Source organism: Dietzia sp. NCCP-2495, from assembly GCF_026011735.1.
GTDB lineage: Bacteria > Actinomycetota > Actinomycetes > Mycobacteriales > Mycobacteriaceae > Dietzia.
On sequence record NZ_BRVN01000008.1, the window covers coordinates 56,998 to 113,997 of the forward strand.

The 57,000-nt window shown below is 68.4% G+C and carries 54 protein-coding genes and 2 pseudogenes (2 of these 56 cut by a window edge); 25 read left to right on the forward strand and 31 right to left on the reverse strand.

What is annotated here, in order from left to right; all coding sequences use genetic code 11:
• Together OPF83_RS09075 and fabG are read left to right on the forward strand one after the other, a co-directional pair.
• On the forward strand, positions 1-540 hold the 3' portion of the coding sequence (locus tag OPF83_RS09075) for a CaiB/BaiF CoA-transferase family protein (RefSeq protein ID WP_264887090.1). Its footprint begins 636 nt before the window's first position; the window shows 540 of its 1,176 coding nt (coding positions 637-1,176); the start codon falls outside the window, past its left edge; the stop codon is at positions 538-540.
• Positions 537-1,280, forward strand: a complete 744-nt coding sequence (gene fabG, locus OPF83_RS09080) for a 3-oxoacyl-ACP reductase FabG (RefSeq protein ID WP_264887091.1) — start codon at positions 537-539, stop codon at positions 1,278-1,280. Before OPF83_RS09075 ends, fabG begins: the two co-directional genes overlap by 4 nt.
• A gap of 30 nt (positions 1,281-1,310) precedes the next feature.
• Here fabG and OPF83_RS09085 read toward each other — a convergent pair whose 3' ends face one another.
• Together OPF83_RS09085 and OPF83_RS09090 are read right to left on the reverse strand one after the other, a co-directional pair.
• Positions 1,311-2,063, reverse strand: a complete 753-nt coding sequence (locus tag OPF83_RS09085) for a FadR/GntR family transcriptional regulator (protein WP_264887092.1) — start codon at positions 2,061-2,063, stop codon at positions 1,311-1,313.
• Positions 2,060-3,070 carry a MaoC family dehydratase gene (locus tag OPF83_RS09090; RefSeq protein ID WP_264887093.1) on the reverse strand — a complete coding sequence of 337 codons (1,011 nt, stop codon included), beginning with the start codon at positions 3,068-3,070 and terminating at the stop codon, positions 2,060-2,062. Before OPF83_RS09090 ends, OPF83_RS09085 begins: the two co-directional genes overlap by 4 nt.
• Positions 3,071-3,159: 89 nt before the next feature.
• On the opposite strand from OPF83_RS09090, the gene OPF83_RS09095 reads away from it, so the two are divergent.
• The 4 genes from OPF83_RS09095 (at position 3,160) to OPF83_RS09110 (ending at position 7,625) form a co-directional block, all read left to right on the forward strand.
• Complete coding sequence (locus tag OPF83_RS09095; protein WP_375546240.1) at positions 3,160-4,323, forward strand: acyl-CoA dehydrogenase family protein; 1,164 nt, start codon at positions 3,160-3,162, stop codon at positions 4,321-4,323.
• Positions 4,320-4,772: a MaoC family dehydratase gene (locus OPF83_RS09100; protein ID WP_264887095.1), complete on the forward strand. Its 453-nt coding sequence runs from the start codon at positions 4,320-4,322 to the stop codon at positions 4,770-4,772. Before OPF83_RS09095 ends, OPF83_RS09100 begins: the two co-directional genes overlap by 4 nt.
• Before the next feature lie 25 nt (positions 4,773-4,797).
• Entirely contained in the window at positions 4,798-6,033 is a 1,236-nt protein-coding gene (locus OPF83_RS09105; RefSeq protein ID WP_264887175.1) for an acetyl-CoA C-acetyltransferase, read from the forward strand.
• Positions 6,034-6,269: 236 nt separating this feature from the next.
• On the forward strand, positions 6,270-7,625 hold the full coding sequence (locus tag OPF83_RS09110) for a PhoH family protein (RefSeq protein WP_264887096.1): 1,356 nt from the start codon (positions 6,270-6,272) through the stop codon (positions 7,623-7,625).
• Positions 7,626-7,747: 122 nt separating this feature from the next.
• Here OPF83_RS09110 and OPF83_RS09115 read toward each other — a convergent pair whose 3' ends face one another.
• Entirely contained in the window at positions 7,748-9,151 is a 1,404-nt protein-coding gene (locus tag OPF83_RS09115) for a class II fumarate hydratase (protein ID WP_264887097.1), read from the reverse strand.
• Positions 9,152-9,285: 134 nt separating this feature from the next.
• On the reverse strand, positions 9,286-10,293 hold the full coding sequence (gene glpX / locus OPF83_RS09120) for a class II fructose-bisphosphatase (protein ID WP_264887098.1): 1,008 nt from the start codon (positions 10,291-10,293) through the stop codon (positions 9,286-9,288).
• 146 nt (positions 10,294-10,439) lie between these two features.
• On the opposite strand from glpX, the gene OPF83_RS09125 reads away from it, so the two are divergent.
• Positions 10,440-11,000: a DUF4245 domain-containing protein gene (locus OPF83_RS09125; RefSeq protein WP_264887099.1), complete on the forward strand. Its 561-nt coding sequence runs from the start codon at positions 10,440-10,442 to the stop codon at positions 10,998-11,000.
• A 67-nt stretch (positions 11,001-11,067) separates the two neighbouring features.
• Here OPF83_RS09125 and OPF83_RS09130 read toward each other — a convergent pair whose 3' ends face one another.
• From OPF83_RS09130 to OPF83_RS09140, 3 genes are read right to left on the reverse strand one after another with little or no spacing between them, the layout of a single operon-like run.
• Positions 11,068-11,310, reverse strand: coding sequence for an exodeoxyribonuclease VII small subunit (locus OPF83_RS09130; RefSeq protein WP_264887100.1), 243 nt, complete (start codon positions 11,308-11,310; stop codon positions 11,068-11,070).
• Complete coding sequence (gene xseA, locus OPF83_RS09135) at positions 11,310-12,632, reverse strand: exodeoxyribonuclease VII large subunit (protein ID WP_264887101.1); 1,323 nt, start codon at positions 12,630-12,632, stop codon at positions 11,310-11,312. The genes OPF83_RS09130 and xseA overlap by 1 nt, the downstream gene beginning before the upstream one ends.
• Positions 12,629-12,979, reverse strand: a complete 351-nt coding sequence (locus OPF83_RS09140) for a hypothetical protein (protein ID WP_264887102.1) — start codon at positions 12,977-12,979, stop codon at positions 12,629-12,631. Before OPF83_RS09140 ends, xseA begins: the two co-directional genes overlap by 4 nt.
• A gap of 72 nt (positions 12,980-13,051) precedes the next feature.
• Here OPF83_RS09140 and OPF83_RS09145 point away from each other — a divergent pair, with 72 nt between their 5' ends.
• Entirely contained in the window at positions 13,052-14,038 is a 987-nt protein-coding gene (locus OPF83_RS09145) for a 4-hydroxy-3-methylbut-2-enyl diphosphate reductase (protein ID WP_264887103.1), read from the forward strand.
• Positions 14,039-14,183: 145 nt separating this feature from the next.
• On the opposite strand, the gene OPF83_RS09150 is transcribed toward OPF83_RS09145, so the two are convergent.
• Positions 14,184-14,672, reverse strand: coding sequence for a DUF6542 domain-containing protein (locus tag OPF83_RS09150; RefSeq protein WP_264887104.1), 489 nt, complete (start codon positions 14,670-14,672; stop codon positions 14,184-14,186).
• Between the two features lie 11 nt (positions 14,673-14,683).
• On the reverse strand, positions 14,684-16,300 hold the full coding sequence (locus OPF83_RS09155; RefSeq protein WP_264887105.1) for an AI-2E family transporter: 1,617 nt from the start codon (positions 16,298-16,300) through the stop codon (positions 14,684-14,686).
• A gap of 98 nt (positions 16,301-16,398) precedes the next feature.
• On the opposite strand from OPF83_RS09155, the gene ychF reads away from it, so the two are divergent.
• From ychF to OPF83_RS09180, 4 genes and pseudogenes are all read left to right on the forward strand, one after another.
• Complete coding sequence (ychF, locus tag OPF83_RS09160; protein ID WP_264887106.1) at positions 16,399-17,496, forward strand: redox-regulated ATPase YchF; 1,098 nt, start codon at positions 16,399-16,401, stop codon at positions 17,494-17,496.
• A gap of 31 nt (positions 17,497-17,527) precedes the next feature.
• Complete coding sequence (locus tag OPF83_RS09165; RefSeq protein WP_264887107.1) at positions 17,528-19,435, forward strand: site-specific DNA-methyltransferase; 1,908 nt, start codon at positions 17,528-17,530, stop codon at positions 19,433-19,435.
• Entirely contained in the window at positions 19,432-22,356 is a 2,925-nt protein-coding gene (locus OPF83_RS09170) for a DEAD/DEAH box helicase family protein (protein WP_264887108.1), read from the forward strand. The genes OPF83_RS09165 and OPF83_RS09170 overlap by 4 nt, the downstream gene beginning before the upstream one ends.
• A 315-nt stretch (positions 22,357-22,671) precedes the next feature.
• A pseudogene (locus OPF83_RS09180) lies at positions 22,672-22,803 on the forward strand (DinB family protein); the annotation flags it as partial.
• Between the two features lie 90 nt (positions 22,804-22,893).
• Here OPF83_RS09180 and OPF83_RS09185 read toward each other — a convergent pair.
• Positions 22,894-23,742: an SDR family oxidoreductase gene (locus tag OPF83_RS09185; RefSeq protein ID WP_264887109.1), complete on the reverse strand. Its 849-nt coding sequence runs from the start codon at positions 23,740-23,742 to the stop codon at positions 22,894-22,896.
• A 111-nt stretch (positions 23,743-23,853) separates the two neighbouring features.
• Between OPF83_RS09185 and OPF83_RS09190 the strand changes: the two genes are divergently transcribed.
• On the forward strand, positions 23,854-24,294 hold the full coding sequence (locus OPF83_RS09190) for a YtoQ family protein (RefSeq protein ID WP_264887176.1): 441 nt from the start codon (positions 23,854-23,856) through the stop codon (positions 24,292-24,294).
• 79 nt (positions 24,295-24,373) lie between these two features.
• On the opposite strand, the gene OPF83_RS09195 is transcribed toward OPF83_RS09190, so the two are convergent.
• The gene (locus OPF83_RS09195; RefSeq protein WP_264887110.1) at positions 24,374-25,243 is read right to left on the reverse strand and encodes a chromosome condensation regulator; all 870 of its coding nucleotides are present in this window, start codon (positions 25,241-25,243) and stop codon (positions 24,374-24,376) included.
• A gap of 154 nt (positions 25,244-25,397) precedes the next feature.
• Here OPF83_RS09195 and OPF83_RS09200 point away from each other — a divergent pair, with 154 nt between their 5' ends.
• A complete protein-coding gene (locus tag OPF83_RS09200) occupies positions 25,398-25,898 on the forward strand; it encodes an SRPBCC family protein (RefSeq protein WP_264887111.1) in 501 nt (166 codons plus the stop codon).
• A gap of 247 nt (positions 25,899-26,145) precedes the next feature.
• A pseudogene (locus OPF83_RS09205) lies at positions 26,146-26,961 on the forward strand (pseudouridine synthase); the annotation flags it as partial.
• A gap of 46 nt (positions 26,962-27,007) precedes the next feature.
• Here the strand turns inward: OPF83_RS09205 and OPF83_RS09210 are convergent.
• The 7 genes from OPF83_RS09210 to OPF83_RS09240 all read right to left on the reverse strand — a co-directional run bounded on the left by OPF83_RS09210 (position 27,008) and on the right by OPF83_RS09240 (position 35,475).
• Entirely contained in the window at positions 27,008-28,033 is a 1,026-nt protein-coding gene (locus tag OPF83_RS09210) for a hypothetical protein (RefSeq protein WP_264887182.1), read from the reverse strand.
• Positions 28,034-28,044: 11 nt separating this feature from the next.
• Positions 28,045-28,236 (reverse strand): hypothetical protein, encoded by a 192-nt coding sequence (locus tag OPF83_RS09215; protein ID WP_264887112.1) that lies wholly within the window; start codon positions 28,234-28,236, stop codon positions 28,045-28,047.
• A 413-nt stretch (positions 28,237-28,649) separates the two neighbouring features.
• Positions 28,650-30,884, reverse strand: a complete 2,235-nt coding sequence (locus OPF83_RS09220; protein WP_264887113.1) for an NADP-dependent isocitrate dehydrogenase — start codon at positions 30,882-30,884, stop codon at positions 28,650-28,652.
• Between the two features lie 299 nt (positions 30,885-31,183).
• Positions 31,184-32,992, reverse strand: a complete 1,809-nt coding sequence (locus OPF83_RS09225; protein ID WP_264887177.1) for an ABC transporter ATP-binding protein — start codon at positions 32,990-32,992, stop codon at positions 31,184-31,186.
• 8 nt (positions 32,993-33,000) lie between these two features.
• Complete coding sequence (locus OPF83_RS09230; protein ID WP_375546238.1) at positions 33,001-34,593, reverse strand: ABC transporter transmembrane domain-containing protein; 1,593 nt, start codon at positions 34,591-34,593, stop codon at positions 33,001-33,003.
• A gap of 99 nt (positions 34,594-34,692) precedes the next feature.
• Entirely contained in the window at positions 34,693-35,133 is a 441-nt protein-coding gene (locus OPF83_RS09235) for a hypothetical protein (RefSeq protein ID WP_264887114.1), read from the reverse strand.
• 135 nt (positions 35,134-35,268) lie between these two features.
• Positions 35,269-35,475: a dodecin gene (locus tag OPF83_RS09240; RefSeq protein WP_264887115.1), complete on the reverse strand. Its 207-nt coding sequence runs from the start codon at positions 35,473-35,475 to the stop codon at positions 35,269-35,271.
• Between the two features lie 104 nt (positions 35,476-35,579).
• Here OPF83_RS09240 and OPF83_RS09245 point away from each other — a divergent pair, with 104 nt between their 5' ends.
• Positions 35,580-36,359 (forward strand): isocitrate lyase/phosphoenolpyruvate mutase family protein, encoded by a 780-nt coding sequence (locus OPF83_RS09245; RefSeq protein WP_264887116.1) that lies wholly within the window; start codon positions 35,580-35,582, stop codon positions 36,357-36,359.
• A 69-nt stretch (positions 36,360-36,428) separates the two neighbouring features.
• Positions 36,429-36,956 (forward strand): DinB family protein, encoded by a 528-nt coding sequence (locus OPF83_RS09250; protein ID WP_264887117.1) that lies wholly within the window; start codon positions 36,429-36,431, stop codon positions 36,954-36,956.
• 57 nt (positions 36,957-37,013) lie between these two features.
• Here the strand turns inward: OPF83_RS09250 and OPF83_RS09255 are convergent, their stop codons facing one another.
• Both OPF83_RS09255 and OPF83_RS09260 read right to left on the reverse strand, forming a co-directional pair.
• Complete coding sequence (locus OPF83_RS09255) at positions 37,014-37,979, reverse strand: pseudouridine synthase (protein WP_264887118.1); 966 nt, start codon at positions 37,977-37,979, stop codon at positions 37,014-37,016.
• Entirely contained in the window at positions 37,979-39,283 is a 1,305-nt protein-coding gene (locus tag OPF83_RS09260; protein ID WP_264887119.1) for a cation:proton antiporter, read from the reverse strand. Before OPF83_RS09260 ends, OPF83_RS09255 begins: the two co-directional genes overlap by 1 nt.
• A gap of 101 nt (positions 39,284-39,384) precedes the next feature.
• On the opposite strand from OPF83_RS09260, the gene OPF83_RS09265 reads away from it, so the two are divergent.
• Both OPF83_RS09265 and ilvD read left to right on the forward strand, forming a co-directional pair.
• Positions 39,385-40,410: an LLM class oxidoreductase gene (locus tag OPF83_RS09265; RefSeq protein WP_264887120.1), complete on the forward strand. Its 1,026-nt coding sequence runs from the start codon at positions 39,385-39,387 to the stop codon at positions 40,408-40,410.
• Positions 40,411-40,572: 162 nt separating this feature from the next.
• Positions 40,573-42,303 (forward strand): dihydroxy-acid dehydratase, encoded by a 1,731-nt coding sequence (ilvD, locus tag OPF83_RS09270; RefSeq protein ID WP_264887121.1) that lies wholly within the window; start codon positions 40,573-40,575, stop codon positions 42,301-42,303.
• 79 nt (positions 42,304-42,382) lie between these two features.
• Here the strand turns inward: ilvD and OPF83_RS09275 are convergent, their stop codons facing one another.
• Positions 42,383-43,069 carry a phosphate uptake regulator PhoU gene (locus OPF83_RS09275; RefSeq protein WP_264887122.1) on the reverse strand — a complete coding sequence of 229 codons (687 nt, stop codon included), beginning with the start codon at positions 43,067-43,069 and terminating at the stop codon, positions 42,383-42,385.
• A gap of 161 nt (positions 43,070-43,230) precedes the next feature.
• On the opposite strand from OPF83_RS09275, the gene OPF83_RS09280 reads away from it, so the two are divergent.
• The 5 genes from OPF83_RS09280 to OPF83_RS09300 all read left to right on the forward strand — a co-directional run bounded on the left by OPF83_RS09280 (position 43,231) and on the right by OPF83_RS09300 (position 47,736).
• The gene (locus OPF83_RS09280) at positions 43,231-43,773 is read left to right on the forward strand and encodes a DUF4242 domain-containing protein (RefSeq protein ID WP_264887123.1); all 543 of its coding nucleotides are present in this window, start codon (positions 43,231-43,233) and stop codon (positions 43,771-43,773) included.
• Positions 43,770-44,888, forward strand: a complete 1,119-nt coding sequence (locus OPF83_RS09285) for an acyl-CoA dehydrogenase family protein (protein WP_264887124.1) — start codon at positions 43,770-43,772, stop codon at positions 44,886-44,888. The genes OPF83_RS09280 and OPF83_RS09285 overlap by 4 nt, the downstream gene beginning before the upstream one ends.
• Before the next feature lie 71 nt (positions 44,889-44,959).
• Positions 44,960-45,631, forward strand: a complete 672-nt coding sequence (locus OPF83_RS09290) for an ABC transporter ATP-binding protein (protein WP_375546241.1) — start codon at positions 44,960-44,962, stop codon at positions 45,629-45,631.
• Positions 45,632-45,639: 8 nt separating this feature from the next.
• Positions 45,640-46,827 carry an ABC transporter substrate-binding protein gene (locus OPF83_RS09295; protein WP_264887126.1) on the forward strand — a complete coding sequence of 396 codons (1,188 nt, stop codon included), beginning with the start codon at positions 45,640-45,642 and terminating at the stop codon, positions 46,825-46,827.
• A complete protein-coding gene (locus tag OPF83_RS09300) occupies positions 46,828-47,736 on the forward strand; it encodes an ABC transporter permease (RefSeq protein WP_309297761.1) in 909 nt (302 codons plus the stop codon). It begins immediately after the preceding gene.
• Positions 47,737-47,826: 90 nt separating this feature from the next.
• Here OPF83_RS09300 and OPF83_RS09305 read toward each other — a convergent pair whose 3' ends face one another.
• The 5 genes from OPF83_RS09305 to OPF83_RS09325 form a co-directional block, all read right to left on the reverse strand.
• Positions 47,827-48,105, reverse strand: a complete 279-nt coding sequence (locus OPF83_RS09305) for a Rho termination factor N-terminal domain-containing protein (protein WP_264887127.1) — start codon at positions 48,103-48,105, stop codon at positions 47,827-47,829.
• Positions 48,106-48,205: 100 nt separating this feature from the next.
• Positions 48,206-48,688, reverse strand: a complete 483-nt coding sequence (locus tag OPF83_RS09310; RefSeq protein ID WP_264887128.1) for an FABP family protein — start codon at positions 48,686-48,688, stop codon at positions 48,206-48,208.
• A 50-nt stretch (positions 48,689-48,738) separates the two neighbouring features.
• Positions 48,739-49,266 (reverse strand): DUF488 family protein, encoded by a 528-nt coding sequence (locus OPF83_RS09315; protein ID WP_264887129.1) that lies wholly within the window; start codon positions 49,264-49,266, stop codon positions 48,739-48,741.
• Positions 49,266-50,246 (reverse strand): DUF808 domain-containing protein, encoded by a 981-nt coding sequence (locus OPF83_RS09320; RefSeq protein ID WP_264887130.1) that lies wholly within the window; start codon positions 50,244-50,246, stop codon positions 49,266-49,268. The genes OPF83_RS09315 and OPF83_RS09320 overlap by 1 nt, the downstream gene beginning before the upstream one ends.
• A gap of 223 nt (positions 50,247-50,469) precedes the next feature.
• Positions 50,470-51,348, reverse strand: coding sequence for an oxygenase MpaB family protein (locus OPF83_RS09325; protein WP_264887131.1), 879 nt, complete (start codon positions 51,346-51,348; stop codon positions 50,470-50,472).
• A 94-nt stretch (positions 51,349-51,442) separates the two neighbouring features.
• On the opposite strand from OPF83_RS09325, the gene OPF83_RS09330 reads away from it, so the two are divergent.
• A complete protein-coding gene (locus tag OPF83_RS09330) occupies positions 51,443-52,180 on the forward strand; it encodes a CPBP family intramembrane glutamic endopeptidase (protein ID WP_264887133.1) in 738 nt (245 codons plus the stop codon).
• Here the strand turns inward: OPF83_RS09330 and OPF83_RS09335 are convergent.
• The 5 genes from OPF83_RS09335 to OPF83_RS09355 all read right to left on the reverse strand — a co-directional run.
• The gene (locus tag OPF83_RS09335; protein ID WP_264887136.1) at positions 52,155-53,423 is read right to left on the reverse strand and encodes a multidrug effflux MFS transporter; all 1,269 of its coding nucleotides are present in this window, start codon (positions 53,421-53,423) and stop codon (positions 52,155-52,157) included. The genes OPF83_RS09330 and OPF83_RS09335 overlap by 26 nt on opposite strands.
• Positions 53,424-53,509: 86 nt before the next feature.
• Positions 53,510-54,070: an LGFP repeat-containing protein gene (locus OPF83_RS09340; protein WP_264887137.1), complete on the reverse strand. Its 561-nt coding sequence runs from the start codon at positions 54,068-54,070 to the stop codon at positions 53,510-53,512.
• A 153-nt stretch (positions 54,071-54,223) separates the two neighbouring features.
• Positions 54,224-54,913 (reverse strand): LGFP repeat-containing protein, encoded by a 690-nt coding sequence (locus OPF83_RS09345; RefSeq protein WP_264887138.1) that lies wholly within the window; start codon positions 54,911-54,913, stop codon positions 54,224-54,226.
• A gap of 198 nt (positions 54,914-55,111) precedes the next feature.
• A complete protein-coding gene (locus OPF83_RS09350) occupies positions 55,112-56,809 on the reverse strand; it encodes a fumarate hydratase (RefSeq protein ID WP_264887140.1) in 1,698 nt (565 codons plus the stop codon).
• Positions 56,810-56,872: 63 nt separating this feature from the next.
• On the reverse strand, positions 56,873-57,000 hold the 3' portion of the coding sequence (locus OPF83_RS09355) for a protein-L-isoaspartate O-methyltransferase (RefSeq protein WP_264887142.1). Its footprint extends 439 nt past the window's final position; only the last 128 of its 567 coding nucleotides appear in the window; its start codon lies off the right edge, out of view — the gene reads right to left on this strand; the stop codon is at positions 56,873-56,875.

Genomic DNA, 57,000 nt, shown 5'->3' on the forward strand with positions numbered 1-57,000 from the left:
ATGTACATCCGCATGTACGACGACCGGCAGGTCGACCGAATGGGACTGTCCCACGCCTCGATCTGCCCGTACGACGCGTTCCCGACCCGCGACGGACAGGTGCTCATTGGCGTCCAGAACGACCGCGGCTGGGCCGCGTTGGTACGCGACGTGCTGGGCAGGCCCGACCTGGTCGCCGATCCGCGGTACAGCACCAACATCGCGCGCGTCGCCCGCCGCGCGGAGGTCGATGCGCTCATCGGGTCGCTGACCGGTCGGTTCGACTCGCAGGAGCTGGCCGACAGGCTGGACGAATACGGGGTCCCGGCCGCGCGGCTCAATGACGTCGCGGGGCTGGTGGAGCATCCGCAGCTGGTCGCGCGCGATCGGTGGCGCGAGGTCGACACCCCGGCCGGTCCCGTGCAGGGGCTGCTGCCGCCCCTGACCTTCACAGATGTAAAGCTATCGATGGGCGCCGTCCCGGAGCTCGGCCAACACACCGGGGCGATCCTAGCCGAACTGGGCCTCGCCGCGGACCACACAGGGAAAGAGGACACGTGACCGGATTGCTCGAAGGCCGCACCGCCGTGGTAACCGGCGGCGCGCGCGGGATCGGACTGGAGATCGCCCGCACCTTCATCGACGCGGGCGCGCGCGTCGTGGTGGGGGACATCGACGACGAGGCGGGCGCCGAGGCCGTCGCCGCACTGGGCGGCGAGGACGCGGCCCGCTACGTCCGCTGTGACGTGCGGGACGGGGAGTCGGTGGAGGCGATGATCGACGCGGCCGAGGAGGCGTTCGGCCCGCTGGCCGTGTTCGTCAACAACGCCGGAGTGACCCGCGACGCCACCATGCGCAAGATGACCGAGCAACAGTTCGACGACATCATCGCGATTCATCTCAAGGGCACCTGGAACGGCACCAGGGCCGCCGCCGGTCGGATGCGCGGGCACGGGAGCGGGGCGATCGTTAACCTCTCCTCCATCTCCGGCAAGGTGGGCCTGGTCGGCCAGACCAACTACTCGGCGGCCAAGGCCGGGATCGTGGGGCTGACCAAGGCTGCGGCCAAGGAGGTCGCCTTTGCCGGCGTCCGGGTCAACGCGGTGCAGCCCGGCCTGATCCGCACGGCGATGACGCTGGCCATGCCGGAGCGGGTGTGGGACGAGAAGATGGCGGAGATCCCGATGGGGCGGGCGGGCGAGCCGTCGGAGGTGGCGCAGGTGGTGCTCTTCCTGGCCAGTGACATGTCCAGCTACATGACCGGCACGGTCCTGGAGATCACGGGCGGCCGCCACATCTAGGCGGGCGACGGTGGGCGCCCGAACCCGTGCTCAGCCGCCGAGGTCCCATCGGATCGGCTGCTCGAGCGCCGACCGGAAGCGCTTCTCCAGGTAAGTCGTGTGGTCGGTGATGTGCCGGGACATGAGATCGGCCGCCGCGTCGCCGTCTCCGTCGGCGATGGCCCGGTAGATGTCCTCGTGGATCGAGCACGTGTGGGCGCGCTGCCGCTGTGGGTACTCCACGCCCATCGTGGCGCCGGCGAGGATGCCGACCATCGCCTCGAAGAGATACCCGAACAAAGCGTTGCCCGAGCCCCAGGCGATGAGGGCGTGGAAGCGTTCGGACTCGGCGGTGAACGTCGCGGCGTCGCGGCTGTGGGCGCGCAGGGCCTCGACGTTGGCCCGGAGTTCCTCGAGCGCCTCGGGGCTGATCCGCAGTGCGGCCAGCCGCGCGATGGACGGTTCCATGGCCGCTCGCGCCTCCATGATGGTGGAGAACGGGGCGTTCTCGAACTGCAGGAGCAGGCTCAGCGACGTGGCGAGCGCCCCGGCGTCCGGTTGCTGGACGATCGGACCGCCGCCGGGCCCGGGCTTGAAGGCCAGCGCGCCCTGCAGTTCGAGGTAGCGCAGGGATTCCCGGAGGGTGCCGCGGCCCACGCCGTACTCCTCGAGCATGCGGTGTTCGGGCGGCAGCTTGTCGCCCACGATGTTGCCGCGGCGCGCGATGTCCTCGACGATCTGCTTTGCCACCAGCAGCGCCGTCTTCTGTCCGCGGGGCGTCCAGCCGCGGTTGCCGCCGGTCACGGCATCAGCGCGGTGAAGGCCCAGTCGAGCACGTCCACCCCGCCCTCGTCGGCATCGTCGACGCGATGGGCGCGGACCCGGGAACGGACCTCGAGTGCGGTACCGCCCCCGTCGAGTGGGGTGGCCTCGCCGATCTCGACGGTGCTGGATAGGGTGTCGCCCTCGCGCACCGGTCCGGTGTGGTCGCACGAGTGCCAGCCGAGGACGGTGAGCATCGCCGGCAGTGCGCGGGTCGCCTGGGCGAGTGCGAGTCCGATGGTGTGGCCGCCGTAGACGAGTCGGTGACCGCCGGCGACGCGTCGGTCGTGGTGGGTCTCGGCGATATTGAGCGTGAGCCGGGCCAGCTCGGGGGCGTTGCTCACCACGTCGGCGCCGGGGCGGATCACGGTACCGGGGGCGGGGACCGGGTCGGCGGCGCCGGGCACGGCCGCGCGGTAGGCGGCGATGTCCCAGCCTGTCGGCGCGGCCCAGTGGCGTCCGGCGGCCACGCCGATGTCCGACAGGTCGTCGGCGTGGGGCACGGTGTCGGGGTCGGTGCCGGGGCCGAGCGGCAGCAAGGCGCAGCGGTGGAAGTCGAGCACCGTCCGGCCGTCCTGGTCGCTGGTGGTCATCCGCAGCGCGGCCAGTCCGGTGACGGGGCGGCCCGGGGTGACGCGGTTGCGCTTGAGCCCCACGACCTCGGTGCGGGTGATGAGGGTGTCGCCGATGCGGGGATGGTGGTGCAGGCGCAGTCCGCGATAGAACAGGTTGGCCTTGACATGGCGGGTGACCAGGGTCGACTGACCGATCGCGACATCCGTCACCAGCCCCGGGTGGGCGAGGGGGCCGCCGGTCACCGCCGCGGCGAGGTGCCGGTCGAGGGGGAGGCGGAGCCGGTCTCCGACGATGGACTGGTGGGCGACGGCGAGACCGTCGGTGAGGGTCACCGAGGGGGAGCGGTCGAAGACCTGCCCGCGGGTGAGATCCTCGAAGAAGGGGCCGGAAGGTGCGGCCGCATTGCTGCGCATGATTATAGACTATAGGTCACGTCCGGACGGTGGGTGCGAGAGTGCACCGCCGTGCCGGGCGACGAGGTTCCCACGAGGGTGACGACGAGGTGTGGCAGGTGCCCGGACACAGCGACGAAGAGACCTACCTGATCGCCACGGTCCGGGAGTTCATCGACCGTGAGGTCAAGCCGTCCGTCCACGGGGTGGAGCACGCGAACACCTACCCCGAGAACTGGATCGAGCAGATGAAGCAGATCGGGATCTACGGCCTGGCCGTGCCCGAGGAGTACGGCGGCACGCCGGTGTCCATGCCCTGCTACGTCCGCGTGACAGAGGAGCTCGCACGGGGATGGATGTCCCTGGCCGGCGCGATGGGCGGGCACACCGTGGTGTCCAAGCTGCTCTCCGAGTTCGGTACCGAGGACCAGAAGCGCGCGTACCTGCCGCGACTGGCCACGGGCGAGATGCGGGCGACGATGGCCCTCACCGAGCCCGGGGGCGGCTCGGACCTACAGGCCATGACCACCGTCGCCCGGCGGGACGGGGACGCGCTGGTGATCACCGGCGCCAAGACGTTCATCACCAACGCGCGGCGCTCGGGGCTGATCGCGTTGCTGTGCAAGACCGATCCTGCCGCCGAACCACGGCACCGGGGAATCTCGATCGTGTTGGTCGAACACGGACCCGGGCTCACCGTCTGCCGTGACCTGCCCAAGCTCGGCTACAAGGGGGTAGAGACCTGCGAGTTGTCCTTCGACGGGTACCGCACGCCCGCCTCGCAGATCGTCGGCGGTACGCCGGGGCAGGGCTTCGGACAGATGATGAAGGGACTGGAGACCGGCCGTATCCAGGTGGCCAGTCGCGCGCTGGGGGTGGCTGCGGCAGCACTGGAGGACTCGCTGGCCTACGCACAGTCCCGGGAGTCGTTCGGGCAACCGATCTGGAAGCACCAGGCCGTGGGGCACCACCTGGCGAACATGGCCACCAAGCTCACAGCGGCGCGGCAGCTCACGCTGTTCGCGGCCGAGAAGTACGACAGCGGCCAGCGCTGCGACATGGAGGCCGGAATGGCGAAACTGTTCGCCTCCGAGGTGGGGATGGAGGTCGCGCTGGACGCGGTCCGGATCCACGGCGGGTACGGCTACTCCACAGAATTCGACGTCGAACGTTACTTCCGCGACGCCCCACTGATGATCGTCGGCGAGGGCACCAACGAGATCCAACGCAACGTCATCGCCGCACAACTGGTGGCACGAGGAGGACTGGAATGACCGTGTTCGAGGGACTCGACCAGATCGAGGCCGCGATCGGGACCCACATCGGCTACAGCGAGTGGATGGAGATCACGCAGGAACGGGTGGACGCCTTCGCCGACGCCACCGGTGACCACCAGTGGATCCACGTCGACCCGGCGCGGGCCGCCGACGGGCCCTACGGGACGACCATCGCGCACGGTTACCTCACCCTGTCCCTGCTGCCGGTGCTCGGCGCCGAGATCCTGGATATCCGCGGGTTCTCGATGATGATCAACTACGGACTCGAGAAGGTGCGCTTCCCGGCGGCCGTGCCCGTGGGCTCGCGGATCCGAGCAGGGATCGAACTCACCTCGCTGCAGCGCAAGGCCTCGGGGATCCAGCTCAACAGCGTGGTGACCGTCGAGATCGAGGGCGGCGACCGGCCGGCGCTCGTCGCCGAGACCGTCCGGCTGATGGTGGAGTGAGCAGGTGACCCGAATCGACTCCCGCATGGCCGAGGCGCTGGCCGACGTGGTGGTGTGCGAACCCGTCCGGACCCCGGTCGGCCGCCGCCACGGCGCGTTCGCCCCGCTGCAGGCCTCGGACCTCGCCGCCGCCGCGATCCGGGGACTCGTCGAGCGCACCGGCCTCGGTCCGACCGACGTCGACGACGTGGTCCTGGGCCAGTGCTACCCCAACGGCGAGGCCCCGGCGATCGGCCGGGTGGCCGCCCTCGACGCCGGCCTGGACATTGCCACCCCGGGGATCCAGATCGACCGCCGCTGCGGCTCGGGACTCCAGGCGGTGCTCACCGCGGCCATGCAGGTCGCTATTGGCGTCAGTGACGTGGTGATCGCTGGCGGCGCCGAGTCGATGTCGGGCAGCGAGTTCTACTCCCTGGGCCTGCGGGGCGGGGTCCGCGGCGACAGGGTCGAGTTCATCGACCGCATCGCCCGCGGGCGGGTCACCTCCGGCGGCAGGGACCACCCGGTCGAGGGCGGGATGCTCGAAACGGCCGAGAACCTGCGGGCCGAGTACGGCATCAGCCGGGCGGAGCAGGACGAGCTCGCCGCCGAGAGTCAGCGCCGCGCGATCTCGGCCCAGGACTCCGGGGTGTTCAGCGAGGAGATCGTGCCCGTGCAGGTCGACAGGGGACGGGGCGACGTCGTCGTCGTCGATACCGACGAGCACCCCCGCCGAGGTGTCACCGCCGACTCCCTCGCCGCCCTGCGACCCGTCCGGTCCCGCGTCGACCCGGCGGCCACGGTGACCGCCGGCAACGCCTCGGGGGAGAACGACGGCGCCGCGGTGTGTGTCGTGACGACACGACGGCGCGCCGGCGAGCTCGGCCTGCGGGCCTTCGTGCGTCTCCTCGAGTGGGCCGTTACCGGGGTCCACCCCGCGCGCATGGGGATCGGCCCCGTCCCCGCCACGGCGACGTTGCTGTCCGACCTCGACCTCCGCCTGGCCGACTTCGACCTCATCGAGCTCAACGAGGCCTTCGCCGCCCAGGTGCTGGCGTGCCTGCGCGAATGGGAAGCAGGGTCCGGCTTCACCGTCGCCGACCGCGAGCGGCTCAACGTGCACGGCTCCGGTATCTCGCTCGGCCACCCCGTAGGGGCCACCGGCGCGCGCATCCTCGCCACCATGTCCCGCGAGCTCGACCGACGCGGCGGCCGCTACGCGCTGGAGACCATGTGCCTCGGCGGGGGCCAGGGGCTGGCGGCGGCGTTCGAACGGGTCTGATTCACCTCGGTGCCGGGTGTTCACGACTTATTTACTCACAGTCATGTGATTCTCACCTCCGCGGCGTAGCGTCGCACCCAACGGTCGGTGGGGAAGCCGACCGTCGGGAGGTCCCAGCCGATGATCGTCAGACGCGATCGGGAGGGGGCCGGCACCCGGCCCCGTCACCGCGAGGTGACCTGGTCCGACCGGTCCATCCCGAACCGCCCGCGGGTGCCGCGGGACAGGAGCGCACCGTGACCGACACCGTACGTACCTACGTCCTCGACACCTCGGTTCTACTGTCCGACCCGTGGGCCGTCACCCGATTCGCCGAGCACCACGTTGTTCTGCCCATCGCCGTGATCGGGGAACTCGAGGACAAGCGTCACCATCCCGAGCTCGGCTACTTCGCCCGGGAGGCGCTGCGCCTGTTGGAGGATCTGAGGCTGCGTCACGGTCGCCTCGACGGGGACCTGATCGTCACCGAGGTCGGGGGAACGCTGCGCGTCGAGCTCAACCACACCGATCAGTCCGTTCTGCCCTCCGGTTTCCGGAACACCGGGAACGACTCGCGGATCCTCGCGTGCGCGCTCAACCTGCGGGCGGAGGGAGCCGAGACCGTCCTGGTGTCCAAGGACATCCCGCTCCGCGTCAAGGCGGGCTCGGTGGGGCTTCCGGCCGACGAGTACCACGCCCAGGACGTGGTGCTGACCGGCTACAACGGGGTCAGTGACCTGCCGGCCACCCAGGACCTCGTCGACGACCTGTTCTCCACCGGCAAGGTCAGCCCACTGGCGGCACGTGCTGCCGGACTCGATGCCGACACGCCCGTGCACTGCGGGATCCGCGTCCAGACCGAGTCGTCCTCCGCCCTAGCTCGGGTCACCGACGACGGCGGGCTCAAGCTCGTGCGGGGCGACGTCGAGGTGTTCGGACTCCGCGGACGCTCAGCGGAGCAGCGGATCGCGATCGACTGCCTCCTCGACGAATCGGTCGGCATCGTCTCGCTCGGCGGCCGGGCGGGCACCGGCAAGTCCGCGCTGGCCCTGTGCGCCGGACTGGAGTCGGTGCTCGAGCGTCGCCGCCACCGCAAGATCGTCGTCTTCCGCCCGCTCTACGCGGTCGGCGGACAGGAGCTCGGATACCTTCCGGGAAGCGAGTCGGAGAAGATGTCGCCCTGGTCGCAGGCCGTGTTCGACACCCTCGAGGGGCTGGTCAGCGAGAACGTCATCGACGAGGTGATGGACCGCGACATCCTCGAGGTGCTTCCCCTGACCCACATCCGCGGACGCAGCCTGCACGACTCGTTCGTGATCGTCGACGAGGCGCAGTCCCTCGAGCGCAACGTCCTGCTGACGGTGCTCTCGCGCCTGGGCACCGGCTCCCGGGTGGTGCTCACCCACGATGTGGCGCAGCGCGACAACCTCCGCGTCGGTCGTCACGACGGCATCCAGGCGGTGGTCGAGAAGCTCAAGGGGCACCCGCTGTTCGCGCACATCACGCTGAGCCGTTCCGAGCGGTCGGCGATCGCCGAGCTCGTGACGACTATGCTCGAGGAGTTCCACCCCGACGGCACGCCGGGAGAGCTCCGCCGCATCCGCGCGGCCTGATCCCGGCGCCGCCACACATCAGTCAGACAGCGGTGAAGGCCGGACCCGAGAGCGGGTCCGGCCTTCAGCGCGTCGGTGACCGCGGCAGGGGACGCGGCAGTGGTCCGACGACCCCCCGGGGTCTAACGCTTCCGGTCGAGCCCGGCCATGCCGAGCACATCCAGTCGGCGGTCGAGCTCGTCCTCGCTCAGCGGATCCGGGACGAAACCGAGCGCGATGACGGCCTCCCGGATCGTGATCCCCTCGGCGAGCGCGTGCTTGGCGACCCGGGCCGCCTCCTCGTAGCCGATCGCGGAGTTGAGCGGAGTGACGATGGAGGGCGACGACTCCGCGAGTCGACGCAGGTGATCGGTGTTGGGCTCAATCCCGTCGATGCACCGCTCGGCGAAAAGCACCGTCGACGTGGACAGGATGCGAACGGACTCGAGGACGTTGCGGGCCATGACGGGGATCGCCACGTTGAGCTCGAAGGCCCCGCTCGCGCCCGCCCATGCGACCGTCGCGTCGTTACCGACGACCTGGGCGGCGACCTGCGAGATGGTCTCGCACAGTACCGGGTTGACCTTGCCCGGCATGATCGACGATCCGGGCTGGAGGTCGGGAAGATGGACCTCTCCGAGTCCGGTCAAGGGGCCGGATCCCATCCACCGGATGTCGTTGGCGATTTTCGTGAGCGAGACCGCGACGGTGCGCATCGCGCCGGACAACTCGACAAGGCCGTCGCGTGCGGCCTGGGCCTCGAACGGATCCACCGACAAGCGCAGTTCCTCGAGCCCGGTCAGCGATCGCAGCTGCTCGACCACAGCGGAGCCGAAGCCGTCCGGCGCGTTGAGCCCGGTGCCCGCGGCCGTTCCGCCGATCGGGAGTTCCCCGACGCGAGGCAGCGTCGCGGTGACCCGCTCGATGCCTGCCCGGATCTGGCGGGCGTACCCGCCGAACTCCTGGCCCAGCGTGACGGGTACGGCGTCCATGAGGTGAGTGCGTCCGGACTTGACGACCTCGCGCCACTGCTCGGCCTTGGCCTCGAACGACTCCGCCAGAGTCATGAGAGCGGGGAGGAGGTCACTGATCACGACCTCCGTCGACGCCACATGGGTGGCGGTGGGGAAGGTGTCGTTGGACGACTGCGACATGTTCACGTCGTCGTTCGGGTGGACGGTGACGCCCTCGGCGGCGCACAACGAGGCGATCACCTCGTTGGTGTTCATGTTCGAGCTGGTGCCCGATCCGGTCTGGAATACGTCGACCGGGAAGTGCTCGTCCACCTCGCCTGCGGCGATGCGATCCGCCGCCGCAACGATCGCGTCGACCTTGGACTGGTCCAGCAATCCGAGCTGGCCGTTGACCGTGGCGCAGGCGGACTTGAGGAGTCCGAGTGCACGGATCTGGGCCCGCTCCAGGCCCCGACCCGAGACAGGGAAGTTCTCCACCGCGCGCTGGGTCTGCGCCCGCCACAGTGCATCGGCGGGGACGCGGACCTCACCCATCGTGTCGTGTTCGATTCGGAATCCACTCTGATCGGCCATGATCCCCAGCGTAGGCCCGCCCGGGATTCCCTGCAGGCGACCGCGGTGTAGCCGCGGGAAATGCGACGCGTCCCGCGTACCTCGGCAGGAGGCCTGGTACGCGGGACGCTGGTCGTGTCAGTGGTAGGGCGAACTCAGTCGTCCTCGCCCTGGCCGTAGTCGACGGCCGAGAACTCGCGGAGCTTCTCCATCTTGTGGCGCGCCTCGACGTGGCGGACCGTGCCGGACTTGGAGCGCATGACCAGCGATCGGGTGATTGCGCCGCTGGCGCGATAGACCACGCCACCCACCATGTCGCCGTCGGTGATGCCGGTGGCGGCGAAGAAGCAGTTGTCGCCCTTCACCAGGTCGTCGTTACCGAGATAGGCGTCCACGTCGAGGCCGGCGTCGACGGCCTTCTGGCGCTCTGCGTCGTCCTGCGGCCACAGCTGACCCTGGATCTCGCCGCCCATGCACTTCATGGCACACGCCGTGATGATGCCCTCGGGGGTGCCGCCGATGCCCATGAGCATGTCGACCGAGCTGTCCTCGGAGGCCGCGGCGACGCCACCGGCCACGTCGCCGTCCATGATGAGGCGCACCTTGGCGCCGGCGGCCCGGATCTCGGCGATGAGATCCGCATGGCGGGGACGGTCGAGCACGCACACCGTCAGGTCCCCTACGTGCATGTTCTTGGCCTCGGCCACGGACCGGATGTTCCACTCGGTGGACTTGGAGATGTCGATCTTGCCGACGGCGTCCGGACCCACAGCGATCTTGCGCATGTAGAAGACGGCAGACGGGTCGAACATCGCGCCACGCTCGGCCACCGCGATCACGGCGATCGAGTTGGGGCGGCCCTCGGCCATGAGGCGGGTGCCGTCGATGGGGTCGACCGCCACGTCGACGGCGGGGCCCTCGCCGGTTCCGACCTTCTCGCCGTTGTAGAGCATGGGCGCCTCGTCCTTCTCGCCCTCGCCGATCACCACGACGCCGTCCATCTCGACGGTCGAGATGAGTGACCGCATCGCGTCCACCGCCGCGCCGTCGCCTCCGTTCTTGTCGCCCCGCCCGACCCAGCGGCCGGCTGCCAGCGCGGCGGCCTCGGTCACGCGGACCAGCTCCATAGCGAGATTACGATCGGGGCGCTTGGCGTCTGACATGTCTGGGGGAGCTCCTCGGATGGCTCTGCGCCCTCACGAGACGGGCGCGGATCGGATGTGGTGGTCGTCGCACATTCTTCCATGTCGACAGGACACCGGGAGACCGACCGTCGGGCGCGCCGTGTCGAGGTGGGATACTGACGGCCGTGGCTGAGGCGAAACCGAGAATCCTGCAGGGCAACCGCGACATGTTCTGGTCGATGGTGGTGCTCATGGCGATCGTCGGGGCCTTTGCCGGTATCACCGGTATGTGCTCGTTCTCCCCGACGGGACCCGATCAGGGCCCTGTCCGGGAATTCGACGCTCAGGCGTCACTGGAGAAGGACGCCCAGACCCTCGGGTTCCCGATCCGGCTACCCGAGGTTCCGGAGGGCTGGACGTCGAACTCGGGCCGTGTCCAGGGCATCAGCAGCTTCACCTCCAGCCACACCGGCTGGGTGACCGGGGACCGCACCTACATCGAACTCATCCAGTCGGACGCGCCCGAGGACGTCCTCCGCTCGGTGGACGGCGAGCCGCGTCCGAGCAGGACCATGATCCCCGTCGCCGGAACAGAGTGGTCGATCTACACCGGCGACGACGTGCGTCCGGTGTGGGTGCTCGACACGGGCGACGTTCGACTGGGGATCACCGGTTCGGCACCGACGTCCGACTTCGAGACGATGGCCGCCTCGGTTCAGGACGCCGAGCCACTGCCGGCGCGGTAGTCGCGAAGGCCCGGGCCCTGACGCCCGGGCCCCCGAGACAGTACCTTGGCCCCTCGGCGCCGGAGGCTCAGCTGCGCCCGGGCTCCTCGCCGTCGGCGGAGTCGTCCTCTCCGAGCACCGCGTCGATCCGCTTACGTGCGCCGTCGAGGTGTTCGGTGCACCTTGCTGCGAGTTCCTCGCCCCGTTCCCACAGGGCGAGCGAAGAGTCGAGATCCTGGCCGCCGGCCTCGAGGATCCGCACGACCTCGATCAGCTCGTCACGTGCCTGCTCGTATCCGAGCTCCGCAATGGGGGTCTGTTCGTCAGACATCAGGACTGCTCCTCGGAGGTAGGGGAGGTGGATTCGGGGTCATCGGCGGTGTCGGGAACGGTTTTCGACCGTCCGGCCGCCGGGGTGGCGCCGAGCACCGCGGCGGACAGTGCGCCGTCGGACACGCGGATGCGCAGCTGCGAACCGGGCGGAGCGTCGGCGATGGTCGAGACCACCCGGCCGTCGTCGTTGCCGGCGACGGTCTGCACGACCGCGTAGCCGCGGGCGAGGGTCGCCGCCGGGCCGAGAGTGGTCAGGCGGGCGGACAGGTGACCCAGCGACGAGGACCCGGCGTCGATGATCCGGGTGACGTCGCGTCGGGCGGCGCGTAGTGCCTCGGCGACGATCTCTGCCCGTGAATTGACGAGACCGTACGGATCGGCCAGGACGGGGCGGGAGCGCAGGGCACCGAGCTGGTGCTGCTCGCGGTCCACCCAGGCTCGCAGGGCGCGGGCGGTGCGGGAGCGCGCCTCGGCGATGCGGCGGCGTTCCTCGGCGACGTCCGGCACGACGCGCTTGGCGGCGTCGGTGGGAGTGGCGGCGCGCAGGTCGGCGACCAGGTCGGACAGGGGAGAGTCCGGTTCGTGGCCGATCGCGCTGACGACGGGCGTCCGACACCGCGAGATGGCGCGGATCAGGGCCTCGTCGGAGAAGGGGAGGAGGTCCTCGACCGACCCTCCGCCGCGCGCGAGGATGATTACGTCGACGACGGGGTCGGCGTCGAGCTCCGCCAGCGCGTCGAGGATCTGCGGCACGGCGGACACCCCCTGCACGGCCGTGTTGCGCACGGCGAACCGGACGTCGGGCCACCGTCCGCGGGCCACCTCTACCACGTCGCGCTCGGCGGCACTCGCGCGACCGGTGATCAGGCCGATACACGTGGGCAGGAACGGCAGCGGCCGCTTGAGTCGCGGGTCGAAGAGTCCCTCCGCGGCGAGGGCCTGCTTGAGCCGTTCGATCCGGGCGAGCAGTTCGCCGACGCCGACGGGGCGGATCTCGGTGACCTGCAGGGAGAACGAGCCGCGGCCGGTGTAGAAGCGCGGGGTCCCGCGCACCACGACGCGGCTGCCCTCGGTGACGGGCACGGGCGCCTCGGAGATGAGTTTGGGTGGGCAGGTGAGGGTGAGCGAGTTGTCGACCGAGGGATCACGCAGCGTGAGGAACGCGGTCCGTGTGCCGGGGCGCAGGCTCAGCTGGGTGATCTGTCCCTCGACCCACACCGCGCCGAGACGGTGGATCCAGGCAGCGATCTGATCGGAGACGACCCGGACCGGCCACGGCTGTTCCGGGCTGCTCGGCTGGGCCGGACCGGACCTGCTCACGCGTCGCGGGGGGTGATGCGGCCGATCGGGACGTCCCGGTCCGCGGGCTCGTCCTCGCCGATCTGGGTGACGTCCACCGGGACGTCCTCGTCGAAGGTGGCCCACTCGGGTTGGGCGGACCTGGGCGGGAAAACCGACGCGATCACGGCATCGCCCTTGAGTGCGAGCTCGGTGAGCGCCTGACCTGCGTGGAGGTAGGACTGCACCAGATTGCCGGCGACCTTGACCGGCAGGCCGGGCAGGGCAGAGACGGTCTCCACGGTGCGCGCGGGGAGCGCCACCGCGGCCTCCACGGCACTGGCCGCGAGGCCGATCGACGCGCGGGTGAGGAAGAGGGGACGAAGCATGCGAACCTTCCTGCCCGGGGGCGGCCGGGTGAGCAAATGGTCGAAATCCTCTATGAACCGTACCCTGGGAGTATGACCGAGCAGACCGACATGATCGCCGAACCGGCCACCAAGCGGGTTCTTCTCGCGGAACCGCGTGGCTACTGTGCCGGTGTCGACCGGGCCGTCGAGACCGTCGAGAAGGCCCTGGAGAAGCACGGCGCACCGCTGTACATGCGCAAGGAGATCGTCCACAACAAGTACGTGGTGGAGCAGTTCACCGACCGCGGCGTGATCTTCGTCGACGAGACCGACGAGGTCCCTCACGGGGCGAACCTCGTGTTCTCCGCCCACGGGGTGTCCCCGGCGGTGCGCGAGAGCGCCAAGAACCTGGAACTGCGGACCTTCGACGCCACCTGCCCGCTGGTGACCAAGGTCCACACCGAGGTCAAGCGCTTCGCCCGAGAGGGGTACAAGATCCTGCTTGTGGGCCACGAGGGCCATGAGGAGGTCGAGGGCACCGCAGGTGAGGCGCCCGACGTGGTGACGCTCGTCGACGGACCGGATTCCGTGGACAGTCTCGACATGCCCGTCGAGACCGAGAAGCTCATCTGGCTCTCCCAGACCACTCTGAGTGTGGACGAGACCATGGAGACGGTCCGCCGTCTCAAGGAGAAGTACCCGACGCTCATCGACCCGCCGTCGGACGACATCTGCTACGCCACGCAGAACCGGCAGAGTGCGGTCAAGGCCATGGCGCCCGACTGTGACCTGGTGATCGTGGTGGGCTCCAAGAACTCCTCCAACTCCGTCCGGTTGGTCGAGGTGGCGCTCCAGGCCGGAGCCCGCGCCTCGCACCTCGTGGACTACGCCAAGGAGATCGACCTCGACTGGCTCGATGGGGTGACCACCGTGGGCGTCACCTCGGGCGCCTCTGTCCCCGAGATCCTCGTCCGCGGTGTCGTGGACCTGCTCGCCGAGCACGGCTTCGGCGATGTCTCCACGGTGCGCACCGCGCAGGAGACCATCACGTTCGCCCTGCCGCGCGAGCTCCGGATCACGGAGAAGAACAAGGCCTGAGCCAGCGCCGTCCGAGCGCACGGTGCAGTCGCGCTCGACGCCTGACGCGAGAGCCCCGTCGTCCCCGACTTGTCATGGGGAGCGACGGGGCTTCGTCGTCGGTGCGAGTTATCGGTCGGTGGTGTGAGGTGTCGGTCGTGACGCGTCAGCGCCGCGCGTGGGACGCCGTGTACCGCGCTCCGCGTGGTGCGGGGCGTGAGGTGCGCGGCTCGAGGATGAAGGCGCGGATCAGTGCGAGGGCGACGACGACGACGGTGGTCGCGATCATCAACGGGAACCGTGTCGCCAGTGGCAGGGCGATCGCGACGATCTGACTCCGGGAGAACAGTTCCGCACCGGCCCCGACACCGGCGATCACGTACACGAGGGGCACGAGCACGGCCATCATGATCGGGGGCTGGACCCCGGCCACGAAGACCGACCGTCGGGCGACCGCCAACACGGCCAGGACACAGCCGACGAAGAACGCGACCGTGAACGCGGCACCGAGCTCACCGGACAGTGAGTCGATGGCCACGCCGGTCAGCGAGATGGCGGCAGCCAGGAGGACCGCCGTCCACGCGGGCAGCCCGCGCAACGAGGACAGCACAGACCTGTCCTCCGCGGGCACTCGTCCACTCCTACGTCTACTCACGGGACGTGACTCTATCCCTCGAGCCGGCGAGCGAGGAATCGGCCGAACCGACGTAGTGGGTTGGGTTTGTCCTCGAGCTGTGATGCCGCGTCTTCCGGTGCGATGGCTGATGCGCCCTCAGGGGAGCCGCCCGCCGCGGAGGTGCCCACCACGGAGCCGCCCGCCGCGGAGCCGCCCGCCGCGGAGCCGCGCGTGGCGGTGTCCGGTGCGTCGGGGCCGGAATCCGTGATGAGCGAGCCAGGCCCGGGCAGCCCACCGGGATGCTGCGCTGCGTCGCTGCCGCTCTGGGAGGAGTAGGTCTCGTCGTCGTCGACCCCCGTACCGACCCCGGAACCGGGGGCGAGGTTCGCTGCGGCGGTTCCCTGCGCGGCGATGTGGGGCTTCTCGTCCATCATCCCGGCCATGATCGCGCTGCTGCTCTTGCGCAGCGGCGCGAATCGGGAGCTCGACATCTCGCCGAGCCACGCCGTCAACCGACCCTCGTCCGTCGCCGAGGCGAGATCGGACGCGGTGACGTCGCCGGTACGCAGGTCGATCTGCTCACCGATGTAGCGCAGGATCACCGCCACGACCGCGAGCACCGGTACCGCGAGGAACGCTCCGATGATCCCGTACAGCGTGCTGCCGGCGGCCACACCCAACAGCACGACGACCGGATGGAGGTTCATCGCGCGCGACTGGAGGATCGGCTGGAGAATGTTGCCCTCGAGCTGCTGTACGGCCACGATCACCACCAGCACGATGATCGCGGTGGTGAACCCGTTGGCCACCAGGGCGATGAGGACCGCGAGCGCGCCGGCGGTGAACGCACCGACGATGGGGATGAAGCCGGCGATGAACGTGATGACCGCCAGCGCCCAGGCCAGCGGCACCCCCAGGATCACCAGCGCGAGGCCGATGAGAGTGGCGTCGACGAACGAGACGATCGCCTGCGTGCGGATGAAGCCGCCGAGCGTGTTCCAACTGCGGGTGAGGACCTCGGTGAGGTGCCGGCCGGCGTTCCGGCCCGCGATGCGGCGGACGAACGGCAGGAAGCGCGGGCCGTCCTTGATGAAGAAGAACGTCAGCACCAGCACCATGACCAGCGTGACGACGACCGAGCCGACCGCGGTGACGCCGGTGAACACACCCGAGGCGATCTGTTCGCCGCGGTCCTGGAGCGTCGAGCTGAGCTGGTTGAGCACGCCGGCAAGCTGCTCGTCACGGATGTTGAGTGGCTCGCCCCGCAGCCAGTCGCGGACCTTGTCGATGGCTTCCGACGTCTGGTCCGCCAGCTGCACGCTCTGCGAGACGACCGACGGCGCGATGAGGGCGATGACGCCGGAGATGAGGCCCAGAGCACCCACGGTCGAGATGAGCGCCGCCAGCGACGCCGGCACCTTGTGGCGGACCATCCATCCCGTGGGCGGCCACAGCACCGTCGAGATGATCAACGCCAGGAGGATCGGCAGGATGCCGACCCACAGCGCGCCGCCGACCCGGGAGAGCAGCCATCCGGCCACGAGGACGATCGCCAGGCGCAGGGCCCAGTCGGTGAGCCACCGACCGCCGATGCCGAGCAGCACCGACCTGTCCACGTGGTCGTCGTCGCCTGCTTGTGCGGGAGGTCGTACCGGCACGTCACTCATGGGATTCATGATGTCAGAGGGATCGAGGTGGTGCCCTGTGAACCGGCTGAGGGTGGCGAGGCGGGCGCGAAGGGGAGTGGGACGTAGACTCGGGACCCGTGAGCCTCACCCTCGGAATCGTCGGACTGCCCAACGTCGGTAAGTCGACCCTGTTCAACGCCCTGACGAACAACGACGTGCTCGCGGCGAACTACCCGTTCGCCACGATCGAGCCGAACGTCGGTGTCGTCGACCTCCCCGATCCCCGGCTGAACCGCCTGGCCGAGATCTTCGGCTCCGAGCGGATCCTGCCCGCCGTGGTGTCCTTCGTGGACATCGCCGGGATCGTCAAGGGCGCGAGCACCGGTGAGGGGATGGGCAACAAGTTCCTCGCCAACATCCGCGAGGCCGACGCCATCTGTCAGGTGGTGCGCGTGTTCGACGACCCCGACGTGATCCACGTCGACGGGAAGGTCGATCCCATGGCCGACATCGAGGTGATCGCCACCGAGCTGATCCTCGCGGACCTCGAGACCATCGAGAAGGCGATCCCGCGCCTGGAGAAGGACTCCCGTAAGGACAAGTCCCTCGCGCCGGTCCTGGACGAGGTCCGCAAGGCTCAGGCTGTGCTCGAGGACGGGCGCACCCTGTTCAAGGCGCAGGACGAGATAGACCGCAGTCTGCTACGCGATCTGCACCTCATGACGGCCAAGCCGTTCCTCTACGTGTTCAATGCCGACGAGTCGGTGCTGACCAGCGACGAGCGCAAGGCCGAGCTGGCCGCCGCCGTCGCGCCCGCCGACGCGGTGTTCCTCGACGCCAAGGTCGAGGCCGAGCTGCTCGAGCTCGACGAGGACGACGCCATGGAGCTGCTCGAGTCGATCGGCCAGACCGAGCCCGGTCTGGCGGCTCTTGCCCGCGCGGGCTTCCACACCCTCGGCCTGCAGACCTACCTCACCGCCGGCCCCAAGGAGTCCCGCGCCTGGACCATCCGCAAGGGCGACACCGCCCCCAAGGCTGCCGGCGTGATCCACACCGACTTCGAGAAGGGCTTCATCAAGGCCGAGATCGTGTCGTTCTCCGACCTCGACGAGGCCGGCTCGATGGCCGCGGCCAAGGCCGCCGGCAAGGTGCGCATGGAGGGCAAGGACTACGTGATGGTCGACGGGGACGTGGTGGAGTTTAGGACAGGATTAACGTCTGGGAGTAAGAAGTGATGATCATCAATCTCACAGAGGAGCAATGGGCATGAGCAAGTCCTTGCTAGAGCAGCTGCCCGGCATCGTCGTAGCAGGTAAGCGCCAAGCGGCACAGATCCTGGAGCAGCTGGAGGGACGGAACCGGGTAAGCCTGCAGACTCGTGAGCTCGTGGTCCCTTCGAAGGATCGAGGCGGCTTCAATTACTGGGGTAACGATGGCGCCGACGCGGCCGAGACACCCAACCGTCTGATCTATGGCGACAACCTACTTGCGATGGCCGCACTTCTCGCGGGCGATGAGGACACGCCGAGCCTGCGCGGCAAGATCGATTTGATTTACATCGACCCGCCGTTTGACTCCAAGGCCGACTACCGAACCAAGGTCAGATTGCCCGGCGCAACGATCAGCCAGAAGCCGGCCGTGCTTGAGCAATTCGCTTACTCGGACACGTGGGCGGGTGGAACGGCTTCTTATCTTTCAATGATCGTTCCGCGGCTAGTCTTGATGAGGGAGCTGCTCTCCGATCGAGGATCGATCTTCGTGCATCTGGACTGGCATGTCGGGCACTATGTGAAGATCGTTCTCGATGAGATCTTTGGGAAAGAGAACTTCATTAACGAGGTAATCTGGACCTACAAGTTTGGAGCAAGAGGTAAATCTGCGTTCGGTCGAAAGCACGATGCAATATACTTTTATGGAAAGACTGACCAGTATTTTCTCAACCTCGACGCTGTTCGTGTACCGCACGAGCCAGCTTCGTTGGAGTTGAATTTCCGCAAAATCGACGACGACGGCAGACGTTATCGCGAAGGGCGCTGGAGTGACGGCCGTGTCTATCGTTACTACGCGGATGAGGGGCGCGCCCTAGACGACGTCTGGAGTGACCTAAACTCTCTTCATCAAGCAGATCCGGAGCGCGTTGACTATGCAACGCAGAAGCCTACCGCGCTCCTAGAAAGGATAATAAAAGCTGCTACACCAGAGGGTGGTCTAGTGGCGGATTTCTTCGTAGGGTCAGGCACAACTGCAGCTGCGGCAGAGGCCGTTGGGCGGCGATGGATCGCTACAGACTTGGGAAAGCCTGCGACGATGGTTACTCGAAAGCGTTTAATTGATCGTGATGCGAAGCCCTTCCTATATCAGGCCATAGGTGACTACCAGGTGGAGCAAGCACGTTCGACACTTGGGCGCTCGTTCCGTGTCGGCGATCTTGCAAAAGTGGTGCTCGACCTCTTCGGTGCGCTTCCCCTGCCGCCCGAAGAGAACGTGAACGGCAGCCTTGGCCGGTTGCCCGGCACGCGCACGCTTGTCTATGCGGACAGCCCATCGCGCCTGACCACGATCTCGACGCTGAAGCGAGCACAGGGCTATCGCGAAGTCAAGATGGGTGGCTTCGACAAGGTCGTTGTGCTCGGCTGGAACTTCTCTGCCGGTATCGGACAAGACATCAACGACCTCAACGACCCAAACCTCGAGGTGCTGGTGATCCCACCGGATCTGCTTGATCGTCTGAAGAAAAAGGGAGCGGAAAAGCTCGCTTCCGATGTGCGTTTCTCCAGCTTGCAGTACCTCCAGGCCGAGGTTGCCGCGCGCACCACGGACGGAGGGCGTGAGTCTCTGGCAGTGAACCTGGAGAACTACGTGCTGCTGTCACCGGATGCGATCAACCTCGATCCGGCAAGCCGAGCAAAGCTCCAGGACGTGATGAACACCGAGCCACTGGCGCTCATTGAGTACTGGGCGGTCGATCCCGACTACGACGGCCAGGTGTTCCGCTCGGTCTGGCAGGACTACCGGGGCAACACCGAGAACGACGGCGATGAGCTGCGGGTCGTCACGACCGCAGTACTCGACCTACCTCGTGCGGATGATCCGCGCACAGTCTGTGTTCGTGCGGTTGACGTGTTCGGTTTCGAGTCTGAGGTTGTTATCTCAGGTGTGGAGGTGCAGCCGTGAGCGGCTTTGCTGACTTCCCGCTTGCCAAGGGGCTTTCTGCGGTGGTTGAGCCGCTTATTCCCGGGGTTGTCGATGGCACAGGCTCGAACCTGCTCGACCAGGTCACCCCTGTGACGGCCGAGCTGCTGCATTTCTGGTTCCAGCAGGACTACTGCGAACTCCGAGAGTTGAACTTCCACGCCGGGCAGCGCGCCGCGATCTTCCACATGATTTACGCGCACGAGGTTCTCGGCACGACTCGTCTCCGTGATCTCTACGAGGCAGTCGCTCCGGAAGCGATGCTTGAGGGCGGCGTGCTTGGAGAGGTGACGCGCGACCGCCACGACCATCCGAAGTATGCGGCGAAGATGGCTACGGGGACTGGTAAGACGTGGGTGCTCAACGCCCTGCTGGTCTGGCAGTACCTGAACAAGCTCGCGAACCCGCAGGATCCTCGCTTCTCCAGTAACTTCCTGCTTGTTGCACCGGGTCTCATTGTGTACGACCGGCTCCTCGACTCGTTCCAGGGTAAGGAGCAGAATGGTGAGCGAGACTTTTCCACGAGCGACATCTACCGTCAGCAGGATCTGTTCATCCCGGACACCTACCGCACGCAGGTCTTCACGTTTCTCCAGTCCTCCGTCGTCACCAAGACCGAGATCGGTCGTAAAGTCACCGGATCGGGCCTGATCGCGATCACAAACTGGCATCTGCTCGCAGGCAAGGAAGACCCCCACTTTCTCGACGATGACGAGGTCGAAGCGCCTGGCGCCGAGATCGACCCGAAGGCCGCAGTCGAGAGTTTCTTCCCGGTCACTCCTGGCAAGAACGCCGGGAACGCGCTCGATGTGCTGGACCGACGGTTTCTGCGGGGTGGCCCACTCCAAGCGCTGAAAGACCTGCCCGATCTCGTGGTGTTTAACGACGAGGCGCACCACATCCATGAGGTGCGCAAGGCTGATGAAGTCACCGACGTCGAGTGGCAGAAGAGCCTGAGTGAGATCGCCTCTACAAAGGGACGCCGTTTCATCCAGATCGACTTTTCCGCGACCCCTTACAACGAGGTCGGATCGGGGCGCTCGAAGGGCAAGGCATACTTCCCTCACATCGTCGTCGACTTCGACCTTAAGTCCGCCATGCGCGCCGGACTCGTTAAGTCGCTTGCGCTCGATAAGCGCAAGGAGATCGCCGCGCTACCACTGGACTTCAAAGCGGAGCGCGATGAGCAGAAGCGCGTCACCGGCTTGTCGAGCGGTCAGCGCGTCATGCTCCAGGCTGGCCTGAAGAAGCTCCAGATCCTCGAAGAACAGTTCGCCGACGCCGATCCGGACAAGCATCCGAAGCTGCTGGTGGTCTGCGAGGACACCAACGTCACACCGCACGTCGTCGAGTACCTCCAGAGCACCGGACTTTCGGAGGACGACATCCTGCGTGTCGACTCCGGCCGCAAGGCTGAGCTTGGCCCGAAGGACTGGGAGCCGATCCGTGAGAAACTATTCGACGTCGACCGACACAAGCAGCCCAAGGTCATTGTCTCGGTACTCATGCTCCGTGAAGGATTCGACGTCAGCAATATCGCAGTCATCGTGCCGCTGCGCTCGTCACAGGCATCCATCCTGCTGGAGCAGACGATCGGGCGGGGCTTGCGCCTGATGTGGCGCGGCGACCCCTCAATCGACGAGCTTAAGGCGGAGACTCGGGAGCGCATCACTAAGGGGCTGGAACCGACCAACTACTTCGACGTGCTGTTCATCGTCGAGCACCCGGCGTTCAGCGATTTCTACGATGAACTGCTCAGAGGCGGGCTCATGGTCGAATCCGGTGACGACGCCGACAGCACCGGTGCCACCGGCGACCTGGAGCACGTTGATCTGCGCGCTGGCTACCAAGCGTACGACTTCGAGATTCCTGTCATATTGCGCGATGCCGACGAGGAACTGCGCCAGCCGAGCATCAATCCGCTCGAGCTTGCGTCGTCGCCGTATCCGCTCGACCTGATCATCAAGACCGTTGGCAAGGGTGACCGGTTCGTCTCGCACGACGCCGAAACGGGTACACAGTACGGCGACTACCGCGTCGATGGCGGCGTTCTCACTGCCACCGGCTACAACGACTACCTCTCGCGTATGACAACGCGCATCACCGAGGCGCTCGGCCGGACGATGACGAAAAGCCAGAGCAAGTACAACGAGAACGCAAAGTTCCCAATTCTCCAGGCGTACCGCCCGCTGCTCACCGGCTGGCTCGACAGCTACATCCGTCACCGCCTGTTCGGTCAAGAGTTCGACCCGCTGGGCGAAGAGAACTGGCGCGTACTGCTGCTTGACGACGTCGCGCACAGCATCGCAGGAACGTTCGCCACCAAGCTCGTCGAACTCCAGGACAGCCAGGTGGTGGCTTCCGCCGAGGTGCAGCACCGCTCACTGTCTGAGGTCACCACTATCCCGGTTCGTGGCAGCACCGCCGAAGAAGTCAACAAGTGCATCTATCCGAAACTGCCGATCCCATCCCAAGGCGGAGGGCTTGAGCGACGCTTCATCCGATGGGCCGACAAGGACTCGGGCATCGAAGCCCTGGCCAAGGTGCACGAGTACCGGCACGAATTTCTTCGTCGGCCCTACCTGAAAGCCGATGGCATTCCGGCGCAGTACTCGCCAGACTTCCTCATCCGCACACCGTTCACCATCTACGTCGTCGAGACCAAGGCACAATCGGCGCTCAGTGACGAGAACGTGCAGCGAAAGCAGAAAGCGGCGTTGGCATGGTGCGAGCAGGTCAATGAGTTGCCGGAAGAACAACGCGATGGTCGGGAGTGGGCATACGTGTTGCTCGGGGAGAGCATCGTGAACGAATGGCATAAGAAGAATGCCTCCGTGACTGATCTCCTCAACTATGCGCGTCTCCGGAAGGTAAGCACTTCTCAACAACAGCGAATGTTCTAACTCGCATACAGTGTAGTTCCGGTTTAACGTCTAGCGTTAATGACGGCGCCCCGTCGTGCACTGGGCTCGTTATCAGATCGTTCGGGAACAAGGACACCGAGCGCATCTGGCATGAGCAGTACGTTAAGCGCGTGGATCGCACTGTGCAGCGAGCGACTCTGCTTCGTTTGGAGAGATGGAGGTGCAGCAGATGTCGAACTCGTCGACTGTCACTGAGGCCGACCTGATCGAGCCGATCCACCCGGGAGCGATCCTGATGGAGGTCTTCATCGAGGACTTCGGGATCACGCAGAACAAGCTCGCGGTGTCTATCGGGGGCCACATCCGTCCGTCACGGGTCCGGGGGAGAGTCTCCTCATGGCGATGGCGGGCAGGAAATTGGAGTATGCCGATCTCGACGGGCCGGGCGCGGCAACACTTCTCTCCCGGATCGGATCAGCGGACTGAGTTCCCGACCCCATGGTGAGCCGCGCCCCGACGCGCAGACGCCCCGGCGGCGCGGCCGGGGCGTCAGTGCGACGAGGATGTATGGGCGCGTTACTGGGCCAGCGCCGCGGCGACCGAGGTCGAGGGGCGGCCGAGCAGATCCTGCAGGTCAGTGCTCTCGGAGTAGACGGCGCCGGTGGCGATGGCCTCGTCCATCCCGGCGACCATCGCGGCCACCTCGCCCGGCAGTCCGAAGCTCTCGAGGGTCGACGCGTACTCGTCGGTCGTCTGGTTGACGTAGGCGACCTCGGTCCCGAGGACAGTGCCCACCTCGGCGGCGATCTCGGGGTAGGACAGGGCGGGGGAGCCCGCGAGCTCATAGACCTTGCCAGCCTGGTTCTCGCCGGTCACGACGATGGCAGCGGCTTCGGCGAAATCGCGTCGCGCGGCGCCGGACACCTTGGCGTCCCCGGCGGCGCCGAAGAACTTCCCGGCCGCCTTGCCGGAGTCGAGTGCCGAGGCGTAGTTCTCCCAGTACCAGCCGTTGCGGAGGAGTGCGTGGTCGATCCCGCTGTCGGCGAGTAGCTTCTCAGTCCCCAGGTGCTCCGGCGCCAGGCCGAGCTGGGAGGTATCGGCGTGGAGCAGGCTCGTGTAGGCGATAAAGGTCACGCCGGCGGCCTTGGCGGCGTCGATCACGTTGGTGTGCTGGGCCAGGCGCTTCCCGACCTCACTACCGGAGACCATCACGAGACGCTCGACCCCCGTCAGCGCGTCGGTCAGGGCCCGGACGTCCTCGTAGGCGGCGACCGCGACCGTCACGCCCTTCGCGGCGAGCGGGGCCGCCTTGGCCTCGTCACGGACGACGGCCGTGATGTCGCCGGCGGCGACACCGCGCGAGAGGAGGGAGTCGATGATGAGTCCGCCGAGGTGGCCGGTGGCTCCGGTGACTGCGTAGGTCATGGGCAATCCTTCGATAGATGATATGACAACTATAGCCTAGCACCGATGCCGGGTTAACGCACCGGGCGACCGTGGTTGCCGCCACGACATGGTTCGTAGCAGGGTGAGGGCATTACTCTTACCGTGTACCTCTCCGTCGAAATCCACACCGACTGGCGCGAGGAGGTCGCCCGGGGTGCGGCGGCAGCCGGCCTGGACGTGGAGTCCACCGCGCCCGTGACCAACCATCCCGCGAGCGACGGCGCAGGCGACCACCTGGGCGGCAACGACGTGCAGTTCTGGCGCGACCACCAGTCGTCCAAGGTCAATGCCATCCGCACGCGCACCCTCATCGAGAAGGCCGACATGGTGGTGGTGCGTTTCGGCGACAAGTACAAGCAGTGGAACGCCGCCTTCGACGCCGGGTACTGCGCCGCGCTGGGCAAGCCCTACATCACGCTCCACGACGCGGACATCGTCCACCCGCTCAAGGAGGTCGACGCCGAGGCGCAGGCCTGGTGCCAGACCACCGACCAGGTCGTCCAGACCCTGAGCTACGTGCTCCGCGACTGAGGCCGCGGCGTCACTGCCGGGGCCATGTGACTGTCGGGCCCTCTCACTGCAAGGCCCCGTCACTGCTGGGCCCCTGTCACTACAGGGCCCAGTCGTCGACACGGCACTGACCGTCGGCGTCGCTGCCGACCGCCACGACCCGGCCGTCGGCGGTCAGCCCGACCGTATGAGCCGCCCCGGCCGCGATCGCCACCACGTCCGTCCAGTGCCCGACCTCGCACTGTCCGAACTCGTTCGCGCCCGTGGCGTACACCGTGCCGTCGCGGCGGAGCCCCACCGTGTGGTGGCTTCCGGCCGCGATCGTGGACACGTCGCGCCAGCCCGAGACGTCGCAGGCGCCGGCGCTTGAGTCTCCGGTGGCGAGCACGGTGTCGTCGTCGTCCACTCCCACCGTGTGGAGGTGACCGGCGGCGACGGACCGCACGCGTGACCACCCTCCGACGTCGCACTGTCCCCGGCGATTATTTCCGACGACGACGACGCCACCGTCGGCACGGACCGCCACGCAGTGCCAGTCACCGCACGCGAGACCGACGATGTCGCGCCACGGCGCGACCTCGCACTGGCCCTCCGCACCGCGTCCTGCGGCGACCACCGTCCCGTTGCGGCGCAGGCCGAGGGTCGTGCGCCACCCGGCGGCCACGGCGCGGATGTCGCGCCACGCACCGACCTCGGTCTGGCCGTCCCCGTTCCAGCCCGTCGCCACAACGGTCCCGTCGGCGCGCAGGCCCACGGTGTGGGACCTGCCGGTATTGCGCGCGGCGTGCACGCAGCCGGCCGCCACCGAGACGATGTCAGTCCAGTCGGACACGTCGCACTCACCGGCCCTGGTGTGACCGGTGGCGAGCACGGTCCCGTCCCGGCGCACGGCGACGGTGTGTCGGCGTCCTGCCGCGAGAACCGACCTGGTCGCCGCGAGAACCGACCTGGTCGCCGCGAGACACGACATGGTCACCCCCGAGCTGACTGGTTCCGGATCCAGAGTAGTGCGAGATCCAGTCTTCCCGCCCGGTCAGGTTGTGGCGCCGGAATTGGTCGTCGGGACAAGATGGACCCGGTGGTCGTTGCCGCCGCACCGCACCACGGACTCGGAGGTCTCTGACATGAGGTTCATCGATTCGATCGAGATCGGGCTCGGGCGCGAGGAGACCCTCCGGCTGCTGTCCGATCCCCAGTACCTGCCCCAGTGGCTGCGGGGTCTGGTGAGGCATGAACCGGTCAGGGGGACGCACGGCGAGGTGGGCACGGTGTCCAAGGTCGTGTTCCGGACCGGGTCCACGGAGTCCGAGGCCGTGGAGACGGTCACCGCGCGGGAACCCGCCGACCTGAGCCGCCTGGAGGAGCTGGCGGGCGAGGACGAGGTGTACTTCGAGCGCGAACTCGTCGCCGAGGGCATGCGGAACATCACCCGTGACCGGCTGTTCGAGATGAACCCCCGGCGCACCCGGTGGGAGAGCGAGAGCGAGTACCTCTTCGACAGTCTCCCGATGCGGCTCGGGGCGCCTCTCATGCGCAGGGCGTTCCAGAAGCAGACCCGCCGGCACATGCAGGATTTCAAGGCGTTCGCCGAGCAGGGGATCGACGTCCGCCAGACCGACAACTGAGGTGTACGTGGCGATGCACACCGAACGACTCGCCGGGTTCGGGATCACGGATGTGACCGCCATATTCTCCGACGTCGATGAGCAGCTGAGCACGCTGAATTACGCCTCCCTGGGCTGAACGCTGGCTTCCGAACTCTCTCGGGGTGCGGCCCCGGACTGCTAGCTGCACCGAGTGGCCGGACGTGCGGAAGTGTGATGGAGTCCAGTCAACGAGGTCCGGTTGCTGTTCGTGTCACGTGGAGTATGAGTGTCTGACAAGGGGTCCGTTTTCGGTCCGGGTAGATCGTCAGGGCCTCGCCCGCGCACGGGGGCGGGAGGGAGCGGTCGACGGAACCGGATCCGCACGTCGGGGCGACCGCCTCCGGCAGAACGGACGACGTCGCCGCAGCGGGCTTCGCAGCCCGCGACCGGAGGATCGAAGGTCGCGCGTCCCGCCACGACCCTCACCATCGACGACGAGCACGCGGGCCGCCGACTCGACAAATTCCTGCGCTCGCAGCTCAAGGGCGTCCCGGCCGGCCAGATATTCCAGCGCCTGCGCACGGGCAAGCTCCGCGTCAACGGCCGCAAGGCCGAACAGAACTACCGCCTGGTCGAGGGCGATGTGGTCGAGATCCCCGCACTGACCGTCCAGCCTCCCGCCTCGAACAGTGCCCGGCCGCCAGCGGCACTACTGGACCGGGTGAAGAATTCCGTGGTGCATGAGGACGCCGACGTGGAGGTGATCAACAAACCTGCCGGGGTGGCCGTACACAAGGGCACGGACAATCCCTTCGGAGTGATCGAGGCGCTACGTCACCTTCGGCCTGATCTCCGTGAGCTCGAGTTGGGACATCGACTGGACCGGGACACCTCAGGCGTGCTTGTCCTGGCCAAGACACCCTCGATGCTGCGGTACCTCCACGACTTACTGCGTGACCGCGAGGACGAGATCGACCGGCGCTACCTCGCGCTCGTGGAATGGGCCTGGCCCGGCGGTGTGACGGTCCTGCAGACACCACTCCTCACCCTGGAGACCGGTGTCGAGGCTCATCCGGACGGTCAGCGTGCCGAGACACACGTGGAGGTCCGCGCCGGAACCCCGAGATCAGCGGGGGTCGATACCGAGATCAGCAGGGGTCGATGTACTCCGCAGACTGGGTCAGCAGCCGGGCATTGCCTCCTCGGGCGGCTTTGTCCCGGCACAGCGCGGCGGTGTCGTGCCCGTGGTCGGTGTAGATCGGGTACACGCGAGCACCGTCGAGGCTTGCACGGAGCGAGGGACACTGGCCGGGTGTCGCGAACTTGGCCCCTGGGTGCGCGTCGAGCAGATCGGCGATACCCTGCTGCGGATTCAGGGCCTCCACATAGGAGTCGAGGATAAGGATCCCGCGGCCGTCGCAGGGTGGGGCCGAGGCGGTCACAAGTCGTCCGGAGGACGTTCGGACCCCGCCGACCAGGCCCGTGGCCCCCATTAAGTCGCTCGGCTGGCCGGTGGAGGTGCCTGCTCGATCCCGCGACGAGGTCTCGCCGCCGTCCTCGGCCATGGAGTGGTTCGAGTAATCGCTCTCCGCCAGTACGGTTCCGGAGGTGGTGATCTCCTGACCCGGGCCGGTGATGGTGAACGAGTTGGCGCCGGAACGGCACGTGAGTGCGGAACCGTCCGGTCTCTCACATGCCACGTTCCCGATCTCAACGCGGTGGCCGGCGTCCAGTGAGCCCGGACCACCGGGGACCCCCTCGACAAACGTATAGCGGAGCCCGGCGGTGCCGAGCTCGATCGCACTCGGACGTCCAGGGAAATGCTGCGTGAGATCAGGCACCGATGCGGCAGGTCTGCCCGTGCACGTCACCCCATCGCCATCGGAGACGCACAACCCCCTGTACTGGCCGCTGGTCGAGTAGTTCCACGTGAACACCCCGTCGTGTTGGGGAGAGCTGAACTCCCGGGCGTCTACTGTCTGCAACGCTGGCTGATGAGCGTCGGGTTGCGACGGCGCGACCGTCGACTTCTCGCCCGCCGCCGAGGTGGTGACCGTCACCGTCTCGGTGACGCGGTCATCGGGAACCGTGGAGGTGCACCCCGCCAGCAGGAAGGCGGTTCCGACGATCGCCAGGGTGCGGCCGGCCGATCCGAATGCATCGTATGTAGTCATTTCACTTGCTCCTATCCCGGTGGTGGGGTGATGTCCACCGTGCCGCAGTGCCACTCTGACTGAAACTCCTCGAAGGCCGCAGGCGGTGAGCCGAAGGCTTCCGCCTGACTGCGCATTTCGGCGAACCATTCGCAGTACTCCCGGTCGTTGAAGTAACCGGCACCCGGGGCGTCGCCGAGATTGCGGAGGATCTCGTCCGCCACCAACCGACGGACCCGCAGTACGGGGTAGCCCGGATATCGGTCAGTCCACGATCATGAAGCCGCTGCACCGCCGCGAGCAGCGCGTGCCACGTTTGGCTGGCACCGGCACCAGGACCGGCATCGGGATCCACCCCGGCATCGGCAGCGGGAGCTTGCTCGGTTGGGGACATGGTGTCTCTTCGATTCGGGGCGTGGGTCTGTGGACTGCTGGACTCCGGGGTCTGAACTGAACTATGGCACGAGGCTCCGACATGAATGGTGCTCGACGGAGCAGAGTCACAGGCCGCAGGCCATCGTCGAGGCCAGCCGGCGGTGCCGTCGTTGTCATCGTCGAATTGGTCAGCGACGCACCGCGCCCCCGCCGGATCATTCCGACAGGGGCGCGGTGGGGTAGTGCAGGTTCTGCGGGGGAATCAGGCGAAAGCGCTGTCCAGAATCGCATTGAGCGTGCCGCTGGGGCGCATCGCGACCTTGATCTTCTCCGCGTCGGGCCGGAAGTATCCACCCAGGTCGACGGCGTTGCCCTGGACCTCGGTGAGCTCGGCGAGGATCGTGTCCTTCTCCGCCTCGAGCTTCTCGGCGAGCGGCGCGAACTTGGCCGCCAGATCGGCGTCTTGGGTCTGCGCGGCGAGCTCCTGAGCCCAGTACAGCGAGAGCCAGAACTGGCTGCCACGGTTGTCGAGCTCCCCGGTCACGCGGGAAGGCGACTTGCGGTTCTCCAGCAGCTTCCCGGTCGCGGCGTCGAGCGCCTCGGCCACGATGGTGGCCTTTGGGTTGTCGTACTTGCGACCGAGGTCGTCGAGGCTCGCACCGAGCGCGAGGAACTCCCCGAGCGAATCCCAGCGCAAGTGGTTCTCCTCCACGAGCTGCTGGACGTGCTTCGGCGCGGAACCGCCGGCACCCGTCTCGTAGAGCCCACCGCCGGCCATGAGCGGCACGATAGAGAGCATCTTGGCACTGGTGCCCAGCTCGAGGATCGGGAACAGATCCGTGAGGTAGTCACGCAGGATGTTGCCGGTCACCGAGATGGTGTCCAGGCCACGCATGGCGCGCTCGAGGGTGTACCGCATGGCACGCACCTGGGACATGATCTGGATGTCCAGGCCCTCGGTGTCGTGCTCGGCGAGGTACTCGTTGACCAGCGTGATGAGGTTGTTCTCGTGCGGCCGGTACGGGTCGAGCCAGAAGACAGCGGGTGTGTCGGAGGCCCGGGCGCGGTCCACAGCGAGCTTGACCCAGTCGCGGATCGGCGCGTCATTGACCGTGCACATGCGCCAGATGTCTCCGGCCTCGACATCCTGGGAGAGCAGCACTTCCCCGGTGGCGGCGTCGACGATGTTGGCCACGCCGCCGTGCTGGACTTCGAAGGTCTTGTCGTGGCTGCCGTACTCCTCGGCCTTCTGCGCCATGAGCCCGACGTTCGGAACGGTACCCATGGTGGTGGGGTCGAACGCGCCGTTGGTCTTACAGAAGTTGATGATCTCCTGGTAGATCCGCGCGAACGTGGACTCCGGGATGACGGCCTTGGTGTCCTTCTTGCGGCCGTCGGCGCCGTACATCTTGCCGCCAATGCGGATCATCGCGGGCATGGAGGCGTCCACGATGATGTCCGAGGGGGAGTGGAAGTTGGAGATGCCGCGGGCCGAGTCGACCATCGCGAGCTCCGGACGCTGCTCGTGGCAGCGGTGGAGCTCCTCGATGATCTCCTCCTTCTTGGCCGACGGCAGGGTCTCGATCTTGGCGTAGAGGTCGCCCATGCCGTTGTTGACGTTGATGCCCAGCTCGTCGAAGAGCTCCCCGTACTTCTCGAACGCGTCCTTGTAGAACACGCGCACGGCATGGCCGAACACGATCGGGTGGCTCACCTTCATCATGGTGGCCTTGACGTGCAGCGAGAACATGACGCCGGTCTCCTTGGCGTCCTGGAGCTGCTCCTCGTAGAACTCCAGCAGAGCCTTCTTGCTCATGAACATGGAGTCCACGACGGTGCCCTTCAACAGGGATTCCGTCTTGAGGACGTGGGTCTCGCCGTCCGGCGTATCGACCTCCATACGCACGTCGCAGTCGCGGTCGAGGATGATCGACTTCTCGCCCGCGTAGAAGTCACCGTGGGTCATGTGCGCGACGTGGGTCTGCGACGCCATGGACCACTTGCCCATGGAGTGCGGATTTGCCTTGGCGTACTCCTTGACGGCCTTGGGGGCGCGACGGTCGGAGTTGCCCTGGCGCAGGACGGGGTTGACCGCGCTGCCGAGGATCCCGGCGTACCGCTCCGCGGTCTCCTTCTCCTCCTCGGTCTGCGGGTCCCACGGGTAGTCGGGGATGTCGTAACCCTGCGACTGCAGCTCTGCGATCGCCTTGGTGAGCTGCGGGACGGAGGCGCTGATGTTGGGCAGCTTGATGATGTTGGTGTCCGGGTCCTGGGTCAGACGACCGAGCTCGGCCAGGTTGTCCTGCACCTTCTGCTCGTCGGTGAGTCGCTCGGGGAACGCACCGAGGATGCGGGCGGCCACCGAGATGTCACTGGTGGTGACGTCGATGTCGGCGGCGCCGGCGAACGTGCTGACGACCGGCAGGAACGCCTCGGTCGCCAGGCGCGGGGCCTCATCTGTCAACGTATAGATGATCGTCTGTCTGCCATCGGTCATAGGTATCGACTCTTTCGTTTCGTGTTGATCGTGTTCTTGTGGAACGTCGTCAATCGTGTTGCACCATCATCCCCCGACAGGGCGCGCAGTGGCCACCACCACGTCGCGTCCACGGGCGATGGCCGCCTATCGCCTGTGTTCGCGCACCTGCGAGCACCCCCCGTCAGTGTGGTCTACGTCGCGTTCCCGTGCGCCGGAATTCCCGGTGAAGCCCCCTGAACGAGCGTGATCGACCTGCAGAATCTGGTGGGTAGCCCGCGGTACGGGACAGGGCGGGCCACGGCGTTGTCGTCGTCGGACTACTCGTCGTCGACACCAGCGCCGATCGCCCGGCGCCCGGCCGACCACGCATCCCACAGGTGGTGGAAGATCCCGCCGTACGCCACGAGTTCGTCATGGGACCCGGCCTCGACGATGCGACCGGAGTCCATGACGAGGATCGCGTCGGCGCGGGAGGCCTGGTCGAGGCGATGGGCGATCACCACGGCGGTCCGGTCCCGGATGACCTCGTCGGCGGCGGACTCCAACGCCTCGGCGCCGGCAGATCCGGCCTCGGCGGTCGCCTCGTCCATCACCACCACGGCGGGGTCCAACAGGAAGACGCGTGCCAGGGCCAGTTGCTGCGCGGCCACCGGGTCGAGAGAGATGCCGCGGGCACCCACGACGGTGTCGAGACCACTGTGGAGTCGGTCGAACCACCCACGTGCGTGGACGCGGTCGAGGGCGGAGAGCAACTCGTCGTCGGTGGCCTCGGGACGGGCCAGCGTGAGGTCCTGGCGAAGAGTCCCGGAGAACACGTGGACCTCCTGGCTGACCGTGGCCAGGCGGGCGATCCGCTCGCGGTCCGACAGCGCGGAGATCGGGTACCCGTCGACCAGGACCTCGCCCCGGTCAGGGACCAACAATCCCGCGAGCAACGCGGCGACGGTGGTCTTGCCCGCCCCTGACGCCCCGACGATCGCGACGGTCTGGCCCGGCTCCACGACGAAGCCGATGTCGCGGACGGCCCACGCCCCGCCGTAACTGAAGCTCACGTTCCGCAGCTCCACCCTGCCGATCGGCGCCCCCACGCCGGCGTCGGGCACCGGGACCGGCGGATCCACCACCACGCCGACGATCCGGGACAGCGAGGCGTACCCGGACTGGACCGTGTCGAGCACGCGCATCATCATGTTCAGCGGTCCGCGCAGGCGGATGATCATGAGAACCGCCCCTGTCACCGCGCCTACGGTGAGCGCCCCGGTACCGACGAGGTGGTAGCCGACGAGCAGGGTCAGGGCGAGCATGCAGAATTCGGCGACGAGCATCCAGACGTTGAGGATGAGCATCGTCGTGCGGGCGCGGATGCCCTTGGTCACCACGGTCCACGAGGCGTTCGCGATCTCGTGGTGCATGGCGGTCTCCATGGAGAACGCGCGCACGGTGGCACGCCCGCGGATGGCCTCGAGCACGCGATGGGCCCGCCCCGCCATCGCCGCACGCTCCTCGGCATAGCGGCCGGGTGCCTTACGGAGGTAGAGCCGGGCGGCGAGGTAGTAGACCGGGGCAAGCGCCACCGGGATCAGCAGGAACTGCCAGTCCAGCGCGAACAGGGCGACCACCGTCGCGGCGAGGGTGAACACCGAACTGGTGAGTATCGGGATCGTCTCGGTGACCGCCGCGGACAACTCCGCGACATCGTCGGTCGACCGACTCACCAGGTCACCGGTGCCCGCGTCCTCGACACGGTGCGTCGGCAGACCCAGTGCCGTTCCCACCATGTCCTGCCGGAGGTTGGCGATGACCCGCTCGGCGACGCGGGAGACGAGGTAGAAGCCCACCGCGCTGAGCACGGCACCGGCGATGGCGGCACCGAACAGTGCCACCCCGAGATGCCAGAACGGACGTGAGGACGCACCGGTCACCACGTCGACGATCTGGCCCATCACCCGGGGAACCGTGACCGAGGCCCACGCGCCGAGGCTGAGCAGGACCAGAGCCGCCAGCAGGGCGGGCAGGGCGTGGCGGACCCGGCGGACCTGCGCACCCAACTCACAACGGACCTGGCCGAAGGTGGCCAGCGGGAAACGGAGAGAGGTGTCGCCCTTGACCGGAGGAGCGGAATCCATGGAAGTGCTCACCGGGTCACGTCCTCGCTGGTGGCGCCGACCAGGGCGGCGAGGGTGGTCACCGTGAAGTGGTTGTCGGCCACCGAGCTCCAGGACGGGGCCTCGCTGAACACGAGGGTGATCGCGTCTGGTCGGTGGGCGGCGACCCGCTCGGCGATGGTCTGCTCCGTCACCGAGTCGACGGCGGTCGTCGGGTCCTGCAGCACGAGCACCTCCGCCTCGGCCGCGAGCGCACGGGCGAGGCTGACACGCTGACGCTGACCGCCGGAGAGCATCCGGCCGTTCTCTCCGACGAGCTTGTCGGGGCCCTCGGGGATGTCGTCGCACGCCGCGAGGCGGAGCGCGTACTCCGCCCGGGCGCGGTCGGGGTGCACGTTGTCGGCGACCGTGCCGTCGAACAGGTCCGAGGCATGGGGGGCGACGATCACCCGGGTCCGCGGCATCGATTCGAGATGGTGGATCAGCGCCGGATCGCTGCCGTGGACGGCGGTGACCCCGGTCGGCATTGCGCTGATGACGGCCTCGGCGCGCTCCGCCTCGAGCTCGGAGGGACGCTCGACATCAGCCCCGAGGATCTCTCGGATCCGGCTTCCCGAGGCCTCCGCGGCCGCCCACCTCGAGGCGAGGTTCCGGCCGAACATCGTCATGGGCGTGACGAGGAACTGGGTCAGTCCCACCACGGTGATGAGCTCGCCCACGCTTACGTGTCCGTTCAACGCGAGGGCGCCAGCCGTGAGTCCGAGGACCGAGACGAACAGTGCGCCGGCCGCGTCGGTGGCGCCGTTGAGCCGGGCCTCGGCGCCGTTGGCGTGGACGGTCTTGGAGTACGCGACGTCGGACACCGCGTCGTACCGACCGCGGACGGTGACGATCGCCCCGAGTCCCTTGAGGATCCTCAGCCCGTGGACGACGTCGGTGGCGGTGGCGGCCGACTCGGCGATCGCCTGCTGCCGAGCGACGGAACGGGACTGGAGCGGGCGGGCCACGCGGAGTGCGACCACCGCGAGCAGGGGCCCGCCGACGAGGACGCCGAGGCTGAGCCACGGGTCGATCGTGAACATCACGGCGGCGCCGTAGAGGATCGACGCGAGCTCGGCGACCGGCATGACGGTCATCATCACGATGTCGCCGACACGGTTGGTGTCCGAGGTGGCGATCGACAGGAGTCCGCCGGGTGTGCGTTCCCGGCCGGCGATCCCGCGCGGGTCCTGGATGCGGTCGGTCACGAGCGTCCGCAGATCGTGGCTCACCAGTTGCTGGCTGCGAACGAGCATGAACCGTGCGGTCCAGTTCGCGACGATGGCCACCACGAACACGCACGCGAGGACGCCGATCCAGTAGCCGAGCCGACCGAGTGAGGACGTGGCGATAGCGTCGTCGACCGCGCGACCCACGACGACCGGCGTGATGCCGTTGCAGACGAAGGACACGGCCATGCCCGCAGAGGCGAGGAAGCTCCACGGGCGTTGGGACAGGGCGACCTTGAGGGTCCACCAGCGCGCATCGACCGGCGGGATACGCGACGGACGCCCTCCCGGACCGGGCAGCGCCGCGTAGTCGACGATGCTCACGCGCCCGGTATCGGAGATGGTGTCGGGCATGATCAGCGATCCTAGCGCCGAGGTCAGCGTGCCCTAATCTCCAGTGCTCGCAGGGCGGATGCGAAGGGCCGGGCAGACGGCGGCACTGAGAACGGTCGCCTACCCGGCCTGGGCCCCCAGGCTGCCGTTGCGCCACGCGCGTCCACCCACGATCTCGACGCGGTCCAGGTCCGCGACGCCGAAGGCGAGAAGAGACTGCCCGGAGTCATCGAGGACATCCTCGGTGGTTCGGAGCCAGGCCGACACGAGATGCGTCGGCAGGCGTCGCCGAGCGGACAGTGCCACGACGAATCCGGGGGCGGGGAGGTCGCGGAGAAAACTCAGCGCCTGGCTCCGGCACGGCGACGGAGCCGACCAGTCCACATCACTGATCACACAGGGGACACCGATCGCGGCGTCGGAGTCATTGCACGGCAGCACGAGGAGACTCTTGTTCAGGCGCTCGCCCCCGCCCAACACGAGATCGATCACGCCGGCGGCGAGAGGTCCGTCGTCCAGGGGGAGGGAGGGCCAATTGTGGGGAAGTTCGTCGAATCGCATGCCACCGAGCATCGGGGAGCGGCGCGTTCGCCGAAAGGCCTGGTGACTGATCTGTGGACAGTCGAGAGCGACCTGTGGAACGCCGGGCTCGGCGGAACCACGAGGGGCCGGTGGGCGTCTACCGGCGTCGGTCGATCAGGGCTCGTGTCGGAATCCGACCTTGATGGTGACCTGCCAGTGGACCACCTCGCCGCCGTCGAGGTTGCCGCGGATGGAGACCACCTCGAACCAAGCCATGTTCCTCAGTGACCTGGACGCTTCCGCCACGGCGTTCTTGATCGCCTGGTCGCTGCCGTCCGGCGAGGAGCCGACGATCTCTGTGATGTTGTAGGTGTGGTTCATGACACCCTCCCTAAGTGTGATGAAAGTCACTCTACTCCTCTATTCGGGCGGTGACCGCGCAGTAGGGTGAGGGGCGAGATCACCACGCCTTGAGAAGGAGTGACATGACCGACGTCGCCGCACGCGCGAAGGAACTCGCAGATCGACACGGCTCCGGAGAACTGGTGGTCCTGCCCACGGTCTGGGACACCTGGAGCGCCTGGACGGCGGTCGCGGCGGGAGCCGTCGGATTGACCGTGGGAAGCCACCCCGTCGCCGATGCGATCGGGAGCGCGGACGGGGAGAACATGGACTTCGGCACCTATCTGCGGGTGGTCGGGGCGATCGCCTGGGCCGTCGAGGTGCCGGTGAGCGTCGACGTCGAGTCCGGGTACGGACTCGCGCCGACCGAGCTCGTGAATCGAGTCCTCGAGGCGGGGGCCGTCGGGGTCAACATCGAGGACGTCGTCCACGGCGAGGGTAAACGCGTGCGGGACCGCCAGGAACACGCCGACTACATCGCGGCGGCCCGCGCCGCTGCCGATTCAGCGGGCGTCGACCTGGTGATCAACGGACGCACGGACGCGGTCAAGCTCGGGGCTGACGTCTTCGACGATCCCGTAGGGGAGGCCGAGGCCCGGATCAGGTTGATGGAGGACGCTGGCGCCCGTGCCGTCTACCCGGTGGGGCTGTCCACGGCGGACCAGGTCGACCGACTGGTCCAGGCGGTGACGGTACCGCTCAACGTCACCGCCCATCCGGTGAAAGGACACGGCGCGGGCGACCTGGCCGCCCTGAGGGCTCTCGGCGTCCGCCGGGTGTCGTTCGGACCCCTGTGGCAGAAATGGCTCGGCGAGATCTCGGCGGGAGAGCTGGCCGCGTGGTCGGGCCGCGAGCGAAGCTAGTGATCGCGCGATCACCCGAGATCCGGACAGATCCGAACACACGGTGAGCGTCGGTGGGACGGTGGAGGCATGGACACCGCCCCGGAACCAGGAATGCCCGACAACCGTGATTGGACCACCGTGCTCGACGGTGGCTGCGACGAGTGTGGGTACACGCCTCACGACCCCGTGACCACCTCGGAGCGAATGACGTCCGCGGCGGAGCGCTGGCGGACGGTGCTGGTCCGGGCCGGCGCCGCCGAGCGCCCGGCGCCGCGCGTGTGGTCGCCGCTCGAGTACGCGGGGCACAGCCGAGACCTCATCGGGGTCCTGGGCGACCGGCTCGAGGCCATGCTCGGCGGTGAGAACCCGACCTACGCCGATCTCGACGGTGAGGCCGCGGTCCGCGAGCACGCGTACTGGAAGGCCGACCCCGCCGATCTGTCCGACCAGCTGGCGCTCGACACCGAGCGGACACGCGGGATCCTGGCTGGTGTGGGAGACGACGACTGGGAGCGCACCGGCCGCCGTGGTGACGGCTACGAGTTCACCATCGGTTCGCTCTGCCAGTACATCGTCCACGACGTGGAGCATCATCTCCACGACGTGAACGGCTGAGCAGCGTCAGAAGGGCTGAGCTGCGCAAGTACGTTTTATCTGCGCCAGAACGCACCCTCACCGGCTGTCTGCGGGTACCTCCGACAGCGTGCGCTCGCTGCGGAACCGGCGCTTGGCGCCGCTGATCGGGTCGGTGAACGCGAGTTCGCGCGCGAGGAGTTGAAGCGGCAGCGCGGCGTCGTCGGCTGCCTCCGGAAGGAGCTGCGGGTACCGCCGGTCGCCGAGGATCGGGATGCCCAGCGCGGCGAGCTGTACCCGTAGCTGGTGCAGTCGGCCGGTGCGCGGCCGCAGCACCGTGTGCAGGACCGGTCGTCCGGCCGTGCTGGTTCCGTGGGCCAGGACGTCGATCACGGTCTCGGCGTTGGGTTCCAGGTCGGGCCGGATGACGGTTCGCCGCGGGCCTCCGGGGCTGTGGAGGTGATCGCGCCGGACCAGCGGGAGTGTCCGGCCGTCCAGGCTGCGGGTGGTCGGGTCCCATCCCTCCGGTGCCGCGGACACGGCCTCGTAGGTCTTGTCGACGGCCCGACGTTCGAAGAGTGACTGGTACGCGCCGCGCACGTCCGGCCTGGCGGTGAACATGACGAGCCCGGCGGTCGGCCTGTCGAGTCGGTGCACGGGGGTGATGTGCGGGTTGTCGAGGGCGACGCGCAGCCGGACCAGTGCGGTCTCGCGGAGGTAGCGGCCGGTCGGCGTGGTGGGGAGGAAATGGGGTTTGTCGACGACGACGAGGTGGTCGTCGCGGTACAGGATCGTCTCCCGGTAGGGCAGGACCTGTTCGTCGGGCAGCTGCCGGTAATACCAGACGAACTCATGGTCTGCCGGGGTGGAACCCGGGTCGATGGCCCGGCCGTCCGCGCCGTACACCTCGCCGGCATCGACTCGACGGAGCACCTCGTCGGGATCGAGGTGCGTGAACGCGGCCACCATGTAGTCGGCGACAGTCGCCCACGTGTCGTCGGTGGGGACTCGCAGCCGAGTGGGGCCGATCCCGTCGCGGACGGGCAGGTGCGGGCGTGTGGGCATCAGTGGGCGACGGTGTCGTGGCCCGCGCTGCCGGGCCCCTCCGCGGCGTCGTCGGGGGAGTGGAGGAGCTCCGCCACCAGCGGGAAGACCAGGACCGTCAGGGCACCGGCGGCCACGAGGACATTGGCCACGTCGGGTCGCAACAGGTCCGCACCCACCGCGACGTCGGTCACGGCCACGATGATCGGCAGTCCGGTCGCGGCGTACAACCCGGCCCGAGCCCTCTCTCGAGCGGTGGTCAGCCCGGGACTGACGTGGATCCAGGTCTCCGCCAGCCACACGATGCCGCCGCGGATGACGAGCATGGTCGCCACCGCCGCGAGCAGGAGCCACGGCGCGGCGGTGACCGCTCCGGCGCTGATCCCCATTCCGGAGACGACGAAGAACACCGGGATGAACAGGGAGTAGCCGATGGTGTCCAGTCGCCCGAGGAGATCGTCCACCAGGTCTCGGTCCCCGGTCGCGCCGCCGCCGGCAGCATCGCCCGTGGGATCACCCTGGTGCCTGGTGTACGTCTCCATCAGGCTGCGCAGGACCATACCCGCCGCGAACGCTCCGAGCACCACGCCGAGGTCGAACACGGTCGCCACCGCCATCATCGCGGCGAGCAACAGGAACACCATCCGGACCACCAGCTGACCGGTCGAGGTGTTGCCCTGTGCCAGCGCGCGGCCCATCGCCGGGACGAACAGGAGGCGCCGAGGGACCGCGAAGAGGAACAGGGCCGCGATCCCGAACAGCGCTACCGCCACCGCGGAGGAACCGATATCGCGCGTGCCGAGCAGTAGCGCCATGGCGAGGACGGGCCCGAGTTCGCCCACCGCCCCGTGGCTCAGCACGGCCTGTCCGACCGGGGTCGAGTCGTGACCGGCCCCCTTGAGGATCGGCAGCAGTGTCCCTATCGCGGTCGAGGTGAGCAGCAGTCCCAGCGCGATCGCTGTCTCCGGCCGGCCGGTGACCGCCCACCCGATCCCGGTGGCCAGGACCACGCTCGTGAGCCACGCACCGACCGCTCCCGCGCCGCGACGTCCGGACAGTGCGGAGGGCTTCAGCTCCAGACCCGCGAGGAGGAACAGCAGTCCGAGTCCGATCTCGCCCAGCATCTCCACACCGCCGGATTCCACGGCGAGTCCGAGTCCCGAGGGACCGATGAGCATCCCCCCGGCGAGCAGGAGGACGACAGCCGGGACGTACGAGCGTGTGACCCACGACAGGACCGGTGCGACGCAGATGACCAGGACGATCCAGAACAGGGACTGGATGTCGGCGGGTGTGGTGCCCGACGCCAGCACGGTGGTGGTCACGGGCGCCCTTCCGTCGCGGAGATACGCGTGAGCCTAGTGCAGGTGGCTCGTGTCCGGTGCCGGGTCGCCGGTGGACGGATCAGCCGTGCCAGAGTGTGGGTATGTCCGGCCCGCTGCTCACCCGTTCCGACGACGACCCCCGTCACCTACCGGGCTTTCGCCGAACCTTCGCGCCCGGTCATCTAACCCTCGGCCTGGGCTTCCCGCTTCGCACCCGGGGCGATGAACCGGCGGCGGACGAACTGCCCGCCCAGGTGGAGGCCGCCCGCGCCGCGGAGGCCGGTGGGTTCGCGGCCCTCTACGTCCGTGACATTCCCTTGCGGGTGCCGTCGTTCGGCGACGTGGGGCAGGTGTACGACCCGTGGATCCACCTCGCCCACATCGCCGCGCACACCTCGCGGATCGCGCTGGGGACCGCCGGGATCGTGTTGCCGGTGCGGCACCCGCTGCACGTGGCCAAGTCCGCCGCGAGCCTCGACCGGATCACCGGCGGCCGCCTCCTGCTGGGGCTGGCCTCCGGGGACCGGCCCGAGGAGTTCCGTGCCTTCGGAATCGAGCAGGGGGAGCGGGGCGAGCAGTTCCGAGAGAACCTGCGTGTGCTGCGACATGCGCTCGGCACCGAGATGCGGGGGGTCCGCTGGCCCGGAGGGTGGATGCACAGCGCGGACGTGGTGCCCAAGCCCACCGCGGCGTCGGTGCCGATCCTCATGATCGGATCGTGCCAGCAGAGCATCGCCTACCTCGCCGAACACGGGGACGGCTTCATGACCTACCCGAGAGACCATGACGCCCAGCGGCGCACCGTCGCCCGGTGGCGGGAACTGGTGGACGTCGACGCCGCGGCCTCGGCGGACACCGGATCGAATGCCGAGACGTTCAAACCGTTCGCGCAGTCGCTGCAGATCGACCTGTCGGAGGACCCGGACGAGGGCCCGTCCCCGATCTCGTTCGGATTCCGGATCGGGCGCATCGCGTTGACCGACCACCTGGCCGACCTCCGGAAGATCGGGGTGAACCATGTCCAGCTCGGCCTGGGGGCCTGCCGCCGTCCGGTCCGCGAGGTGATCGACGAGCTGGCGGAGTACGTCGTCCCGCACTTTCCCGCGCTCCACGACGAGGCGCAGTAGAGGTCGCGGACTCAGTCGGTCGCCGGACGCCAGCCGCAGGTTCAGGAGCCAGCGACGCCGGGGAAACCGCTGTCATGAGCGCGAACTCTCTCGGGCGAGAGTGACGCCACGGTGTCGCGCGGAGTCCCCGCACGGCCGTGCGGAAGTGCCTAGGGTGGAACCATGAGCGCACATCAGGACACCGGCACAGGTCCCGCCCACGACGGGATCGACATCAAGCCCCGGAGTCGCGACGTGACCGACGGCCTGGAGAAGACCGCCGCGCGCGGGATGCTCCGCGCGGTGGGGATGGGTGACGACGACTGGGCCAAGCCGCAGATCGGAGTGGCCTCGTCGTGGAACGAGATCACCCCGTGCAACCTCCCTCTCGACCGCCTGGCGAAGGCCGTCAAGGAGGGCACGCACTCCGGCGGCGGGTACCCGCTCGAGTTCGGCACGATCTCCGTGTCCGACGGCATCTCGATGGGCCACGAGGGGATGCACTTCTCCCTCGTCTCGCGCGAGGTGATCGCGGACAGCGTGGAGACCGTGATGAGCGCCGAACGGCTCGACGGCTCCGTGCTCCTGGCAGGCTGCGACAAGTCGCTCCCCGGGATGCTCATGGCGGCGGCCCGACTCGACCTGGCCAGCGTGTTCCTCTACGCCGGCTCGATCATGCCCGGCTTCGCGAAGCTCTCCGACGGCTCCGAGCGGCAGGTCACGATCATCGACGCGTTCGAGGCCGTGGGCGCCTGCTCGCGTGGACTGATGAGCCGCGAGGACGTGGACGCCATCGAGCGCGCCATCTGTCCCGGCGAGGGGGCCTGCGGAGGTATGTACACGGCCAACACCATGGCCAGTGCTGCCGAGGCGATGGGGATGTCGCTGCCCGGTAGTGCCGCGCCGCCGGCCCCGGATCGCCGGCGAGACGGGTTCGCCAAGGCCAGCGGTGAAGCGGTGGTGGAGTTGCTGCGGCGGGGGATCACCGCGCGCGACATCATGACCAAGGAGGCCTTTGAGAACGCGATCGCCGTGACCATGGCGTTCGGCGGGTCGACCAACGCCGTGCTGCACCTGCTCGCGATCGCCGCCGAGGCCGAGGTCGAGTTGACGCTCGACGACTTCGCCCGCATCGGCGCGAAGGTCCCGCACCTGGCCGACGTCAAACCGTTCGGTGCGCACGTGATGAATGACGTCGACACGATCGGAGGCGTCCCGGTGGTCATGAAGGCCTTGCTCGACGCCGGACTGTTGCATGGCGACTGTCTGACGGTCACCGGGAGGACCGTCGCCGAGAACCTCGCCGACATCGCGCCGCCGGACCCGGACGGGCACGTGCTCCGCGCAATGGCTGAGCCGATCCACCCCACCGGAGGCATCACCATCCTGCGCGGCTCACTGGCGCCCGAGGGGGCGGTGGTCAAGTCCGCCGGCTTCGACTCGGACGTGTTCGAGGGCACCGCCCGCGTCTTCGAGCGGGAACGTGCCGCGATGGACGCGCTGGAGGACGGCACGATCACCGCCGGGGACGTGGTGGTGATCCGCTACGAGGGGCCCAAGGGCGGCCCAGGTATGAGGGAGATGCTCGCCATCACCGGCGCCATCAAGGGGGCTGGTCTGGGTAAGGACGTCCTGCTGCTCACCGATGGCAGGTTCTCCGGCGGGACGACCGGATTGTGCGTCGGCCACGTCGCCCCCGAGGCCGTCGACGCCGGGCCGATCGCGTTCGTCAACGACGGGGACCGGATCCGACTGGACGTCTCGAAGGGCACGCTCGACGTGCTCGTCGAGGAGGCCGAGTTCGAGTCCCGGAAGGACGGTTGGGAACCGCTGCCCCCGCGCTACACGCGCGGGGTTCTGGCCAAGTACTCGAAGCTGGTGCAGTCGGCGTCGGTTGGCGCGATCTGCCGCTGACTCCTCGGCGGGCGAGGCATGCACCACGGGCCGGTTACCTCCTCAGAGGTCACCGGCCCGTGGTGTCGTGCGGGTGCGGTCAGTCGAGAACCGAGCCGTCATCCAGATGAGAGAGCATCCCACCGTCGGGGAGCTCTCCGGTCACGAGATAGACGATACGGTTGGCGATGCTGACCGTGTGATCGGCGAAACGCTCGTAGTAGCGGGCCAGCAGCGCCAGATCCACGGCGGAGACGGATCCGTGCGGCCAGGACTCGTCGGAGATCTGCTTCATCAGGGACGCGTGGAGGGCATCGATGGCGTCGTCCTGTGCGTCGAGCGCGAGCGCCTTCTCGGCGTCGCGGGCCTCGAGGAGCTCGGCTAGCTGGCGGGCCAGTGCGCCATCGCGCTCGGCGAGCTCACGGATGATCGGCACCACGTCCTCGGGGACGACCGCGTTCGGGTAGCGGCGACGGGCGACCCGCGCGATGTGGCCGGCGAGCGCGGCCATCCGGGTGAAGTGCTCGACGATATAGATGCCCGACATCACCTGACGGAGGTCTCCGGCGACGGGGGCCTCGAGCAGTAGCAGGTCGAACGCGTGCTGCTCGCTGACCTCGCGGAGCTCCTCGAGCTCGGCGGCGCCGTCGATCACCTCGGTGGCGGCGGTTTCGTCGCGCTCGAGGAGGGCGACGGTGGCCCGGTCGAGGAGGCGGACATTGCTCTCGCAGAAGCGGCCCAGCTGGTCGGCGAACTCGTCGAGCTTGGAACGGAAGACATTGCGCATGCGGCAACTGTAGTGAATTCGCAGGCGGCGGGACACGTCGTTCCCTCAGAGTTCACCCGTCGGACGTGCTGTGGGGGGGTATCACGGGGGAGAAGGTAGACAGGTCTGTCTACCTGGCGATATCGTCGGCTCCCTACGCGACGTCCACGAAAGGACCAGGCATGACCCTCTTCCTGTACGAGAGCACCCCCTCCGAGGAGCAGAAGGCCGATCCGTCTGCGCTCGTCGACGCTCTCGCCTCCGCCCTGACCGAGGCCGGAGCCGAGGTCATCGAGACCCAGATCACCAAGGGCGCGGCCCGCGTGTTCACCATCGTCGAGCTGGCCGACGGACCGAACGGCGCCTGCGCCACCGAGGCCCCCGCCCTGGACGCCGCCGCACTCGGCGTCGCCGACGTCACCGAGCCCGCCCAGGTCCGCCTGGTGGGCACCGACCTCGAGACCATCAAGGCCGCCCGCCCCGAGGCCGGCTACCTGGTCGAGTGGGACATTCCCGCCGAGATCGACATGGACACCTACCTGGCGCGCAAGAAGGAGAAGTCCCCGAAGTACGCCGAGATCCCCGAGGTCTCCTTCCTCCGCACCTACGTCCGCGAGGACACGGACAAGTGCCTGTGCTTCTACAACGCGCCGGACACCGACGCCGTGGTCCGGGCGCGTGAGATCGTGTCCACCCCGATTTCCCGCCTGCACGAGCTGGCATGAGCAACTCCACGGCCAACACACTGACCGTCGATCTCGGCGCCCCGCGCGCGAGGCTCGTCGCCGGTGATCTCGGCGATGTCCCGGTGAAGGATCTCGTCGCGGTGATCGACTCGATCGCCGCACGGGCCTCCGCCCTCGATCGCGCCGACGTGGACCTGAGGGAGGACATCATCACCCTTGCCGGACTCGGTCTCTTCGACGTCGACCGCACACCGGTCTCCGTTGCTGCGACGATCATCGAAGCGGTGTCGACGGAGAGCATGGCCGTGGCGTTCGCATCCTGGGCGCAGCGGATGACCGCCGCGTACCTCCGGCACGCCGCCGACCGGTCGGAGACCGCACAGCGCACGTACCGCGACGTGGCAGACGGACGGCGTCCGGGCGTCACCGGCATGGCCGCCGCGCAGCGCCAGGCCGTGGGGCTGGGAGACGTGCCCATCACGGCCACCCCGGTCGAGGGCGGGTACCGGATCGACGGACCCATCGCGTGGGCCTCCAACGTCTACCCGGACAGCACCATCGTCCTGGCGGCCAACACCGAAGACGGCCGGAGCCTGGTCCTCACCTTCGAGGGCTCGGCGCCAGGCGTGGAGATCCGGACGGCTCCGGACCTGCTCGCACTCAACGCGACGGCGTCCACGATGATCGGGCTCAACGGGGTGTTCGTCCCGGACGCCCAGATCCTGGGTGAGGACCTCCCGGACTTCCTGTCCGGCGTCCGCCCGCAGTTCCTCATCCTGCAGGCCGCGTTCTGCTCCGGCGTCGGGGCGCGTTCACTCACCGAGGCCGAGAAGCGTCTGCAGGGCCTGGGCGAGTTCTACGCCGATGAGCACTCCGCGCTGGTCGCCCGTCACGACCACATGCATGCTGAGCTGCATCGTCTAGCGGCCGCGCCCGGAGACGGTGAGCTGTCGGACCTGCTCCTGTTGCGCCTCGACGGCGCCGAGATCGCGCCCGCCGCGACCCGGCTCGAGGCGGTCCTCTGCGGCGGGATGGGTTACGCGCAGGGCGCCCCCGCCAACCGCCGGATGCGTGAGGCGGCGTTCCTGCCCGTGCAGTCGCCGTCGCAGTCCCAGCTCCGGTGGGAGCTGGAGCGACTGGGGATCGTCGCGTGACCTCCGTCCTCGAACGCCCGGTCACCGTCAGCGTGACCGGGCTCCGGCACCGTCTCCCCGGTGGGCGGCAGCTGTTCGACGATCTCGAGCTCCGCGTCCGGGCGGGCGAGTCCCTCGTCCTGCTCGGCCCGTCCGGCGTCGGCAAGTCGACCCTGCTGCGCTTCCTCGCCGGGCTCGAACGACCTGCTGGCGGCGAGCTGCAAATCGGGACGCGGCACGAGTCGAGCGTCGACGCCCACTCGTACGCGGTCGTCTTCCAGAAGCCGTTGCTCTACCCGTGGCTGACAGTGCGGGAGAACGTCGCACTCGGCGGACGGTTCCGCGCGCTGCGCGATCGAGTCGACGGTGCCCACGTCGACGAGCTGCTCGAGCACTTCGGTATCGCCGAATTGGCCGACTCACGTCCGGATCAGATCTCCGGGGGGCAGGCCCAGCGTGTCGCGGTGGTCCGTGCTGCGGCGACCCGTCCTGAGATCCTCCTCCTCGACGAGCCGTTCAGCGCACTGGACCCGGTGACTCGCTCGGATTCCCAGCGTTGGTTGGTCGACGTGACCGCCGAGCTCGGCGTCACCACGGTCATGGTGACCCACGACGTCGACGAGGCGTTGATCGTCGGTTCGCGTATCGCCCTGCTCGGGTCCTCCGGCAGGGTGCAGCAGGAGTGGATCAACCCGTCGCACGGCACGTCCGACTCGGCTCCCGCTCTCCGCGAGGAGATCCTGGCCGCATACCGGACGGCCTGATCCGCGCGATGGCTGCAGATCCCGGGACCCGAGGTCCCGTCCTCGACAGGCGTTCGCTGCTCCGCGCCGGCGGTGCGGTCGCCGTGGGCGCAGGTGCGCTCGGGGGAGCGGCGACGCTCGCCGACCTCGTCGCGGCGGCCACCACCTCGCGGGGCGTGGCGACCGAGGACCTGCGTATCGGGTACCTCCCGATCACCGACGCCGCGCCGTTGCTCGTCGCCCACGGCGACGGGTACTTCGAGCAGCAGAAAATCATCGTCGGAAGGCCGGTGCTCTTCCGCTCCTGGTCGTCCCTGATGGAGGCGTTTCTCACCCGGCAGGTCGACCTCATCCACCTGCTCATGCCCTCGGCCGTGCAACTGCGCTACGTCCTCGGTGCGGACGTGAAGGTCGTCAGCTGGAATCACACCGGCGGTGGCGCGGTGACCGTCGCCCCCCACATCTCCGACATCTCGGAGCTCGCCGGAACCCAGGTGGCGATCCCCGGGTGGTGGTCGATCCACAACATGCTCCTGCAGCGCGTGCTGCGCGCCCGGGGGCTCACCCCGGTCGCCCGGAAGGCACCCAGTCGTTCAGAGGGCACCGTCGAGCTGGTCGTCATGGGCCCGTCGGACATGATCCCCGCACTGGCGACCGGGTCGATCTCCGCGTTCACCGTGGCCGATCCGTTCAACGCCGGCGCCGTGGCCCGGGGCGTCGGCAGGCTCCACATGCTCCTCGACGAAGTCTGGCGTGACCACGCCTGCTGTGTCACGGTCATGCACGAGGACCTCATCGACACGCGACCCGATACCGCCCAGGCACTGATCGACGCGGCCGTCGCGTCTCAGATCGGTATCCGGGCGGACCGGACCGGGGCCGCCGCGATCCTGTCCGGGAAGGGCTATCTCCCACAGCCGCCCAGGGCCGTCGAGGTGGCGATGGCCGGGTCCGTTCCGGATCCGACCGGCGGTCCCGACCGCCCCCGCATCGACTTCCACCCGTATCCCTTCCCGAGCTTCACCGAGGAGCTGGTACGGCAGATGCGGCAGACGGTCGTCGACGGCGAGACCGGGTTCCTCGACGGACTCGACCCGTCCTCCGTCCACCGTGAGCTCGTCGACGACCGCTTCGTCCGGGCCACCATCCGGCGTCATGGGGGACCGGCTGCGCTCGGACTGCCCGCCTCGCTCACCCGACACGAACGGTTGATCTAGATGACTCCCACGCACACCACGTCCCCTGACGGGGACGGATTCGGCACGGGCCAGCTGGCGGTGTCGCATGCCGAAGGGGCAACGACCGACGGAGTGGGCTCCACCGGTACTTCACGTCGCCGGGGTGGCAGCCGCAGTTCCGGATCGTCGGCGATCAGCGGGTTCGCCGTCCGCTGGAGTGCCGGACTCCTGGGACTGCTCGTGGGTCTGGGGATCTGGTTCCTGCTCACCTCGGGTCTGGTCACCGATGACCCGGTGATCAGCGGGATGTCGCCGGTCAAGACGATCGCCGGCCTGGGCGACCTGTTGGACCGCGGTGTATTGCTCTCCGATGCCGGAGTCAGCCTCTACCGCCTGGTGGCGGGGCTGGCGCTGGCGGCGCTGCTGGGTATCCCGCTCGGATTGTGGCTGGGACTCCGCCGCGGCGCCGAGGCAGTGGCAGGCCCGCTCGTCCAGTTCCTCCGGATGATCTCGCCCCTCTCGTGGGCGCCGGTCGCGATCGCGGTGTTCGGTATCGGCAACGAGCCGGTGATCTTCCTCGTGGCCGCGGCGGCGGTGTGGCCCATCATGCTCTCGACCTCCGCGGGCGTCCACGCCATGGACCCCGGGTACGTCGACGTGGCCCGGACGATGGGCGCGAGCAGCTGGGAACGGTTGACGCGGGTCATCATCCCGGCCGTCCGGCCCTCGATCCTCGGCGGCGTCCGCATGGCACTGGGCACGGCGTGGATCGTGCTGGTCCCCGCCGAGATGCTCGGTGTCCGGTCAGGCCTGGGGTATCAGATCCTCAACGCGCGCGATCAGCTCGCCTATGACCAGGTGATGGCCGTGATCCTCGTGATCGGCGTCCTGGGATTCGCGCTCGACTCCCTGTCGCGGCTGCTGCTGCATGGCCGTTCAGTTCGCTGACCGGCGCGGGTGGTCCGGCAGAGCCGACGAGACCGCAGAGCCGCCGACTCCGCGTGGCCGCCGGCGACGGTGGTCGGAGCGGTTCGACGGTCAGTGGTTTCGGAGAGCTTCGATCAGGTCGTTCTTGTTCATTGAGGACCGTCCCTCGATGTCCAGTTCGCGGGCTCGCTGGCGTAGGTCGTCCACGGTCCAGTCGTCGTAGGAGCCCGCTTCGCCACCGCGGCGACCCACCTTGGAGCGGGACGTGTTGGCGGAAGCGTTGGCGATCCGCGCGGCCTTCTCCTTGCTCGCGCCGTCCTCGCGCAACGCGTCGTAGACCTCCTCGTCCTTGACGCTGGAGGAACTCTGGTCTGACGTGTTCCGGGGCATCCTGGCCTCCTGTCGTCGAGTCGGGTGCTCGCCCTCGGGTTTAACAGGTAGCGGCCGATTCCGCGACCGGTCGGCGCCGGAACCCGATGCCCCGCAGCTCTTAACCGCGGACCAGCTCGGAGCGCAGGTGATGGGTCAGTGGTTGTCCCACCGCGGCCATCGCGAACGTGGTGGTGAGTCGGTCGCCGACGAGTTCGTAGCGACGGTGGGTCGACGTGACCTGCTTGGCGCTCGCGCTGTTCATCACGCTGGCGCGGAACTCGAGCACCACCGAATCGCCGTCGACGGTGAGGGTGCCTTCGCAGAGTTCGGTCTGCCCGGTGGGCTGGGCGAGGATCAGCTCGGCGGTCCCGTCGCCGGGGATGCGCAGGTAGCCGGTCTCCGTGTGCATGGGGTTACCCGCCGGCCCGCGGGTCTTCTGCACGAAGTGGAGGAACGGTTTGCCGACGTCGGTGAAGGTGACCTCCTCGCTGTAGGAGAAGTCCTCGATCGTCGGATACGAGCCGCTGCCCTGCCCCTTCCAGGTGCCGAGCAAGGGGGAGACGGGGGAGAGGTTCGTGGCGAGCGACGAGGCGGTGTCCATGCCCTGAAGCGTAGGTCACCGGGGAGGAGGTGACGACGACGGCGACGGGGTCACCTGTCCCAGAACGGTTCCCCGGAGGAGTCGAGCCGTATTCCCTCGCTCGGATTGTGGGGGACGATCTCGCCGGTGTGCATGAGGTGTCCGACGGACAGACCGTGCATCGTCGTCACCACATCCGCCACCACCCGACGGTGACACCGCCACCACACCGACTCCGAACACATGACGGCGGTGCGTCTGCTGCGGGCATCCGCCACGACCCGGTCCAGCGCGGTGCGGAACTCCGGTGTCCGCGTCCATGCGGAGTAGGCGCGGAACGCCTCGACCCGCCACCAGGTGTCCGGCGAGGCCCGCCGTTGCGCGGCGGTGAGGCTGCGCCGCCCGCCCAGGTCCTCTTCCCAGCGGTAGTCGATCCCGGCGTCCCGGGTGATCTCGGGAACCGCGCCCCTGGACGCGGCCTCGTTGGCGCGACTGCCGGGGAACCGTCGGATGTCCACGAGGAGTTCGACGCCGGCACCGGTGAGGAGGGCGGCGAGCTGGTCGCGGTCCAGGCGTCCGTGGCCGACGGTGAGCAGCATCAGTGCCCGGCGTCCTCGGTTTCGCCCCTGGTCATGCTGTCTTCCTTGCGCTTGCTCTTGCCCTTGCGCGAGGGGAGGAGGTGGAGGACGGCCACCACGACAGCGCCCACCAGCAGACCGAAGATCAGCGAGCAGACCGTGTTGATGAGCCAGCTCAGGGCCGCGCCGACACCGGCGATGCCCTGCGCGGGATCGGCCAGGACGTGGACCAGGTGGTACGGCGCGGTCACGCCGAGCTCGTCGAGTCCCACCAGGAGGATGTGACCGCCGACCCAGAGCATCGCGAGCATGCCGACGAACGAGATCACGGCGAGCACCGTCGGCATGGCGTTGACGAGCCCGGTACCGAACCTGCTCAGTCCACCGGACCCCGTGCGCGCCAGATGCAGCCCTATGTCGTCCATCTTCACGATCACGGCCACGACGCCGTAGACGAGGGCGGTGATGCCCAGGCCCACCACCACGAGGATCACGGCCCTCGACAGGAACGGCTCGTCGGCCACCTCGTTGAGGGCGATCACCATGATCTCGGCGCTGAGGATGAAGTCGGTGGTCACCGCGCCGCGCACCATGCGTTTCTCGGCATCCGGGCCCTTGTCCGCGACCGGCACCGACTCCTCGTGGTGCCCGGAGACCTTCTCCCAGACCTTCTCGGCGCCCTCGTAACAGAGGTAGAGCCCGCCGCACATGAGGATGGGAGTGAGGATCCACGGGACGAACTGGCTGAGCAGCAGGGCAAAGACGATGATGATCGCCTTGTTGCCCAGGGAGCCCAACGCGATCTTGCGGATGATCGGCAACTCGCGTTTCGGTTCCACCCCCTGCACGTACTGCGGGGTCACCGCGGTGTCGTCCACCACGACACCGGCGGCCTTGACCGAGGCGCGCCCGGCAGCGGCGGCGACGTCGTCGGAGCTCGCCGCCGCCATCTTGGCGAGCACTGCGATGTCGTCGAGCAGGGCGGCGAGTCCTCCGGCCATTGGTTCCTCACTTCTCGTGCGCGGAGAACGATCCGCACTGGCGTGCCCGGGCCCTGCGCTCTGGCGTGAGCGGGGGATCCGCGGCTTCTTCTGGTCCGGCCGTCAACTACCGGATCAGCACAGCGTAGCGCCGTGGGCCACCGCCTGTGGCCGACGCGCCTGCACGCGGAACGGGTGACCCGGGGACGCCCGCACGCCCGAACGCACGCTCGGACGCTCGGCGTCACCCATCCACGGCGTCGAGGACCCACCGCAGCATGCCGACCCCGGCCCTGCCCAGCGTGATACCCGCGGAAAGGGAGTTCATCGGACCGTCCGGCAGCCAGAGCATCCTCCGCGCCCACCCGGGCAGCGCGGCCACCGCGCCGTACCGGAGTATCAGGTACGCCGGCGTGTCGATCCGGCCGACCGGGGGCTCGTCGAGGAGGAAGCGCCGGGCGTCCAGGGTGGCGGGGGAGGGCTCGAGCACCGGGAGGTACTCGTGGAGCGCCGCATCGAGTTCGTCCGCCGTCCGGGGGACATCGCGCGCACCGAGCATGAGTCTGGTCCGAGCCGACTGCCGCACGTACTCGTCCCGCGCCCGCACCGTCAGCGGCTGCCGGCCGTAGAGCCGGTGGCACTCGAGAAAGCTCCAGATCTCCGCGACGTGCACCCAGCGCAGGAGGTCGGTTTCGCGGGCGTCGTACGGACGTCCCCGGAAGTCGACACCCACGACGGAGCGGTGGACGTGGTTGATTGTGCGGATCAGGTCGGTGGCATCCGAGATCGTGCCGAAAGTGGTGGTGGCGATGAACCCCGCGGTGCGCTGCAGGCGCCCCCACGGGTCGTTGCGGTAGTCACTGTGATCGGCGACCCCGGCCATCGCGAGCGGATGCAGCGACTGCAGCAGCAGTGCGGTCAGTCCCGCGGCGAACATCGACGCATCGCCGTTGACCCGGCAGATCGCGTCCCCGGGCGAGTTCCAGCGTTCGCCCTCGGCCTCCCAGATCTGCTGCCGCCGCGCCGCCGCGTCCTCGCCGGCGATCCGCGACCGCACCACGAGCCCCACCCGGCGTCGGACCCCGGTCAGCGTCCGCGACGCCGTCGTCGTCATCGTCGTCATGACCCCACCACCCGGACACACCACCTCGGCACGAGACGTTGTGTGGGTCACCATATCCTTCGATGTCGCGCCCTCGCGCGGTATCGTCGCGCGAATGAGTTCGCTGTACCCGTTCCGGTCCGTCGGTCCTCGTGCGCGGGGGGTGGCCAGGGTCGGGGCGATCCTCGGCGTCCTGGTGGCGATCAACCTCACCGCCAACCTCGCCGGACTCGCCCATCGTGAGTGGGTGATCCCGCTGTCGGTCCTGGCGCTGGTGACGGTGGTCAAGCTGCGGGGGATGCACTGGTCGGAGCTCGGTCTGTCTGTCCGGCACATGCCGCGCGGCCTCGCGTACGGCGTCGCCGCGACGGTGGCGGTCGCCGTGGTCGTCACCGCGGGCTGCCTGATCCCGCTGACGAGCCCGTTCTTCCTCTCCGAGCGCTATTCGGACCTGCGCATGGCGGTGTTCTCGGCGCTCGTGCTGATCCCGCTCATGACCGTCCTGCCGGAGGAGTTCGCGTTCCGCGGCGTCCTGCAGGGCGCGCTCGAGCGGACCTTCGGCACCCGCGGGGTGTTCGTCGTGGGATCCGTGGCGTTCGGCCTGTGGCACGTCACCACGTCGCTCGGCCTGACCTCGGGCAACGCCGGACTGTCCGACCTGCTCGGCACAGGACTCGTCGGACAGCTGGCCGGGGTCGCGCTGGCCGTGGCCGCCACGTCGGTCGCCGGCGCCGCGTTCATCTGGGTCCGTCGCCACAGCCGCAGTCTGCTCGCGCCGATCGGCCTGCACTGGGCCTTCAACGCCGTGGGTGCGTTGGCCGCCGCCCTCACCTGGCGGGCAGTGGCCGGCTGATCATCGCGCGCACTGCCACCAGCACCACGGCCATACAGGTGCCCATCACCAGGAGCATCGGCAGCGCCGAATGCGGGCCGGCGAGACCGGTGAGCGGCGAGACGATCGCGGCGAGGCTGAACTGTGCTGCACCAAGGAGCGCCGATCCGGAACCCGACCGACCGCGCGTCGCCTGCATGGACAGGGCCGCGGCGTTGGGGAGGACCAGGCCGATGGACAGCGTGAGGAGGAGGAACCCTACGGTGACCGGGAGCAGGCCGAGGGTGCCGGCCGGGGACAGGGCGACGACGACGGCGAGGTAGACCACTGCCGTCGCCACGCCCGCCACCCCGGTGAACAGGATCCGCTCGGGCGCGAACCGACCGACCAGCCGCGCACCCGCGAGGTTGGACACGAGGATCCCCAGCGAGTTGACGGTGAACGCGACCGCGTACGCGGTCGGCGACAGGCCCACCATGTTCTGGTAGATGAAGGGGCTCGCCGAGATGTAGCTGAACAGGACGCCGAACGTGAAGACGAACGCCGACATCCTGGCCAGGAACGGCCCGTAGCCGGCCACGGCACCCATGTCGGACAGGGTCGAGGCGATCCCGCCCGTTCGTCGGTCGGCTGGGCGCAGCGACTCGGGAACAGCGACCAGCACCCCGACGAGCGTGATTGCCGACAGCGCGGCGAGCAGCCAGAACACCCCGCGCCAGCCACCGAACGGCACCACCGCACCGCCGAACAGCGGGGCGATCACCGGGGCGATCGACTGGATCGCCATGAGTGTCGCGAACGCCTTGGCCACCCCGGCCCCGCGGCCCACGTCCACGACGATCGCCTTGCTCAGGACGATCCCGGCGGCGCCGAAGAAGCCCTGCGCGATCCGGCCGAGCAGCAGGACCTCGATCGACGGTGCCAGCGCGCAGACGACCGCGGCCACCAGCGTGCCGACGGAACCGAGCAGGAGCAGGCCCCGCCGACCCAGACGGTCGGACAGGGGACCGAACACGAGCTGCCCCGCGGCCATGGCGATCATGAACGCCGTCAGCGTCAATTGGGCGACAGAGGCCGTGACGCTGAACTCGTCGACGATCAGCGGGAGTGCCGGGAGGTAGGTGTCGGTCGCGAACGGTCCGATCGCCCCGGTGAGCGCCAGTGCCACCAGCATCGTGGCGGGAACCGTGCCGGGCACAGTGCCGGGAACCGTGCCGAGCGCTGCGGGCGGTGGAGCCGGCTCGGGAGTGGGGGAAGAGTTCACCCGGTGCACGTTACCGGCGTCGCGGGATCACTCCCGGCCGGCGGTGACCCACCGTTACCCCCCGGACGCCGGAGGTGGCGATGCGGTCAGTTCAGCTCGACCTCGGCGACGCCGTCCAGGTACGTGATCGCGCCGTGCTCGAAGGCGGAGACCCAGCCGCCGTCTGTGGTGGTCTCGTCCGAGACGGGGAAACCGAGCTCGCCCTCGGGGCCGCCCGCGTCCAGGTAGGCGACGAGGATCTCGCCCTGCACGACGAACGCCCCGCCCTCAGGTGTCAGGACGATCGCGCCGCGCTCGAACGTGGTGATCGATCCGCCGGCGACCTCCTCGGCGGGACCGGTCGCACGGCCGAGGTCGCTCTCGACTCCTCCCAGGGCATCCCAGCGCTCTGCGACGGGGCCGGGGACGTCGACCGAGGTGTCAGCGGGGCCTGGGACGGGAGTCGAGCTCGTCGTCGTCGCCGTCTCACTCCCGGCCGTCTCTCCCTCCGAGGTCTCTCCCTCCGAGGACTCTGCCGCCGAGGTGCCACCGGGCGACGACGTCTGCCCCGCCGCGGTGTCGTCGCCGCCGGACGCGCATCCGCTCGCGCCGGCCGCGACTAGAGCGGCGAACGTGAGGGTGGCGAGAACCCGAGTCGTGGTGGCCATGTCCGATCCTCCCGTCGACGGTGGTGGCCCGAGGTGCGGCTGCCGAAGACTCTAGTACGCGCCGCGACGCACGACGGCCGGGCAGGAACGGCGCGCCTGAGAAGCGCCTCCCGACCTGCCCGGCCGACCTGGGGAGCTCGTTCGAGCAGGGCGTCAGTTCGGGGTGACTGTCGCCTGGTTTCCGGCGATGTCCCAGGTGATCTCGCCGTTGTCGAACGTCGAGATGAAGCCGCCGTCCTGCGGGGTCTCGTCGGTCGTCGGGAAGCCGAGGTCGCCGCCGGGGCCACCGTTCGACATGTACTCCTTGAGGATCTCGCCCTGGACGAGGAACGCCTGGCCGTCCGGGTTCTGGATGATCGTGCCACCCTCGAACTCGAGCATCTGGCCGCCCGCGACCTCCTGCGCCTCGCCGACGGGGGCACCGAGGTGCCCGGACGCACCCTGGATCTCCTCGTACTTCTGCGCGATACCGGCCGGGGCCTGCACTTCGGAGCCGTCGGGGAGCGCGATGGGGGCCATCTCGCCGCCACCGGCAGCGGCGCCGTCCTCGCCCTCGCCGGATGCGCCGTCCGCACCCCCACCGGAGGCACCGTCTGCGCTGCCGCCCTCGCCGTCAGCTGCCTCGCCGTCCGCTCCGGCCTCGCCGGATCCCTCACCGTTCAAGGCCTGGCCTGCGGCGTCGGTGGCGTCCGCCGCCGCGCTGCCGGCTGCCTCGGTGGCCTTGTCTGCCTGCGACGCCGCAGCGTCCGTCGCGCCGTCGACGGCGCCCTGCACGTCCTCGGACCCACACGCCGACAGGGCGAGTAGGGCTGCCGCGCTCGCGGCGATGATGGTCTTACGCATCAGAAAACCTTTCCGTTGCTCATTCCATTCCAGTACCGGGTCAACGGTATTGGCCGGCAGTGTGCCACGGGCGATTCTCTGTGTCACTGTTCGGTAAGCGGCCGATACCCTGGGTCTATCAGGAAATTCTGTGCGTGTCGCCAGGCGTGTCGGGCGTCGGAGCCCGGGGATCGGGCGCGCGATCCGACGCCCGGTGGGTCAGAGGCCGGGCCGCTTACCGATGGTCAGCGTGACCTCGCCGGTGTGCGCGAAGAAGTCCTCGCCCTTGTCGTCGACGACGATGAACGCGGGGAAGTCCTCCACGTCGATCTTCCACACGGCCTCCATGCCGAGCTCCTCGTACTCGATCACCTCGACGTGCTTGATGCAGTCCTGGGCCAGACGCGCCGCCGGGCCACCGATCGAGCCGAGGTAGAAGCCACCGTGCGTGGCGCACGCGTCGGTCACCTGCTTGGAGCGGTTGCCCTTGGCCAGCATGACCATGGAGCCGCCCGCGGCCTGGAACTGCTCGACATAGGAGTCCATGCGGCCGGCGGTGGTGGGTCCGAAGGAACCGGACGGCATGCCCTCGGGGGTCTTGGCCGGGCCAGCGTAGTAGACGGGGTGGTCCTTGAGGTACTGGGGCATCTCCTCGCCGGCGTCGAGGCGCTCCTTGATCTTGGAGTGCGCGATGTCTCGGGCGACCACCAGCGGGCCCGTCAGCGACAGGCGGGTCTTGACGGGGTGCTTGCTCAGCTCGGCCAGGATCTCCGGCATCGGCTTGTTCAGGTCGATCTTCACCGCGGCGCCCTTGCCGGTTCCCGAGATGCCGTCGGTCGCGGCGTCGAGCTCGGCGTCAGTCGTGGCGGGCAGGTACTGGCCGGGGTTGAACTCGAGCTGCTCGAGGAACACTCCCTCGGGAGTGATCTTGGCCTTTGCCTGACGGTCGGCCGAGCAGGAGACAGCGATCGCGACCGGGAGCGAGGCGCCGTGGCGGGGGAGACGGACCACGCGCACGTCGTGGCAGAAGTACTTGCCGCCGAACTGCGCGCCGATCCCGATCTTCTGGGTGAGCTCGAAGACTTTCTCCTCGAGCTCGACGTCGCGGAAACCGCGGCCGGTCATGGCGCCCTCGCGGGGCAGCTCGTCGAGGTAGTGGGCCGACGCCAGCTTGGCCGTCTTGACCGTGTACTCGGCCGAGGTGCCGCCGATGACGATAGCCAGGTGGTACGGCGGACACGCGGCGGTGCCGATCGAGCGGATCTTCTCCTCGATGAACTGCATCATCCGCTCGGGGTTCAGGATCGCCTTGGTCTCCTGGTACAGGAAGGACTTGTTTGCCGATCCGCCGCCCTTGGCCATGAACAGGAACTTGTAGGAGTTCTCGTGGCCGGGCTTGGTGTCGGCACCGATCTCGATCTGCGCCGGCAGATTGTGCCCGGTGTTCTTCTCGTCCCACATGGTGAGCGGGGCGTTCTGCGAGTACCGCAGGTTGAGGCGGGTGAACGCGTCGTAGACGCCGCGGGACACCGTCTCCTCGTCCGGACCGTCGGTCAGGACATGCTGGCCGCGCTCGCCCTTGACGATCGCCGTTCCGGTGTCCTGGCACATGGGCAGCACACCGCCGGCGGCGATGTTGGCGTTCTTGAGCAGGTCCAGGGCGACGAACTTGTCGTTGTCGCTGGCCTCGGGGTCCTCGAGGATCTTCGCGACCTGGGCGAGGTGATCGCTGCGCAGGTAGTGCGAGATGTCGTGCATCGCGGTCTCGGTGAGCAGGCGGATCGCCTCTGGCTCGACCTTCAGGAACGTCGTACCGTCCGGGCCCTCCACGGTGGACACACCCTCCGTGGTCAGGAGGCGGTACTCCGTGGTGTCCTCTCCGACCGGGAGAAGGTCCTCGTAGACGAACTCGGCCATGTGCGCTCCTGGGATCTCGAACGGGTAAAACCACCGTTCAGGATAAGCGTCAGCGGGCGCAGGTCAGAATCGGGTGTGGATGAGGGGCACGAAGGTGTAGCCGCCGTGTTCGGTGATCTCGATCCGGTCCCCGACCCGGCGTACCCGGTGCATGACCTCGTTCCACGGCGCCACCATGATGCCGCCGTCGG

Coding starts and splice junctions, on each gene's coding strand:
- OPF83_RS09090 (WP_264887093.1), bottom strand. CDS start 3,070: ATGCGCAGCAATGCGGCCGCACCTTCCGGCCCCTTCTTCGAGGATCTC.
- OPF83_RS09100 (WP_264887095.1), top strand. CDS start 4,320: ATGACCGTGTTCGAGGGACTCGACCAGATCGAGGCCGCGATCGGGACC.
- OPF83_RS09105 (WP_264887175.1), top strand. CDS start 4,798: ATGGCCGAGGCGCTGGCCGACGTGGTGGTGTGCGAACCCGTCCGGACC.
- OPF83_RS09115 (WP_264887097.1), bottom strand. CDS start 9,151: ATGGCCGATCAGAGTGGATTCCGAATCGAACACGACACGATGGGTGAG.
- glpX (WP_264887098.1), bottom strand. CDS start 10,293: ATGTCAGACGCCAAGCGCCCCGATCGTAATCTCGCTATGGAGCTGGTC.
- OPF83_RS09130 (WP_264887100.1), bottom strand. CDS start 11,310: ATGTCTGACGAACAGACCCCCATTGCGGAGCTCGGATACGAGCAGGCA.
- OPF83_RS09140 (WP_264887102.1), bottom strand. CDS start 12,979: ATGCTTCGTCCCCTCTTCCTCACCCGCGCGTCGATCGGCCTCGCGGCC.
- OPF83_RS09145 (WP_264887103.1), top strand. CDS start 13,052: ATGACCGAGCAGACCGACATGATCGCCGAACCGGCCACCAAGCGGGTT.
- OPF83_RS09155 (WP_264887105.1), bottom strand. CDS start 16,300: ATGAGTGACGTGCCGGTACGACCTCCCGCACAAGCAGGCGACGACGAC.
- OPF83_RS09165 (WP_264887107.1), top strand. CDS start 17,528: ATGAGCAAGTCCTTGCTAGAGCAGCTGCCCGGCATCGTCGTAGCAGGT.
- OPF83_RS09185 (WP_264887109.1), bottom strand. CDS start 23,742: ATGACCTACGCAGTCACCGGAGCCACCGGCCACCTCGGCGGACTCATC.
- OPF83_RS09195 (WP_264887110.1), bottom strand. CDS start 25,243: ATGTCGTGTCTCGCGGCGACCAGGTCGGTTCTCGCGGCGACCAGGTCG.
- OPF83_RS09200 (WP_264887111.1), top strand. CDS start 25,398: ATGAGGTTCATCGATTCGATCGAGATCGGGCTCGGGCGCGAGGAGACC.
- OPF83_RS09210 (WP_264887182.1), bottom strand. CDS start 28,033: ATGACTACATACGATGCATTCGGATCGGCCGGCCGCACCCTGGCGATC.
- OPF83_RS09220 (WP_264887113.1), bottom strand. CDS start 30,884: ATGACCGATGGCAGACAGACGATCATCTATACGTTGACAGATGAGGCC.
- OPF83_RS09225 (WP_264887177.1), bottom strand. CDS start 32,992: ATGGATTCCGCTCCTCCGGTCAAGGGCGACACCTCTCTCCGTTTCCCG.
- OPF83_RS09230 (WP_375546238.1), bottom strand. CDS start 34,593: ATGCCCGACACCATCTCCGATACCGGGCGCGTGAGCATCGTCGACTAC.
- OPF83_RS09235 (WP_264887114.1), bottom strand. CDS start 35,133: ATGCGATTCGACGAACTTCCCCACAATTGGCCCTCCCTCCCCCTGGAC.
- OPF83_RS09240 (WP_264887115.1), bottom strand. CDS start 35,475: ATGAACCACACCTACAACATCACAGAGATCGTCGGCTCCTCGCCGGAC.
- OPF83_RS09245 (WP_264887116.1), top strand. CDS start 35,580: ATGACCGACGTCGCCGCACGCGCGAAGGAACTCGCAGATCGACACGGC.
- OPF83_RS09250 (WP_264887117.1), top strand. CDS start 36,429: ATGGACACCGCCCCGGAACCAGGAATGCCCGACAACCGTGATTGGACC.
- OPF83_RS09255 (WP_264887118.1), bottom strand. CDS start 37,979: ATGCCCACACGCCCGCACCTGCCCGTCCGCGACGGGATCGGCCCCACT.
- OPF83_RS09265 (WP_264887120.1), top strand. CDS start 39,385: ATGTCCGGCCCGCTGCTCACCCGTTCCGACGACGACCCCCGTCACCTA.
- ilvD (WP_264887121.1), top strand. CDS start 40,573: ATGAGCGCACATCAGGACACCGGCACAGGTCCCGCCCACGACGGGATC.
- OPF83_RS09275 (WP_264887122.1), bottom strand. CDS start 43,069: ATGCGCAATGTCTTCCGTTCCAAGCTCGACGAGTTCGCCGACCAGCTG.
- OPF83_RS09280 (WP_264887123.1), top strand. CDS start 43,231: ATGACCCTCTTCCTGTACGAGAGCACCCCCTCCGAGGAGCAGAAGGCC.
- OPF83_RS09285 (WP_264887124.1), top strand. CDS start 43,770: ATGAGCAACTCCACGGCCAACACACTGACCGTCGATCTCGGCGCCCCG.
- OPF83_RS09295 (WP_264887126.1), top strand. CDS start 45,640: ATGGCTGCAGATCCCGGGACCCGAGGTCCCGTCCTCGACAGGCGTTCG.
- OPF83_RS09300 (WP_309297761.1), top strand. CDS start 46,828: ATGACTCCCACGCACACCACGTCCCCTGACGGGGACGGATTCGGCACG.
- OPF83_RS09305 (WP_264887127.1), bottom strand. CDS start 48,105: ATGCCCCGGAACACGTCAGACCAGAGTTCCTCCAGCGTCAAGGACGAG.
- OPF83_RS09310 (WP_264887128.1), bottom strand. CDS start 48,688: ATGGACACCGCCTCGTCGCTCGCCACGAACCTCTCCCCCGTCTCCCCC.
- OPF83_RS09315 (WP_264887129.1), bottom strand. CDS start 49,266: ATGCTGCTCACCGTCGGCCACGGACGCCTGGACCGCGACCAGCTCGCC.
- OPF83_RS09320 (WP_264887130.1), bottom strand. CDS start 50,246: ATGGCCGGAGGACTCGCCGCCCTGCTCGACGACATCGCAGTGCTCGCC.
- OPF83_RS09325 (WP_264887131.1), bottom strand. CDS start 51,348: ATGACGACGATGACGACGACGGCGTCGCGGACGCTGACCGGGGTCCGA.
- OPF83_RS09330 (WP_264887133.1), top strand. CDS start 51,443: ATGAGTTCGCTGTACCCGTTCCGGTCCGTCGGTCCTCGTGCGCGGGGG.
- OPF83_RS09340 (WP_264887137.1), bottom strand. CDS start 54,070: ATGGCCACCACGACTCGGGTTCTCGCCACCCTCACGTTCGCCGCTCTA.
- OPF83_RS09345 (WP_264887138.1), bottom strand. CDS start 54,913: ATGCGTAAGACCATCATCGCCGCGAGCGCGGCAGCCCTACTCGCCCTG.
- OPF83_RS09350 (WP_264887140.1), bottom strand. CDS start 56,809: ATGGCCGAGTTCGTCTACGAGGACCTTCTCCCGGTCGGAGAGGACACC.